Origin of the sequence: Pseudomonas sp. P5_152, assembly GCF_033989915.1 — a bacterium.
Taxonomy (GTDB): Bacteria; Pseudomonadota; Gammaproteobacteria; order Pseudomonadales; family Pseudomonadaceae; genus Aquipseudomonas.
This window is the reverse complement of the sequence record NZ_JASFAH010000002.1, coordinates 57,672-115,342: the sequence shown is the minus strand read 5'-3', so window position 1 is coordinate 115,342 and position 57,671 is coordinate 57,672. Positions and strand designations below refer to the sequence as shown.

The window sequence follows — 57,671 nt, the reverse complement described above, 5'->3', positions numbered from 1 at the left end:
GTAGGCCGTGACCTCAACCCCGCTGACTCGCAGTTGATGGGCTTGCGCCTGGAGCCAGAGGTCCTGTTCCTGCAGATAGCTGGCCCGTGCGCTGGCCCAGTCATCGCCCTCCAGCAGGGAAAGGATGCCCAGGGACTTGATCAGCCCGACGATGTGCAGGCTCGCGCCACTGGCCCCAGCCAGCGCACCCGCCTGCTGGATGGCCGGCGACTGGCGCAGGGCCGGGTTGATGATCAGCAGCAGGCGTTGGTACTGGCTCATGGTCGGATTCTCGGATGAAGTTATGTTCAGTATTGACCCAAGACTGCACCCGTGGGGGTTTAGCGTATTGATCCCGATCAAGGCCGATGGCTGGTCAGGCCATAGTTGGGGGCCGCGGATACAACTGCTCGTCAAACTGGGCCAGTCGCGGGAACACCAGGGGCTGTTCATCCGCCAGGTGCCGCAGGCGCTGGTCGTACTCCACCAGAAACGTCTGGCGCGCCTCATCGCTGATATAAGGCACGTGCCAGGCGACAAACGGCTCCAGCACATCAAACCCAACGTAGGCCAAGGTCCCGCGCAGGATCGGCCGCAGCATGTCTTCCAGCGGGCCGTGAATCGCACCGTCGCCGAACATGTGCTCACGCCCCCCCAAGGTCACCGTCACCAGCGCCTTCTTCCCGGCCAACCCACCCTGATCGTAAAAACGCTTGCCGCCATAGCAAATGCCCGACACCAGCACCCGATCGATCCAGCCCTTGAGCATGGCCGGGGCGGAGAACCAGAAGATCGGGAAGTTGAGGATCAGCAAGTCGGCCCACAACAGCTTGTCCAGCTCGCCCTGGATGTCCGCGGCCAGGGATTGGCTCTTGACCCCCAGGCGTTGTTCCAGGGCGTAGACCAGGTAATCGGGGTTTTCCCGCGAGGAAAAGTCCTGGCTGCTGGCGACCGGATTCCAGTTCATCGCGTACAGGTCGCTGACCTGCACCTCGTGGCCCTGGGCCTTGAGGGTGGTCACGGCCTGGTCACGCAGGGCCGCGGTGAAGGAGTTCGGTTCGGGGTGAGCGTGGACGATCAATACTTTCATGATGATTCCTTAGACGTCTGCAAGCGTCGGCGTTGAAGGGTGTGCGGCGCGCGTGGCCAGCAACCGGTCGAGCCAGTCGGGGTCCATTTGCGGTTCGGATGAAAACAGCAGCCCGGTGTAGTCCTGGTGCGGCGGGGTAAAGATGGCATCACGTGAGCCGTGGTCCACTACCCTGCCCCTTTGCATCACCAGCACCTCGTCGGCAATCGCCCGCACCGTGGCCACGTCGTGGGTGATGAACAGGTAGGCGACGCCGAGCTGTTGTTGAATACGGTTGAGCAGTTTCAGTACACCCTCGGCCACCAGTTGGTCGAGGGCCGAGGTCACTTCGTCGCAAATGATCAGTTGCGGATCGGCCGCCAGCGCCCGGGCGATGCAGATCCGTTGTTTCTGCCCACCGGACAGTTCCCGGGGCTGGCGCTCCATGAACGTCGCCGGATCGAGCTCGATCATCTCCAGTAACTCGGCCACCCGGGTGCGCATGGCCTGGCCCTTGAGCCCGAGGTAAAACGTCAGCGGCCGGCCGATGATATCGACGATGCGCTGGCGCGGGTTGAGCGCCGTGTCGGGGATCTGGTAGATCATCTGGATCTTGCGCAGTTGCTCCTTGCTGCGCTGGCGAAAATCCGCCGGCAGCGGCTGACCGTCGTAAAGCACCTGCCCGGCCGTCGGTGGCAGCAGGCCGGTGATCAAGCGCGCAGTGGAGCTTTTGCCGCTGCCGGACTCACCGATCACCGCCAGCGTCTGGCCACGGTACAGGCTCAGGGATACGTCGTGCAGTACCGGGTGCTGGCCGTAGCTGGCGCAGCTGTTGCGCAATTCCAGCAACGGCTGTTCCTGCTGCGGCAAGGGCTTGGGTTCGGTGCGAAAACTGCGCACCGCCCACAGCGACTTGGTGTAGTCCTGCTGCGGGGCGTCGAGCATTTGCCGGGTCTGGGCCTCTTCCACCAGCTTGCCGTGGCGCAGCACCATGATCCGGTCGGCCATCTGCGCGACCACCGCCAGGTCGTGGCTGATGTAGATAGCAGCGCTGCCGTACGTTGCGACGGCATCGCGGATCGCCGCCAGCACCTCGATCTGGGTGGTGACGTCCAGCGCCGTGGTCGGCTCGTCGAAGATGATCAGGTCCGGATGGCAAGCCATCGCCATCGCGGTCATGACCCGCTGCAACTGGCCACCGGAGACCTGGTGCGGATACCGCTGGCCGATCTGCTCGGGGTTGGGCAGGCGCAGTACCCGATACAGTTCGACGGCTTCGGCCATGGCTTGCGCGCGGCTGATGCCGGCGTTCTGCACGGCGGTTTCGACGTGTTGGTCAATCAAGCGATGGGCCGGGTTGAACGACGCCGCGGCACTCTGCGCGACATAGGCGATGCGCAGCCCTCGCAGTTTGCGCAGGGTCTCGGGCTTGGCGGCCAACAGGTCGATGCCATCGAACTGCAGCGATCCGCCGGTAATCCGGCAGCCATCGCGGGTGTAGCCCATGGCGGCCAGGCCGAGCGTCGACTTGCCGGCCCCCGACTCGCCGATCAGGCCCAGCACCTCGCCCCGTTGCAGGGTCAGGTCGATGCCCTTGATCAACGGGTGCCAGGCGTCCTCGTAGTGACCTTCGATGTGCAGGTTGCGGATTTCCAGCAGCGGTTTGGCAGTATTCATCATCAGCATTCCTTGAGACCGCTGGATTTGTGCAGCATCCAGTCGACGACGAAGTTGACGCTTACCGTGATCAACGCCACGGCCAGGGCCGGCAGCAAGGGGCTGATGTCACCGAAGGTGATCAGCACCGCGTTGTCGCGCACCATGCTGCCCCAGTCGGCCGTGGGCGGTTGAATCCCCAGGCCGAGGAACGACAGCGCGCTGATGAACAGGAACACAAAGCAGAACCTCAGGCCGAACTCGGCAATCAGCGGCGCCGCGGCATTGGGCAGCACCTCGCGGGTCACCAGCCACCACAGGCCCTCACCCCGCAGCCGCGCGGCCTCGACGAAGTCCTGGACCACCACGTTCATCGCCACCGCGCGGGACAAGCGAAATACCCGGGTTGCATCCAGCAGCGCGATCACCAGCACCAGCGAGGTGGCCGTGGTGCCCACCACGCTGAGGATCAGCAAGGCAAAGATCAGTTGCGGGATGGCCATCAGGATGTCCACCACCCGCGACAGGCCCTGGTCAACCCAGCCGCCCTTGATCGCCGCCACCAACCCGCTCAAGCCGCCGAGCAGGAACGCCAGCAGCGTAGTCAGGAAGGCAATCCCCAGGGTATTGCGGGCACCGTAGACCAGGCGGCTGAACATGTCGCGGCCCAGGTTATCGGTGCCCAGCAGGAACTCGCCGCCCCAGGGCGCGAAGCCCTCGCCCACCACCTGGGTTTCACCGAACGGCGCCAACAGCGGGGCGAACAGCGCCACCAGGACATACAGCACGATCACCAGCAGGCCGAACTGGGCGCTAAGCGGCGCGCGGAACAGTGCCCGGAGCAATTGTTTAAGCAGGCTCATGGTCTACTCCTTCGGATGCATCAGGCGTGGGTTACTGGCAATCGACAGCACGTCGGCGCTGGTATTGAGCAGGATGTAGGTGGCCGCGAAGATCAGGCTGCAGGCCTGCACCACCGGAATGTCGCGCTTGGCCACCGAGTCCACCAGCAACTGGCCAAGACCGGGATAGACAAACACCACCTCGACCACGACTACCCCCACCACCAGGTAGGCCAGGTTCAGCGCCACCACGTTGACGATCGGCGCCAGCGCGTTGGGCAGGGCGTGGCGAAAGATGATCCGCGACGGGCTGATGCCCTTGAGCCGGGCCATTTCGATGTAGGGACTGGCCAGCAGATTGATCAGCGAGGCTCGGGTCATGCGCATCATCTGCGCGATCACCACCAGGCTCAGGGTCGCCACCGGCAGCACCGAGCGCTCGAGGATGGTGCCCAGCGAGGCGTCCGGAGCCAGGTTGGAAATACTCGGGAACCAGTTGAGTTTGACTGCGAACACCAGGATCAGCAGGTAGGCCACGAAGAACTCGGGAAACGACACCGCACTCAAGGCCGAGGTGTTGAGCAAACGGTCGAACCAACTGTTGCGATACAACGCCGCGAGCATGCCCAGCAACAAGGCCAGCGGCACCGAGACCAGCGCCGCCAGCAGCGCCAGGCTGAAGGTGTTGCCCAGGCGGCTGCCGACCAGCTCGGCGATCGGCCGCTGGTTGGCCAGCGAAACCCCCAGGTTGCCCTGCAGCAACTGCCAGATCCAGTGGCCGAAGCGGGTCAATGGCGGCAGGTCCAGGCCCAATTGCGCGCGGTAGGCCGCCACGGTTTCCGGGGTCGCTGACTGGCCGAGCATAGCTTGGGCGATGTCACCGGGGAGCATGCCGACGGCGAGGAAGATGATCACCGATACGGCGAACAGGGACAGCAGGCCCAGCGCCAGGCGCTGACCCAACAGCTTGAAAATACTTCTCATCGTGCGGTTCCTTATTCTTCTACTGTGGGAGCGAGCGCCCGCTTGCGGCTTGCTCGCGATGGCGGCGGTCCATTCAAAATCAATGTTGCCTGACCAATTGCTATCGCGAGCAAGCCGCAAGCGGGCGCTCGCTCCCACAGGGATTTTCATCGCTTCGAGAATTTCTTACGCCTGCCACCAGCGCTCGATCACCCGCAACCCGTCCAGCTCGCCATACGGCGCGGTCTGGCCGCCGTGGCTGACTCGCTTGGAACGAGCTGCCACGGAGCTGGCGAACAACGGCACGATCGCCCCGCCGTCGTCGCGGCACAGCGCCTGCATTTCGTTGTACATCTCGCGGCGCAGCGGCTCGTTCATCTCGCCCCGGGCGGCATTGAGCAACTGGTTGAAGCGCGGATTATCCCAGTGGGTTTCGTTCCAGGCCGCGCCCTTGGCGTACCCGATGCTGAACATCCGGTCGGCGGTCAGGCTGCTGTACCAGAACGAGGTGGTGAAGGGTTGCTTCATCCACACGTTGGAGAAGAAACCATCGGCTGGCTCGCGCACCACGTCGATGTCGATCCCGGCGGCTCGGGCCTGTTCCTTGAACAGCACCGACGCGTCCACGGCCCCGGTGTAGGCTGCATCGGACGCTTGCAGGCGTACCTTGAGCGAATCCATGCCGGCCTTCTTCAGGTGGAAACGCGCCTTGTCCGGGTCGTAGGTGCGTTGCTCCAGCGCGCTGTTGATGAACCGGCTGCCGGGCTGGATCGGGTGGTCGTTGCCCACCAGGCCATAGCCGTAGAGCACCGAGGCCAGCAGGGTTTCGCGGTTGATCGCGTGCTTCATCGCCAGGCGCACGTCGTTGTTCTGGAACACCGGGCTGTCGGTCAACATGGGAAAGGTGTAGTGCTGGGCGCCCTTGGTTTCCTCGATCACCAGGTTGGGGTTGCGCTTGAGCAGCGCCACAGTCTTGAGGTCGACTTTGTTGATCACGTCCACCTGGCCGGTCACCAGGGCGTTGACCCGCGCGGCGCCATCGGCAATGGCGATCAGTTCGGCACTGGCGAAGTGCGCCCGGCCGGGTTTCCAGTAGTCGGGGCTGCGCTCCAGGGTCATGCGCACGCCCGGTTCGAAGTCCTTGAGTCGATAGCCGCCAGTACCGACCGCAGACTGCCAGTCCGGCAGACCGTCCTTGCTGGGCATGATCACCAGGTGGTAATCGGCAACCACATAGGCGAAATCGGCGTTGCCCGAGTGCAGTTCGAACACCACGCTGTCCGGGCCCTGGGCGCTGACTTTGGCGACATCGCCGAGCACGGTCTTGGCCGCCGATGTCGACTTCTCGCCCAGGTGGTGCTGGATCGAGGCCACCACATCGTCGCTGTTCAGGCTCTTGCCATTATGGAAGGTCACGCCCGGGCGCAACTTGAAGGTCCAGACCCGCGCGTCCGGGCTCGACTCCCAGCTCAGCGCCAGTTCCGGAATGGCGCTGCCGTCGACGGCGATTTCACTCAAGGTGTTGTACACCGCCGAGAACCCGACAAAGGTGAAGGTGTCGCTCCAGGAGCCGGGATCGCGCGAGTCGGTGGTGCTGCCACCGGCCAGGCCCAGGCGCAGCACGCCACCGGGCTTGGGGGTCGCCTCCTCGGCAAATGCGCCAAACGGCAACCCCATAGAGAAGGCACCGGCCATGGCGGCCGCAGCCGCGCTGTACTTGAGGAAGTCCCGGCGCGGGAAGCTATGTGCATGGATCGCTTGAGTAATTTTGTTGTTGTTATCGCTCATTGCATGGCCTCTGATCAAAAGCTGCGTTGTTAATCGATTACCGGTCCAACTCCACGCAAGGCACCGGGCCATGGCCCGGTGCAAACACCCTGTGGGGCGTCAACCGTCACACCTGGATCGCCTTCACTTCGACGAACTCATTGAGCCCCTCTTCCCCCCACTCCCGGCCATTCCCGGATTGTTTATAGCCACCGAACGGCGCCTGGTAATTGAACGCCGCGCCATTGATAAAGCACTGGCCCGCGCGCAGTTGCCGGCCCAGGTGCAACGCGCGCTCAGCACTGCCGGCCCAGACCGCGCTGGACAGGCCGAACGGCGAGTCATTGGCGATCTGCAACGCGTGCGCTTCATCGGTGTAGGGGATCAGGCACAGCACCGGGCCGAAGATCTCTTCCTGGGCGATGCGCATGCGGTTGTCGACATCGGCGAACAGGGTCGGCGTGACGTAGTAGCCCCGCTCGAACGCCGACGCGTGGTCACCGCCGCACACCAGCCGCGCACCTTCCTGCTGGCCGAGCCGGATGTAGTCCTGCACGGTGCGCCGTTGCGCCGCCGAGCACATCGGTCCGAGAAAACTCTGTGGATCCAGCGGATCACCCATGGCCAGGCCAAGGGTTTGCTCGCGTGCCAGTTCCACCGCCTCGGCGTAACGACGTGCGGGCAAGAGCATGCGCGTCAGGGCGGTGCAGGTTTGGCCGGAGTTGATCATCACGTCCTGTACGCCGTACTGCACGGCAGCGGCCAGGTCGGCGTCCTCGGCGATCAGCAGCGGCGACTTGCCGCCCAGCTCCAGGCACACCCGCTTGACTGACGGTGCGGCAGCCTGGGCCACGCGCACTCCGGCGCCGGTGGAGCCGGTGAACGACAGCATGTCGACATCCGGGTGCTTGGCCAGGGCTTCGCCGACTTTCGAACCCGGCCCGCTGACCAGGTTGAACACCCCGGCAGGCAGGCCGATGGCCTCGATCATCTGCGCCAGCAGGAACGCGTGCAGCGGAGTTTCCTGGCTCGGCTTGACCACCACCGTGCACCCGGCGGCCAGGGCCGGCGCCAGTTTGCCCAGCAGTTGATGCAGCGGGTAATTCCACGGATTGATGAAGGCACAGACACCCACTGCTTCACGGATCACCAGGGAGTTGCCGACCTCACGGACCTGATCCATCAGGCCCGCCATCTCCGCGTATTGCTCCAGGCCAATGATCGGCCCGTCGACTTGTACCGAGCGGCACCATTGCACCGGCATCCCCAGTTCGCTGGTGATCACTGCCGCCATCTCGTCCGCCCGCAGCCGCAGTTGCTCGGCCAGCGCGCGGATGTAGCCGGCACGCACACTGGAGGCGGTACGTGACCAGGGACCAAACGCCCGCCGCGCCGCAGCCACGGCCAGTTCGACGTCACGCTCATCGCCCAGCGGCACGCGGCCGGCGAGTTCTTCGGTGGCCGGGTTGATCACCTCGGCCACGCCCTGCCCCGACGGGGTCAGCCAGCGGCCATCGATATACAACGAACGGTGATCAAGCATGGGCCTGGGCCTCCATCAATTCATGGGCACAACGGGCGATGCGCTGGCAGGCCTCGCGCAGTTGTACGCTGTCGACCACCAGGCCCAGGCGGATATGCCCGGCCGCACTGGGGCCAAAGGCTTCGCCGGCCAGCACCGAAACGCCGTGGCGATCCAGCAGACGGTCGGCAAACGCCTGGGCGCTAAGCCCAGTGGCGCGGATATCGAGCATCACGAACATCCCGCCATCGGGTTTCAACGCCCGCACCCCGGGACAATCGGCCAACACTGCGCAGACCAGGTCACGGCGCTGGCGATAGGCCTCGCGCATCGCCGCCAGTTCTGGCAAGTGGTTGTCGAGGGCGACCACGGCGGCATCCTGGACGAAATCAGGCAGGCCATAGAGCATGCACAGCGCAAGGTTTTCCAGGTGCGCAGCCAGCGCCGGTGGCGCCACCACCCAGCCGATCCGCCAGCCGGTCATCGCGTGGGATTTCGACAGGCTGTTGAGGGTCGCCGTGCGCTCTGCCATGCCCGGCAGACTGGCCGGACTCACGTGTTCGCCGTCAAACAGCAGCTCGCTGTAGACCTCGTCGGAAATCAGCCACAGGTCATGGCCGATGCACAGTTCGGCCAAGGCTTGCCAGGTGCTTCTCGGCAGGCTGGCCCCTGAAGGGTTGTGCGGGCTGTTGAGCGCCAAGGCCCGGGTGCGCGGGGTGATGCGCGCGGCGACGTCTTCGGGCATCACCCGAAAGCCGTTCTCGGAGCGCACCGGCACCGGGATCACCACCGCGCCGCAGGCACCGAATACGGCTTCGTAGGTGACGTACATGGGCTCGGCGACCAGTACTTCATCGCCCGGGTTGAGCACACACTGGGCCACGCTGAACAGCGCACATTGGGCGCCAGCCAGGACGATCACCTGTTCAGTGGTGATTGCCTGGCCACTGCGCGCCTGGTGCCGACGGGCGATGGCGTCACGCAGAGTACGTTTGCCGCGCACGTCGGCGTAGTGGGTGTTGCCCGCCAGCAGGCTGTCGATGGCGGCCTGGACGATGGGTGCCGGGGTGTCGAAATCCGGGTCGCCCACCGACAGCAGCAGAATGTCTGCGCCCTGCTCGCGCAAGGCCAGTGCACGGTAGTGAATATCCCAGGCGGCGGCGCCGTCGCCGGCGATACGTTGGGTCAGATCGGAAAAACGCATGGTCCTGCCTCCGTCAAACAAACCATCAAGTCAATGAGCGCAGGCATGCTTGAGCTCGATCAGGGTGACACCGTTGCGTTTGAAGCCGTGGCGCAAATCGGTCTGCAACTCGGCCAGGCTCTGCGGCTGGCTGACGGTGCAGCCGAATGCTCGGCCGAGGGCGGCAAAGTCCGGATTGCGCGGCAGCACGCCGATCGGCTCGATGTCCAGGCTCAGCATGTCGTCGCGGATCTGGCCCAGGGCGTCGTTGTTCCACAGCAGCACCACCAGCGGGCTGTCCAGTTCCTCGACGGCGGTCGCCAGTTCCTGGGCGGTGTAGAGGAATCCACCGTCGCCCACCAGCACCAGGCCCGGACGCTGCGGTGCGCCGAACTTGGCGCCGATCCCGGCGGGCAAGCCATACCCCAGGGTGCCGTAGCCTGTGGGGTGCAACCAACTGCGCGGGGCCAGGCTGGCGAAGGCGTAGTTGCCGGTGTAGGCCAGTTGGGTCATGTCGGTGCTGATAAAGGCGTTGTCCGGCAGTTCGGCGCCAATGCGCTGCAAAATCGCCTGGTGGATCGACTGCAATGGGCCGTGACCGGCCTGCACCGCTTCGCGCAAGGCGGCGACGGCGGCAATCGCCGCGCTGGCGTCGCGCGGGCCGGACGGCAGGCGTTCGAGCAAGCCGTCCAGGGTTTGCCGGGCATCGCCGTGCAAAGCCACGGCACAGGGGTAGAAGTCGTTGAACTTGCGGGGGTCGATGTCGACTCGCAGCAGCTCGGCATTCAACGGCAAGCGCTCGCGCCAGAAGTCTGTGTCGGCCATTTCCGTGCCTACTGCCAGCACCACGTCCGCCTCGGCGATCAACTGCCAGCCCGGCTCCACGCACAACGACGAGCCGGCGTTGAGTGCTGCCTGCGGCGGCAACAGACCCTTGCCGGCGACACTGGTGAACAGCGGCGCGGCCAGCCTGGTGCTGAGTTGCTGCAGTTGGGCGCTTGCGTCCAGGGCGCCGCCTCCGGCGATGATCATCGGCCGTTTGGCAGCGTTCAATTTGCTCACTGCCTGGTCCAGGGCGCTGGCGCACGCGGCGCCACGTCCGGGCCGCACCACCACGTCCTGGCTCCAGTCGCGCGACACCGGTGCCGACAAGACGTCCAGCGGCACGGAAATGTGCACCGGGCGCGGCCGCTCGCTGTCGAACACCGCGTAGGCGCGGGCAATCAATTGCGGCAGGTCATCCGTGCTCAAGGCTACGGCCGAGAACGCGGTGATCGGCGCCGTCATGGCGCGCTGGTCCTGGGTTTCGTGCAGGCAGCCCCAGCCCTTGCCGAGGCTGGCGGTGTGGTTGACGCTGGAGATCACCAGCATCGGGATCGAGTCGGCATAGGCCTGGCCGATACCGGTGGCGGCATTGGTTACCCCAGGGCCGGTGATGATGAAGCAGACTCCCGGTTTGCCGCTGACCCGCGCGTAGCCGTCGGCCATGAAGCTGGCGCCTTGCTCATGTCGGGTCAGGACGTGGCGGATGCCGCTGCCGGGCAAGCCGCGATAGAGTTCCAGGGTGTGTACCCCGGGAATGCCGAACACGGTGTCGACCCCGTAGTTGGCCAGCAGGCGAACCAGGGCCTGGCCACCGGTCAATGGTGTGGTGTGCATGTGTTTATCCTCACGCATGGCCGAGGCGAATCAACGCATCGACCGCGGTCGTGCCGTGGGCACCGACCAACAATGGGTTTACATCGAGTTCCAGCAACTGCCCGGCGTTTTCGCAGGCGTAGTCGGCCACCGCGCGGATCGCGGCCACCAGTGCCTCGAGGTCCGCCGGCGCACGGCCACGAAAGCCCTGGAGCAAGGCTGCACTGCGCAAACTCAGCAGGGCATTGCGAATCGCCCCCTCGGTGGTCGGTAGCAGCAGGCTGCGACTGTCCTTGAGCAATTCCACCAGGACCCCACCGGCACCGATCACCAGCGCCAGGCAAAAGTCGTTTTCGCGCTTGATGCCGACAATCAACTCCGCCAGCGGCGCGCTGGCCATGGGTTCCAGCAGCACCTGATCGAAGACCACGCCAGGGGCGTGGGCGCCAATGCTGGTCGCCATGTTGCTCAGGGCGGCAGTCAAGGCGGCGGCGTCCTTGAGGTTGAGCGCCACGGCCCCGGCCTCGGTCTTGTGCGGCAATTCGGCGCTGAGCGCCTTGAGCACCAAGGGGTAACCCAGGCGTTGGGCATCCTCGAGGGCCTGCGCTACGGTGCTGCGCACGCCATTCGGTACCGGCAGGCCAAAGGCCCGCAGCGCCTGCTTGGAGTCCCATTCATTGAGCAGCCGGCCCGTCCCCGCCAGCGGCTGCGGACAGAGCGGCAGCAACGCTGATTCACCCAGGGCCAGCAACGCCTGGCGGTTAGCCTGGTAACCGGCGATCCGGCCCCAGGCGGCCAGGCCGTCTTCCACCCCTTGCAAGGCAGCTACGCCCTGGGCATGCAAGCGCTCGCGGGCATGGGCCGGCAGCAGCTCGGGAAAAGCCGAGGTGACGAAGCCAGTCTTGCCGTGGCGCACCAGTGCCTGGCAGTACAGCTCCAGCAACAGGTCGCACTCCTTGCGCTCGCCGGTGAACTGGGCGGGGTAATCGAGCACCAGCATGGCCGCGTCGGCTTCGGTGCGCAGGGCACTGTCGAGCATCCGGTTGAGGGCCTCGCCATCGCCCCAGATGGCGGTGGTGAAGTCCAGCGGATTGACCAGGTTCGCGTAGCTGGGCAGGACCTGCGCCAGCTCGGCGGTTTGCCCCGCGTCGAGTTTGGGCAGGCGCAGCTCGTTACGTTCGGCGTAGTCGGCAATCAGCCCGGCATCGCCGCCGGAACAGGCCAGCGCAATCAGGCTGTTGCCCGTTGGCAAGCGACCGCAGGCCGCCGCCTTCAGGGTCTCGACGAAGCTCACCGGGCCACTCACCCGAATCACCCCCAGGCGCGCAAACAGCGCGTCGTACAAGGCATCTGAGCCGGACAGCGAGCTGGTGTGACTGAGCGCCAGCTCGGCGCCGATCTGCGACACTCCGGTTTTCAGGACGATCACCGGGATGCCCTGCTCCAGCGCCTTGTGCGCGGCACGGGCAAAGGCCGGGACGTTCTTCAGACCTTCCAGGTGCAGGCCGATGGCGGTGACTCGCGGTTCGTCGAGCAACACGTCCATCAACTCCGCCACGCCCAGTTGCGCCTGGTTGCCCACCGATGCCATGTAGGCCACCGGCAGCGAGCGGTCGCTCATCGACAGGTTGTAGGCGAAATTGCCGCTCTGGGTCAGCACGGCCACGCCCCGCTCCACCGCCTTGCCGCCATGGGCCACCGGCCACAGCGCGCAGCTGTGCAGGTAGTCGAGCAAGCCGTAGCAGTTGGGGCCGAGCAAGGCCATGTCGCCGGCAGCCTCGAGCAGTTGCTGTTGCAGGGCCTGGCCCTCGGCGCCGGTCTCGGCAAAACCGGAGGCGTAGCAGATCGCCCCGCCCGCGCCCTTGGCGGCCAGTTCGCGGACGCAGGTCAGGGTCAGTTCACGGTTGGTGGCAATGAACACCGCGTCCGGTCCGCAAGGCAGATCGCTGATCTGGCGGACGCACGGCACGCCTTCCAGTTCGTCGTGTTGCGGGTTGACCAGCCACATCTGGCCGGCATATCCGCCTTCGGCGCAGCGCTTGAGGGCGCGGGCCATGCTGCGCCCGCCGACAAACGCGACGTGGCGTGGGGCGAGCAGGCGTTTGAGGTTGTCTCGAATCGTCAGGGACATGGGGGTTCTCCGAGACCGATCAGCGCAGCAGCGGCCGCAGCAGCTCGCGGGAAATGATGTGCCGCTGGATTTCCGAGGTGCCTTCCCAGACCCGCTCGATCCGTGCGTTGCGCCAGATGCGCTCGACCACACACTCATCCATCAAGCCCATGCCACCGAAGATCTGCACCGCCTCGTCGGCGACCTTGCCCAGGGTTTCGCTGGCGAACAGCTTGGCCATGCCGGCTTCGCCATCGGTCATGCTGCCCTGGTCCATCTTCCAGGCGGTGTGCAGGGTCAACAACTCGGCCGCACGGATCTGCGTGGCCATGTCCGCCAACTTGAACGAGATACCCTGGTAGGTGCCGATCGGCTGGCCAAACTGCTTGCGGTCTGCGGCCCATTGCAGCGAGACGTCCAGCGCCCGCTGCGCCTGGCCGACACAGTTGGCGGCAACCATCACCCGCCCGGCGGTCAGCCAGGCATTGGCCACGTCCCAGCCCTTGCCGACTTCACCCAGCACCTTGGAGGCTGGCACGCGGCAGTCGTCGAAGAACATTTCGTAGGTGTGGTAGCCGCGGTTGCTCACGCATTTCGGGCCGCGGCGGATGGTCATGCCCGGGGTATTGCGGTCGACCAGGAACGAAGTCACGGCGTTGCGCGTACGGCCGTTGTGCTCGTAGGTGTCGGTCACGGCAAACACGATGGCGAAGTCGGCGTGCCCGGCGTGGCTGATGAAGTGCTTGCTGCCGTTCAGCACGAAGTCGTCGCCGTCCCGTACCGCGCGGGTCTTGATCGAGTTGGCATCGGAGCCGGCACCCGGTTCGGTGAGGGCGAAGCAGTCGATTTTTTCGCCCTGGATGCACGGCAACAGATAGTCGTTGATCTGCTGGCCGGTGCACGCCATGAGGATCTTCGAGGGACGTGCGACGAACACGTGCAGCGCCCAGGAGACCTTGGACAGCTCCCGCTCGATCAGCGCCTGGGACAGGTAGTCCAGGCCGCCACCGCCCACCTCTTCCGGCATGTTGAACGCATAGAAGCCGGCGGCGATCGCCTTGCCGCGAATCTGCGCCGCCAGCTCGGGCGATACTTCGTCGGCGCGGTCCACCGCCTCTTCATAGGGCAGCAGTTCCTTGGTGACAAAGCTGCGTACGGCGTCCACCAACATTTCTTGTTCTTGGGTCAGTTGGAAATTCATGCTGCTACCTGTTGTTCGTGTGCTGAATGAGGTGGGGGCGTTAGCGTCCGATAAACCGCGCCGGGCGTTTCTCGGCGACGGCGCGCAGGGCTTCGCTGGCGTCTTCACTGCGTCCGCACAGCAGGCCGGCGGCCAGTTCGGCCTGGAGTTGTTGCGCCAGGCAACGGTCAGCGCCTTCACGCATGAGCTGCTTGGCCTGGGCGAAGGCAAAGGTCGGTCCATTGGCCAGGCGCGTCGCCAGTTGCGCGGTGACGCTGTGCAGTTGCTCGTCGGCGCAGACTTCGCCCACCAGCCCCGTGGCCAGGGCTCGTTCGCTGCCCCACAGCTCGTCTAGGAACAACAGGCGCTTGGCCTGCTCACTGCCAATCAGGCGTGGCAAGTGCCAGCTGGCACCGGCATCGGGCGAGTAAGCCATGCTGGTGTAGCCGGCCTTGAAGCGCGCCGATTGCCCGGCAATGCGCAGGTCGCAGCACAGGGTCAGGTCCATGCCGGCGCCCACGGCGGTGCCGTTGATGGCGGCAATGGTGGGTTTTTCCAGGCTGTACAGGCGGTTCATCAGGGCATGGGCGGTTTCGGTCCAGCCGTAGCTTTCCAGGGCTCCCCGCGCCTCGGCAGCCGCCCATTCATCGAGGTCGGCACCGGCGCAGAAACTGCGGCCACTGCCGGTCAACACCACCACCCGCACCTGCGGGTCGGCGTTGTAGCCATCGAGCAAAGCGTGCAGGTATTTCAGGGTCGGAATGTCGAGCGCGTTGCGCTGGGCGGTGCGATTGAGGGTGATCCAGGCAACGCCGGCTTCAACCTGGCAGAGCACGGCAGAATCAGTAGTCATGGGAATCCTCGAATTATTGTGTTTGGCCTGAGGTGCTGCGACTTGAGGCCATACTAAACGAGTGTTCAACAAGGCGGCAATCGTTGGGGAAATCCGCTGTAACAGCGGTTGATCGTGAATATCTTGTTGTATTTAAAGGATTTGTTTGTTGGTGGCGGTTAGCTGGAGATCGCGCTGTTACAACTTTGCACAACTGATGACAGCATCTGTGGGGGCTGGCCTGCCAGCGCAAGGACGGCGCGGTGCATCAGGTTGTGCGCGTTATCGTTGACGACCATCGCGAGCAAGCCGCAAGCGGGCGCTCGCTCCCACAGGGTCTGGTGTACGCAGGGACCTGTGGGAGCTGGCTTGCCTGCGATGGTTGCAAGGACGGCGCGGTGCATCAGGCAGAGTGCGTCATCGTTGACGACCATCGCGAGCAGGCTCGCTCCCACAGGGTCTGGTGTATGCAGGAACCTGTGGGAGCTGGCTTGCCAGCGATGGTTGTAAGGACGGCGCGGTGCATCAGGCAGAGTGCGTCATCGTTGACGACCATCGCGAGCAAGCTCGCTCCTACAGGGTCTGGTGTATGCAGGGACCTGTGGGAGCTGGCTTGCCAGCGATGGTTGCAAGGACGGTGCGGGGCATCAGGTTGTGCGCGTCAACGTTGGCGACCATCGCGAGCAAGCCGCAAGCGGGCGCTCGCTCCCACAGGGTCTGGTGTATGCCGGGACCTGTGAGTGCGGGGTTATGCGGTGGGCAGTTGCGGGGCCAGGACGCCCTGGCGTTTGCGGTGGATCAGGAAGTAGGCGCTGTAGCACAGGGCAATGAAGCCGAAGCCCCAGTACAGCGACGGGCGTTGGGTTGGGTCCAGGGCCAGGAAGACGAACAACGAGCAGCACAGGGCGATGCACACCAGCGGCAGCACTGGGAACCACGGGGCACGGTATTTCAGGTCTTCGAGCTTGCCGCCATCACGCAGGTAGGCCTTGCGGAATTTGTATTGGGCCAGGGCGATGACGATCCAGGTCACGGTACCGGACATCCCGCTGACGGCCATCAGCACCATGAACAGGGTGTCGGCGGCGACGAAGCTGGTCATCAGCGACACCAGGGCAAAACACAGGGTGATGCTCAGGGCGCGCAGTGGCACGCCGCGTTTGCTCAGGGGCGACAGGCTTTTCGGCGCCATGCCGGTCTTGGACATGGCCCAGAGGATCCGGGTCGAGGCGTAGAGACCGGAGTTGCCCACCGAGAGGATCGCGGTGAGGATCACGAAGTTCATCAGGTCCGCGGCATAAGGTATGCCGACCATATCGAACACCTGCACGAACGGGCTCTCCATCAGGCCCGCCTGCTGCCACGGAACGATGGCGGACAGCACAATGATCGCCAGCACGTAGAAAATCAGCACGCGGAACACCACGTTGCGCACGGCCCGCGGAATGCTCTTTTCCGGCTGGTCGGTCTCACCCGCTGCCACCCCCATGATTTCGCAGCCCTGGAAGGCGTAGACCACGGTCATCATCACGGCGAACACCGCTGACAGGCCGTTGGGAAACACTGAGTCGCCGATCAGGTTGCTCATGCCCGGTGCCGGGGCACCGCTGCTCAGCGGGATCGCGCCGAAGATCACCAGCACGCCGACCACGATAAAACCCAGGATCGCCGCGACCTTGATCCCCGAGAACCAGTACTCGGCTTCGCCGAAGGCTCGGGTGGCCAGGGCGTTGAGGCCGAACAGCACCACCACGAACAGCGCCGACCAGTACCAGATCGGTACTTCAGGGAACCAGCGCACCATCAGCATGCCGGCGGCAGTAAATTCCAGGCCTACGGTGGTGGCCCAGCTCATCCAGTACACCCAGCCGATCATGAAGCCGGTGGCCGGGCCGATGAACTTGGTGGCGTGGGTCTGGAACGACCCCGACACCGGCATCTGCACCGACAATTCGCCCAGGCAGACCATCACCAGGTACATCAGGAAACCTGCTACCAGGTACGCCAGGATCGCGCCCACCGGACCGCCCTGATTGATGGTCACGCCGGAGCCCATGAACAGCCCGGTGCCGATCACGCCGCCCAGCGACAACATGAAAATGTGCCGGCTTTTAAGGGCGCGGGTCAGGTGGATGCCTGTACGTTCAGTGGTTTGCGTCATGTCAGCACCCCAGGCGAGTGAGGTGGACGGGATCAGCTTTACGGCCATTCATTATTATTATCTCCAATAAGCTTCGAAGACCGCGCTGTGGCGGTTGCCCCGATTATTGGAAGGCCATGTAAGTTCGCGTTGACGGTAAAGATCGAAGTTGTAGAAAGTCGTAACAGATTTGTACGTCAGCTCTGCAACAGGCCTTTGAGGGTCTGCAGGGCTTCGTGGAGCTGGGCATCGACCTGGGGTGCGAGGTCACGCAGGGCGGATTCGGCGTTGCCCAGCGCCGCGTCTTCCAGCGCCCGCAAGACCTGGGCCAGGGCGCGGAAACCCAGGGAGTCACTGCTGCCGGCCAGGCGATGGGCCAGGTGTGCGACCTCGGTGCAGTCTTCGGCCGCGATGGCTTCCGCCAGGGCCCCACGGTGCTGGATGATCGAAGTGCGCAGCACCGTCAGCAGACCCAGCACCTTCTGTTCGCCGAGCAATGTGCGGTGGGTATGCAACAGCGGCCAGTCCATGGCCCCGTCCTGCGTTGCGGGTTCGGCTGACGGCGTCTGCCCCGCCAGGACCGCGCGCAGCTCGACGAGTTTCAGCGGCTTGGCGAGGATGCCGTCCATCCCGGCATCCAGATAGCCGCGCACGAGTGCCGGTTGCACACTGGCGGTCAGGGCGAAAATCCGCGTGGCGCGGTTCGGCCCGGCACCGCCACGGATCTGCCGGCACAGTTCGACGCCGCTGATCCCCGGCAAGTGCACGTCCAGCAGGATCAAATCAAACGCCTGGGCGGCGCACTCGGCCAATCCCTGCTGGCCCTCCTCCGCGAGCCAGACCTGGTGCCCGTCCTGTTGCAGCAGGCCGCTGACCACCTCACGGTTGAGCGCCACATCTTCGACCACCAGGATCTTCAGCGTCGGGCCGCTGGCCTGCTCGACGGGTTCATCGACCAACTCGCCCGCCGGCGCCAGTGTCAGCTCGAACCAGAAGCAACTGCCACGTCCCGGCTGGCTGTCGACCCCGATGCTGCCACCCATTTTCTGCACCAGGTGTTTGCAGATCGCCAGGCCCAGCCCGGTGCCGCCAAAACGTTGCGCCACTTCCTCACTGGCCTGGGTGAAACGCTCGAAGATCTTTTCCTGCATGGCCGGGTCAATGCCGATGCCGTTGTCGGTAATGCTGACCCGCACGCGTTGCCCGTCGAGCCCCGGTGTCGGCGCCAGCAGCATCACCAGCACACTGACCTCACCGCCCTCGGTGAACTTGATGGCGTTGGCCAGCAGGTTGCTCAGCACCTGGCGCAGGAACTGTTCGGCCGCCAACTGGCGTGGCGCCAGCTGCGGGTCGATCAGGCAATGCAGGCGCGTGCGGTTGCCCAGCGCCCGAGGCTCAAGCAGGGTCAGTACCTCATCCAGTAGTTGGCGCAAGGAAAAGTTCATTGGCTCGGGGTGGGTTTCGCCCTCCTCCAGGCGCGCGAAGTACAACACCTCGTTAAGAATGCTCAGCAAACCTTCACCGGCCTTGTGCAGGGCATCCAGGCGTTTGCCGTCGAGTTCGTCCAGGCGCGGGCTGCGCAGCAGTTGCGCCATGCCGAGAATGCCATTGAGCGGCGTGCGCAATTCGTGGCTCATGGTCGCCAGGAACCGCGACTTGGCGAGGTTGGCCGCCTCGGCTTCGTCCTTGGCGCGCATCAGGCTGGCGGTACGCCGTTCGACCATGCGCAGCAGGTCATCGCGGTTGTGCTGCAGGGCCAGGCGGTCGGATTCGCGGCGGTCGATGTCACTGAGGATCGCCCGGCGCATGTCGTCCAGGGCGTGGGCCACGGTGTCGATTTCATCCGGGATGCCACTGCGGCTCTTGTCCAGGCGCAAGGGTTCCTGCCACTCGCCGGCAGCGATGCGCCGGGCGAACCCGGCCATCACTTGCAGGTGGCGGGTCACCAGGCGGTAGAACAATCCGGACAGCGCCACCGCCAGGCCACAGAGAAACACACTCATCCACAGCAGGCTGGTCAAGCCAGTGGCGTACAGCCGCTGGTGCACGGCCCCCAGGTCAGTGCTGACTTCGAGTTGCCCCAGGTGACGTTTTTCCCCGGAAGGCGGCTGGTAATCCAGTTCGAAGCGCTCGATGCGCAAAGGCCCGAGCGGCTGCGGATTGCCCTGCAACAACTCGAAGTCCGGGCTGCTCAGGCGCACCCGCGCCACGTCGGAGAAATCCACCAGGCCCCGTAGCTGGACGTTCAACTGCTCCTGGTTGAGGTCCCACAGGCTGCGTTCCAGACTGGCCAGGTAACCGGCGCGAATCAGCTCCATGCGCGAGTCGATGTCACGCATCTCGCGGCGGTACTCGAAGTACAGCTGCACGGTGCTGGCGAGCACGGTAAAACACAGGCTGAACAACAGGATGAACAGCAGCAGGCGTCGCAACAACCCACCGGGCCGGGCGCGGATCATTGCGCGTCCGCCGGCAGGCTGACCATGTCGCGGTAGGTGACTTCGCTTTCGTTGAGCCAGCGTTCGATGTCGCCGGCCTCGACCATGCGCTGCAACTGGGCATCGATCTGCGGCATCTGGCTGGCCAGCGCCGAGCGCCGCGACACTGCGATCCGCAGGTAGTCGACGCTCAGGGGCTGGGGCAAGGCGACGATGTCCTGGGCGCCTTTCAGGTGTTCGACGTACAACTCGCCGGTGCGCCGCTCCTGGGTGATGAAGTCGATGCGCCCGCGAATCAGCTTGCCGAAGTTCTGCTCACTGTTGGAGACCCATTCGATATTGTTGCTGCGAGCCACCAACCGGTCGAAATCCACCCCGTAGCTTTCCCCGAACAGCAGGCCGCCGCGGTACCGGGCGAGGTCTTCGAGGCGTTCGAAGCGCACCGGGTGTTGCCGATTGATGAACACCGCGACGTCCTCGCGCAGCACCGGCACCCGGGAAAACACCAGGCTTTGCTCGCGTTGCGCAGTGCTGTAGGCCAGCACCACGTCGACCCGACCCTCGGCGGCGTCCAGCAGGCAGCGTTTCCAGTTGCCCAGCACCACGGTCTCGACCTCATAGCCCAGCGCGCCGAACAGGTGCTTGACCACGCTCGGGGCCAGGCCGCGCACCTGCTTGCCGTCACTCCAGGAGATCGGTGGGTACACCGGGTAATCGCAATAGCGGACCTTCTCGGCAGCCATGGCGGTACCGGCGCCGAGCATCAGTAACAGCCCGAGGGCGCGCACCATCGCCTCAGGCCGCCACACTGGCGGTAAACAGGTAACCGGCGCCGTGAATGGTAATGATCAACTGCGGCTCGGCCGGGTCGTCATGCAACTTGCGCCGCAAGCGCCCCACCAGCACGTCGATCGAGCGGTCGTTGGGCACCCACTCGCGGTTGCGGATCTGGTCCATCAACTGGTCGCGGCTCAGGGTGTGGCCGCTGTTGCGCAGGAACACGCTGAGCAACTGGTATTCGCCGTGGGTCAGCAGGGTCTCGTTGCCGGCGTCATCGATCAGGCGCCGGCGATCGGTATCCAGGGCCCAGGCAGCGAATTGCTTGACCGGCTTGGCCGCGGCGGCGAGTGGCTGGGGGGCTTGGGCATGACGCACCCGGCGAATCAGGTTTTTCGCCCGGGACACCAGTTCCCGGGGGTTCAGCGGCTTGATCACATAGTCATCGGCGCCGCACTCCAGGCCGACGATACGGTCGATTTCGTCGTTGCGCCCGGTGATCAGGATGATCCCCACCTCCGAGCGCACCCGCAGTTCGCGGGTCAGGGTCAGGCCGTCCTTGCCTGGCAGGCGGATGTCGAGCATCACCAGGTCGACCGCCTGGCTGGCGAGGAAGGTATCCGCGGCCTCCGCCGTTTCGGCGCAGTGGACCGCGTACCCTTCCTGGGACAGGTAGGCGTGCAGCAGTTCGCGAATCAGCGGATCGTCGTCGACGATCAGTACCCGAGGAGTCATCGCTTGAAGTCCTGCGTGTGCCCGAAGGCGTGTTTCTTATTAGAGTGGTTTTGCGTTTCAGCGGCTGATCCTAGCCTCTGCTGAACGATCGATCAACAGCTGCCGGTCGGCACGCAGAAACGCTGGCGCCCGCCGGCCAGGAGCCCATCGACCCAGGCTTCACAGATCTGCATGCCCTGCTCCGGACTGAAGGTCCCGGGGTTGAGTCCGGACTCCAGCCACAGGCCATCGAGCAAGGCGCTCAGGCCAATAGCCGCGAGGTCGGCGTCGAAGTGTTCCCAGCCCTCCTCCTGGGCCAGTTCGGCCAGCACCTTGCGCAAGATGCCGCGGTATTCGCCGTAAGAGTGTTCGTGGGCCAGGTTGATTGCCTCGGCGGTTTTCACCGCGCCCCAGAACGCCAGCCAGGCATCGATCAGTTGCGGGTCCAGCAGTTCGGCGGAAAACGAGCCACGAAAGAACGCCGACAATCGCTCCCGCGCAGTCGGCGCGGCCTGCTCCATGGCCTCGCGCAGCAAGCTCATGACCCGCCCCGTGATCGCCATGTAGGCTTCGGCCACCAGCTCGTCCTTGCCCGAGTAGTGGTGGCTGATCAGCCCCACCGAGACCCCGGCCTCAGCGCAGATCTTGCGAATCGATGCGCCCTGGAAGCCATGGCGCTTGAGGCACACCAGGGTCGCCTCGATCAGATTGGCCTTGCGCAGCTCCGGCTCCATGCGTGAAAAACGGGCTTCCTGACTCATGGGCGACTCTCTCCTTGGATCGATCATTGGGGCCCTGCACCGCCCCTGCGTTGAACGACTGTACAGCAAGAGTGCGCCCAGTCTCCAGCCTCAACCGCGTTCAGTCACGATAGCCTGGGGCAATGCGCTCGAGCAGGCGCAACATCGCCGCCCAGGCCAGTTGCATGGCATCCGGATCGCTCAACTGGCCCTCTTCCAGGGGCCGGCCGGGGTCGTTGAACTGGCGCTCGGTGTGCGCGCAGACCTCGTGGGGCGGCAGCAGCAATTCGCCACAGGCCTGGGCCGCCAGTTGGATCTCGCAGGCCTTTTCCAGGTAATACATGCGCAAGAACGCCTGGCCCACGGTGGCGCCCACGGTCAACAGGCCATGGTTGCGCAACATCAACACCGGCTTGTCCGCCAGGTCGCGCACCAGGCGCTGCTGCTCGCTGAGGTCCAGCGCCACACCTTCGTAGTCGTGGTAGGCAACCCGGCCGTAGAACTCCATGGAAATCTGATTGACCGGCAACAGCCCGCACTTCAAGGCCGCCACCGCACAACCGGCGCGGGTGTGGGTGTGCAGCACGCACTGGGCGTCGTCACGGGCGCCGTGGATCGCGCTGTGGATGACAAAACCCGCCGGGTTGACCGGGTATTGCGACGGCTCTACGGCATGTCCGTGAAGGTCGATTTTCACCAGGTTGGAGGCGCTGATTTCATCGAACATCAAGCCGTAGGGGTTGATCAGGAAGTGGTGCTCCGGCCCCGGCAGGCGCACCGAGATATGGGTGAAGATCAGGTCGGTCATGCGAAAGTGCGCGATCAAGCGATAGCACGCCGCCAACTCTTCACGCAGGCGCTGCTCGGTGGCGCTGCGCTCGACCGGCGCATCAGGGGGGCTGACAAATTGCTTCATTGGCGAGGTTCTCCAGGCAGATGGCTGGGCAGACAGTAAGGCTGGACGGGGCAAGCGTCCAGCCGCGCGGCTTATTTGCTGGCCCAGGCGTTGAAACGCTCTTCCAGTTCTTCGCCGTGATCGACCCAGAAGCCGACGTCCATCGACAGCGCACCCTTGAGGTTCTGCGGCGCGGTCGGCACCCAGCGCGCGAGCGACTGATCCAGGCGTGCCGCGGCCTCGGTATTGGTCGGACCGTAGGGAATCTGCTGCACGTACTTGACCTGGGCATCGGGCTGATTGGTGAAGGCGATAAACCGCTTGGCCTGATCGACATGCCGGGAGCCCTTGATGATCGCCCAGTAGTCCATGCCGTACAGGCTGCCCGGCCAGACCAGGCCCAGGTGACTGCCGCCCTGGGCGGCGGCGGCAATCCGCCCGCTGTAGGTCGAGGTCATGACCACGTCGCCGGCGGCCAGCCATTGTGCCGGTTGTGCGCCGGCTTCCCACCACTGGATATGGGGCTTGAGTTCGGTCAGCTTGGCGAAGGCGCGGTTGACCCCTTCAGGAGTGCCCAGGACCTGGTAGACGTCCTCGACCTTGACCCCGTCGGCCAGCAAGGCGAACTCCAGGTTGTACACCGCGCGTTTGCGCAGGCCGCGCTTGCCGGGGATTTTCTCCACGTTCCAGAAATCCGCCCATGAGGCCGGGGCCTGGGCCAGCTTGTCGGTGTCATAGGCAATCGCCACGCTCCACACCAACGCGGCGGAACCGCACTCCTGCGCGGCCTCGGGAATTAATTGTGCGGCATGCCCCAGTTGCGTCCAGTCCAGGCGTTCGTACATACCCTCTTCGCAGCCGCGCATCAGGTCCGGGCCTTCGATCTGCACCACGTCCCAATCGACGTTGCCGGTGTCGACCATCACCTTGATCCGGGCCATTTCGCCGTTGTATTCGCTCTGGATCAATTTGCTCTGGTCCAGCGCGCTGAAGGGCTGGAAAAACGCCACGTCCTGGGCTTTCTGTCCGGCGCCGCCGTATCCGACCACCACCATGTCCGGCGCCGCCTGAACGCTGCCCATGACCGCGGCCAGGGACAACAGCAAGGGATAACGAGCGAGCTTGAGTCTATTGGCTTTCATCTAGCAGTCCTCGTGCAGGTGCCACCCGGAGCAAGGCCGGCGTGACCCATTTTTATTGTTGTGAGGTTCGCCCCAGGAGCGGGCGCCAAATGAAAGTACTGCAAGCCTTAGTAAAAAAACAAGTTGATTTTTTACTGTCGGTAAATTTCTATAGGGCAATAATAACAACGCCGAAGCACGGCCTTTCGGCTTCAGCCTGCCTGGAGTAAGCGCACCATGCCGACCTCGTCCCCCGCCTTTGCCCATCTGTTCGAGCCCTTGCAGATCCGCGGCAAACGCCTGAAAAACCGCATCATGTCCAGCGGGCACGACACCTCGATGCCGACCGACAACCTGGTCAACGCGCAACTGATCGCCTATCACCGGGCACGCGCCGAAGGCGGTGTCGGGCTGATCGTGCTGCAGGTGGCCGGGGTCCACGACAGTGCGCGCTACACCTCCCATGTGCTGATGGCCACGGATGACGCCTGCATCGAGGGTTACCGTGAGCTGGCGCGGACATGCCACGAGCATGGCACCCTGGTGCTGTCGCAGATTTTCCACCCGGGGCGGGAAATCATGGAGTCCAGCGACGGTCTGCTGGCCGTGGCCTACTCCGCCTCTGCAGTGCCTAACGAGCGCTTCCGGGTGATGCCACGGGCGCTGGACCAGGCGATGATCGATGAGATCGTCGCCGGTTATGCGGCGGCCGCTCGCCGCCTGCATCAGGCTGGAATCGACGGGGTCGAGGTGGTCGCCAGCCATGGTTACCTGCCCGCGCAGTTCATCAACCCCCGGGTCAACCGACGCACCGATCACTACAACGGAGACCTCGAACAACGCCTGCGCTTCCTGCGGGAAGTGATCGCTGCGGTGCGCACCAGCACCGATGAGCAGTTCATCATCGGTCTGCGGATTTCCGCGGACGAGCGTGACCCCGAAGGCTTGAGCGAAGATGAGTCCCTGGCCAGCGTGCAAGCGCTGCAAGCCCAGCTGGACTACGTACACATCGTCGCTGGCACCTCGGCCTCGCTGGGTGGCGCGGTGCACATTGTGCCGCCGATGGCCATCGAAGCGGCGTACCTGGCCAAAGAAGCCGGGACCTTCAAGGCTGGCCTGAAGATTCCACTGTTCGTTACCGGCCGGATCAACCAGCCCCAGGAGGCCGAACTGATCCTGGCCGGCCAGGCCGATGTCTGCGGCATGACCCGGGCGCTGATCTGCGACCCGCAAATGCCCAACAAGACCGACGCCGGGCGTGCCGAAGACGTGCGCGCGTGCATCGCCTGCAACCAGGCGTGCATCGGGCACTTCCACAAGGGATTGCCGATTTCCTGCATCCAGCACCCGGAAACCGGGCGCGAACTGATCTACAGCCAACGCGCGCCAGCGACTCGGCGCAAGCGCATCATGATCGCCGGCGGTGGCCCGGCCGGAATGAAGGCGGCAGCGGTGGCCGCCCAGCGCGGGCACGAGGTGACCCTGTACGAAGCCAGCTCGCAACTCGGCGGCCAGGTGTTGTTGGCCCAACTGCTGCCGCGCCGCGCCGAGTTCGGCGGAGCCAGCACCAACCTGCAGCGCGAGATGCAGTTGGCCGGGGTGCGCGTAGTGCGCAACACCCGGGTCGACCGGGCACTGGTGGAGCGCGAACAGCCGGACCTGGTGATCGTTGCGACCGGGGCCGAACCTTACTGGCCAAACTTCGAGCGTGGCGGTGAATTGCAGGTGGTCGATGCCTGGCAGGTGCTCAAGGACGAGGTGCCGATCGGCCGTTCAGTGGTAGTGGTGGACTGGCGCTGCGACTGGATCGGCCCAGGTATCGCCGAGCGCCTGGTGCGGGCTGGGCATCAGGTCCAGTTGGCGGTCAATGGCACTCATTGCGGGGAAAACCTGCCGCTGTACGTGCGTGACCAACTGGCCGGCGAACTGCATAAGCTCGGCATCCCGATCACTCCGTATGCCCGGCTCTATGGCTGCGACGACAACACGGTGTACCTGCAACACACCGCCAGTGGCGAGCCAATGCTGCTGGAGAACATCGACACCCTGGTGTTGTGCCAAGGCCACCAACCGGTGGATACCCTAGGTGCCGAACTGCAAGGGCTTGTGGAGTTTCGCCGGATCGGCGACTGCCTGGCACCGCGCACCGCCGAAGAAGCCATCTACGAAGGCCTGAAAGTCGCCTGGGAGCTTTAAGCCTGTTTATACTCCGGGACTTTAGGTTTTGGCTTGGGCGCAAATCCCCGCTTTTAAAGGTGGGCCCGCGCTCAAGCCCCTCCCGGTCTGGAATTCGCCATGAGCAACAGCAACACGCCTGCGCCCGACATCGGCAGCGCTGCGCCGCATTTCCTCGGCACGCGGATTCGCGGCCTGCGCAAACGCCGGGGCATGACCCTGGCGCAGCTGGCGCAGTTGAGTGAGTTGACCGCCGGTTACATCAGCCAACTGGAACGCAACCTCGCCTACCCGTCGATCCCGGCGCTGTTCAACATCGCCCGTAGCCTGGACGTGACCATCCAGTGGTTCTTCGCCAGCGAAGTGCCCACGGCCCCCGAAGACCAGGGCGTGGTGGTGCGCAAGAACAGCCGCCTGAGCGTGCACTACGAAGACGGCATCGTCGACCACCTGCTCACCCCCCAACCCAACCGTCAACTGGAAATGCTCCACTCGCGCTTCCCTCCCGGCACCTACAGCCAGCAAAGCTACAGCCACGACGGCGAAGAAGCTGGCTACCTGCTGTGCGGCAGCTTCGAGCTGTGGGTCGGCGATCGGCATTTCCAGCTCAGCGAAGGCGACAGCTTCAGCTTCTCCAGCCAGGAACCACACCGCTACGGCAACCCTGGCGAAGTGGATGCGGTGGTGATCTGGGTGATTACTCCGCCGACGTTTTAACGCCGCACGCGCCCACTGGTTGCTGTAGCCCCCGCACGCTTGAGGGTGTCGCTCGGCAGTTCCTTGAACAGTGCCCGGTAGCTGCTGGAAAAACGTCCCAGGTGCCAGAATGACCAGTGCATCGCCACTTCGGCCACGGTGGTCTGGCCGGGGTGGCTGCCGAGCAGTTCGCGGCGGGCGCTGTTGAGGCGGCGCAGGCGCAGCCATTGGGTCGGGGCCATGCCGGTGTAGGTCTTGAAGGCGTGTTGCAACTGGCGCAGGGAAACCCCGGCGACCTGGGACAACTGCAGCAGGTTGAGCTGTTCTTCCGGGGTATCGGCTGCCCACTCGCCCACCCGTTTCATGAGCACCCGCTCCCCTGCCCGGCGCTGCAATGCGCCCTGGTCGAGGCAGACGCAGGCGTTGTCGAGGATGAACAGGCAGTCGTCCAGCAGTTGCTGGGTCAGGGCGTCCCGGCTCGGTGGGTCGATGGCCTCGGACAGCCGGGTCAGGGTGCCACTGAGCCAGCGACTGAACAGCGCGTTCTGCTGCGAGTTGAGCGGCGCCATGAACAGGCCTTCCAGGCGTTCGATGCTAACGCCATGGCGCTGCAGGAACTGCGGGCCGAAGACTACGGCCACTTCCTGGTAGTTCTCCGGGGTGATCCAGATGTTGCGGCTTTCGCCGTTGAGCACGTAGAGCGCGTTGTCGCTGCGATCGAAACAGAACGCCAAGGCCCCCGGTGGCGCGCTGAAATTCTGCTCGACCCGGGTGTTCATGCATTCCTCGTAAATCTCTACCCCCTGCAAGTCCAGATAACGCACCAGGCCGGCGAAGTGCCCGGGCGACATCTGCTGGTAGTGCTGCACCCACCCAGGGGTCGCGCGTATCTGGTCGGCGACGTCTGCGGTGTTGAAAGCCTGCACATGCAAGGGATTTGGCGCTGTCATGGGGAGATCCGCACGCACTCTTTTGGTGCGCTTGATGGCTGCTGAAAGTGGATAGATGGAACCGTAACGCTGGCCCAAGATAGTCGTCAACGCGCTACAGGGGAAGTCTCTGTGCACAGCAAGCCTGACTCTGGCGCGGATAAAACCAATAACGAGGTCTTTATGAACGCCCCTTTCGATCAGCTCTCCACCTGGCTGAAAGATCACAAGATTACCGAAGTCGAATGCGTGGTCACTGACCTGACCGGTATCGCTCGCGGCAAGATAGCGCCCACCAACAAGTTCCTGCATGAGCGAGGCATGCGCCTGCCGGAAAGTGTGCTGTTGCAAACGGTAACCGGGGACTTTGTCGACGACGACGTCTACTACGACCTGCTCGACCCGGCCGACATCGACATGGTGTGCAAGCCGGTGTCCGACGCGGTGTACGTGATTCCATGGGCCATCGAGCCCACTGCGATCGTGATCCACGACACCTTCGACAAGTTCGGCAACCCGATCGAACTGTCGCCGCGCAACGTGCTCAAGAAAGTCCTGCAGCTGTACACCGACAAAGGCTGGAAGCCGATCGTGGCCCCGGAAATGGAGTTCTACCTGACCCAACGCTGCGAAGACCCAGACCTGCCACTCAAGGCGCCGCTGGGCCGCTCGGGCCGTGCCGAAAGCGGTCGGCAGTCGTTTTCCATCGATGCCGCCAACGAATTTGATCCACTGTTCGAAGATGTCTACGACTGGTGCGAAGCCCAGGGCCTGGACCTCGACACGCTGATCCATGAAGACGGCCCGGCGCAGATGGAAATCAACTTCCGGCATGGCGACGCACTCGACCTGGCCGACCAGATCACCGTGTTCAAGCGCACCCTGCGCGAAGCGGCGCTCAAGCACAACGTCACCGCCACCTTCATGGCCAAGCCGATCGGCGATGAGCCAGGCAGCGCCATGCACCTGCACCAGAGCGTGGTCGAGATCGCCACCGGCAAGCCAATCTTCGCCAATGAAGACGGCAGCATGAGCGAACTGTTCCTGCACCATATCGGCGGCCTGCAGAAGTACATTCCCAAGCTGTTGCCGATGTTCGCCCCCAACGTGAACTCGTTCCGGCGCTTCCTGCCGGACACCTCGGCGCCGGTGAACGTCGAATGGGGCGTGGAAAACCGCACCGTCGGCCTGCGGGTGCCGACCTCGAGCCCGGACGCGATGCGCGTGGAAAACCGCTTGCCCGGCGCCGATGCCAACCCCTACCTGGCGATCGCGGCCAGCCTGTTGTGCGGTTACCTGGGCATGGTCGAACGAGTCGAACCGAGCGCCGGCGTCGAGGGCCGGGCCTACGAACGACGCAACCTGCGCCTGCCGATCACCATCGAAGACGCCCTGGCGCACATGGAGAACTGCCCGACCATTGAAAGCTACCTGGGCAGCAAGTTCGTGCGCGGCTACGTCGCGGTGAAACGCGCCGAACATGAAAACTTCAAGCGCGTGATCAGCTCCTGGGAGCGCGAGTTCCTGCTGCTGAGCGTCTGATACCGGGACTGTGGGAGCGGGCCGGGCGGCGCTCCGCTTGCTCGCGATGGGTAGCTGATCCTCGAGCTGATGTCGACTGATCTGACGTCATCGCGAGCAAGCTCGCTCCTACATTGGGTCCTGTACATCGAAAACAATTATTCCAAGAGGTGTCGAATGCGTCTTATGAAATCCGTGGTTCCCGTTGCCCTGGCGCTGTTGTGCAGTGCCGTTGCCCATGCGCAGCCCAGCGTCAGCGTGTACAACTGGACCGACTACATCGGCGAAACCACCCTCGCCGACTTCACCGCCAAGACCTCGGTCAAGGTCATCTATGACGTGTTCGACTCCAATGAAACCCTGGAAGGCAAGCTGCTCGCCGGGCGTACCGGCTACGACGTAGTGGTGCCGTCCAACCACTTCCTGGCGCGCCAGGTGAAGGCCGGGGCCTTCCTCAAGCTCGATCGCGAGCAATTGCCGAACTGGAAGAATCTCGACCCGAAACTCTTGACCCTGCTGGAAAAGAACGACCCCGGCAACGCGCACTCGGTGCCGTACCTGTGGGGCACCAACGGCATCGGTTACAACGTCGACAAGATCAAGCAGGTACTGGGAGTTGACCATATCGACTCGTGGGCGGTGATGTTCGAACCCGAGAACCTGAAAAAGCTCAGCCAGTGCGGCGTGTCGATGATGGATTCGGCCGATGAAGTGTACCCGGCCATCCTCAACTACATGGGCATGGACCCGCGCAGCGAAAAAGTCGAAGACTACAAAAAGGCCGAAGCCAAGCTGCTGACCATTCGGCCCTACATCACCTACTTCCACTCCTCCAAGTACGTCTCGGACCTGGCCAACGGTGATATCTGCATCGCTTTCGGCTACTCCGGCGACGTGTTCCAGGCCGCCAACCGGGCCAAGGAAGCGAAGAACGGGGTGAACATCGCCTACGCCATACCCAAGGAAGGCAGCAACCTGTGGTTCGACCTGCTGGCGATACCCGCCGATGCCGGCAACCCCAAGCAAGCCTACGAGTTCATCAACTACCTGCTGGACCCCGAGGTCATTGCCAAGGTCAGCGCCACCGTCGGCTACGCTAACCCGAACCCGGCCGCCAAGCCGTTCATGGATGCCGAGTTGGTAAACAACCCTGAGGTCTACCCGCCCCAGGCGGTGCTCGACAAACTCTACATTTCCACCACCCCGACGCCAGAAATCATGCGCCTGATGACTCGCTCGTGGAGCAAAGTGAAGTCCAACAAATGAACCAGGCCACTCAATTCAACCCGGACACCGAGCACGCTCGCTCCTACTACGCGGCCAGCGCCAAGGGCCTACGCCAACGCCCGGCGCTGAGCGCGGACCTGGAGGCCGACGTCTGTGTGATCGGCGGCGGTTTTACCGGGGTCAATACCGCCATCGAACTGTCCCAGCGCGGGCTCTCGGTGATCCTGCTGGAGGCTCGGCGGATCGGCTGGGGCGCCAGCGGGCGCAACGGCGGACAACTGATCCGCGGCGTCGGCCATGACGTCTCGGGATTTGCCCGCTACGTCGGCGAGGACGGCGTGCGTTACCTGGAGCGCGCGGGGATCGAGTCGGTGCAGGTGGTGGCCGAGCGTATCCGCCAGCACGGCATCGACTGTGATCTGCGCTGGGGCTTTTGCGAACTGGCCAACACCGCGGCGCAGTTTGCCGCGTTCAAGGCTGAGCAACAGAGCCTCCAGGCCCAGGGTTATGCCCACGAGACCCGGCTCGTGGCGGCGCAGGACATCGACCAGGTGGTCAATTCCAAGGTCTACGCCGGGGGGCTGGTGGACATGGGGTCCGGGCATCTGCACCCGCTGAACCTGGTCCTCGGTGAGGCACAGGTGGCTGAATCCCTGGGGGTGCGGATCTTCGAACACAGCCCGGTGCTGGAGATCATTCACGGCAGTACGGTCAAAGTCCGCTGTGCCAGCGGCTCGGTACGCGCCGGCACACTGGTACTGGCCTGCAACGCTCACCTAGAGGAGCTGGAGCCCAAGCTCAGCGGCAAGGTCCTGCCCGCCGGCAGCTACATCATCGCCACCGAACCGCTGTCGCAGCAGGCGGCGGATCAGTTGATCCCGCAGAACCTGGCGCTGTGTGACCAGAAAGTCGGCCTGGACTATTACCGGTTATCGGCCGACCGGCGCTTGTTGTTTGGTGGTGCCTGCCATTATTCCGGGCGGGACCCGGCGGACATCAGCGCCTACATGCGCCCACAGATGCTCAAGGTGTTCCCGCAGTTGGCCGATGTGCGCATCGACTATCAATGGGGTGGGCGCATCGGGATTTCCGCCAACCGTTTTCCGCAGATCGGCCGTCTATCGGCGCACCCGAACGTGTATTACGCCCAGGGTTATTCCGGCCACGGCTTGAACGTCACCCACTGGTGCGCACGCCTGCTGGGCGAAGCGATCCACGCCGGACACAGCCAGGGCTTCGACGTGTTCAGCGCAGTGCCGCACCTGACCTTCCCCGGTGGCCGCGCATTGCGCACCCCGCTGCTGGCATTGGGCATGGCGTGGTATCGGTTGAAAGAGATGGTCGGCTGACCGGCCGGCCTGCTTGTTCTGGCTGGAACCTCTATGTGGGATGCCTCTGTGGGAGCGGGCTTGCCCGCGATAGCGGTAGCACCTGGCTGATTGTGCGCTAGGGTCACAGGTACCGCTTCGCTAGGACCCAAGGCCCATGCCCGGCATCGAACTGCTGCGCGCTCAGCGCGATGAGTTGGACTGCATCGAGAACCTGATGCAGTTCTACCTCTATGACTTCAGTGAATGGCTGCCGCTGACCTTCGCCGAGCGCGGCCTGTTCACTGTGCAACTGCCGCCCGACTATTGGCGCAAGCCCGCCACCCAGCCCTTCCTGATCCGGGTGGATGGCGCATTGGCCGGTTTTGTCACGGTGGACGATACGGCACACCTGGCGGGGGTGGCGTTCAATATCAGCTATCTATTCGTCAGCCGTCGATACCGTGGCCAGGGCGTTGGCCGCCATGTGGTAGACGCCCTGCTGCAGCAGTTTCCCGGCTGCTGGCAGGTTTTCCACCTGGACGCCAACCTCGCGGCCAAGGCGTTCTGGGCCAAGGTCATCCCAGCGCTGTGTGCAAGCGAACTGAGCCATCACCGGTTGCCGGTGGACGGTTACCCCTGCACCTTGTTCAAGTTCCGCATCCCCTGACGGCATCGAGCTTACGCACGGCCGCTGACGGACCACCAGCGTGGCAGCAACTGCTGGACCTTGGGCTCGGCGAATCGATCGTCGATCAACATCACCAACCCTTGATCCTGCTGGGTGCGAATCACCCGGCCGGCGGCCTGTACGACTTTTTGCACGCCGGGAAACAGGTAGGTGTAGTCATAACCATCGCCGAAAATCGCCGCCATCCGCTGCTTCAACTGCTCGTTGACCGGGTTCAGTTGCGCCAGCCCGAGGGTGGCGATGAAGGCGCCAATCAGCCGTGCCCCGGGCAAGTCGATGCCCTCGCCAAATGCCCCGCCGAGTACCGCAAAACCAACGCCCTGGCTCTGCGCAGTGAACTGTTCGAGAAACGCCTGGCGGCTGCTTTCGTCCATGCCCCGGGACTGCGACCATTGCTGGATGTGCGGGTGGCTGTGGGCAAACAATTGGGCCACCTGTTGCAGGTAATCGAAGCTGCTGAAAAACGCCAGGTAGTTGCCGGGGCGTGCGCTGAACTGGCGCGCCATCAGATCGACAATGGGGGCCAGGGAGGCCTGGCGATGGACAAAACGAGTGGAGATCTGGCTGACGATCTGCACCTGGAGCTGGTCGGCATGAAAGGGCGACTCGACGTCGATCCACACCGTCGCCGGCGGCAGCCCCAGCAGGTCGCGGTAATAGCGCTGCGGGCTGAGGGTCGCGGAGAACATCACCACACTGCGCGCCGCGGTCAGCCTGGGGCGAATAAAGCCGGCCGGCACCACGTTGCGCAGGCACAGCAGCGCCAGGCTGCGCTGGCCGCTGGACTGGCGCTTGCTGATGTCGAACACGAAGTGCTGGTCGAACAGCTCCGCCACCCGGCAGAACTGCAACGCATCGAAGTAGAAACGCTGGACCTCGGCGTCCAGTCCTTGCGGGTGGTCGTTGAGGTAGTCGCCGATGGCCGCGGTGCACAGCGACAGCGCCTGCAACAGTTTGTCCGGCGCCTTGGCATACGCCTGGTAAGGGCTGGTCTGCTCCTTGTGCAGCGCGTTCCATTCACGGTTGACCCGCTGCAGGCTTTTCTTCAGGACCTGGGGGGCGATCTTGCGCATGCTGTTGAAGCTGAACTGATCCAGGCTGGCGCTGTACATCTGGCGCCCGCGCTCCACCAGGTTGTGGGCCTCGTCCACCAATACCGCCAGTTGCCACTGGTTGGCCTGGGCCAGACCGAACAGCAGCGCGCTGAAATCAAAGTAGTAGTTGTAGTCGGCGACCACCAGGTCGGCCCAGCGCGCCATTTCCTGGCTCAGGTAGTAAGGACAGACCTGGTGCTCCCGGGCGATCTGGCGCAGCGCCGCCTGATCAAGCAGGGTCAATTGGCTGGCTGCCTGGCGCGCTGCCGGCAAGCGGTCATAAAAACCCTTGGCCAACGGGCAGGACTCACCGTGGCAGGCCTTGTCCAGGTGCTCGCAGGCCTTGTCCCGGGCGACCATTTCCAGCACTCGCAAGGGCAACCCCGGTGCGCTGTCGACCAGTACCTGTGCGGCATCCAGCGCCAGTTTGCGGCCTGGAGTCTTGGCGGTGAGAAACAACACCTTGTCGAGCTTCTGCGGCGCCAAGGCCTTGAGCATCGGGAACAGCGTGCCGAGGGTCTTGCCGATGCCGGTGGTAGCCTGGGCCATCAGGCAGCGGCCGGTGCTGACCGCCTTGAACACCGATTCCGCCAGGTGACGCTGGCCGGGACGAAAGTCCGGGTGGGGAAACCGCAGGGCCTGTGCGGCCTGATTGCGCGCCTCGCGATGAGCCAGTTCCTGCTCGGCCCAGGCCAGGAACAACCCGCACTGCTGGTTGAAGAAGGTCTCCAGCTCAAGCGCGTTGCAGGCTGACACCAGGCTGGTCTCCTGCTCACTGACGATGTCGAAATACACCAGCGCCAGGTTGATCTCGGCCAGGTGCAGTTGCTGGCACAGTAACCAGCCGTAGATTTTCGCCTGGGCCCAATGCAGTTGCCGGTGGTTGGCCGGCATACGCTCGAGGTCGCCGCGGTAGGTCTTGATTTCTTCCAGGCGGTTCTGCGCCGGGTCATAACCGTCTGCCCGCCCCCGCACGCTCAACTGCCGGTATTGGCCTTGCACCGCCACTTCGTTCTGGTAGCCCGGACTGCGCCGCGAGGCCACGGTGCGATGCCCGACAATGCCCTCCAGCGCCGTGGGCGATGGGGTGAAGCGCAGGTCGAGGTCACCGCACTTGGCGGTGAACTCACACAGGGCACGCACCGCGATGCTGTAGCTCACTCGCAAGGTAACGCCCACTGCACGTAGCACACGGCGATGGGCATCTGATGGGCATGGCAGAACTCCAGCCAGCGCACCTGGTTATCCTGCAAGCGATCGCCGGGGCCCTTGACCTCGATCATCCGGTAGGTCTTGTGCTGCGGCCAGAACTGAATCAGGTCGGGCATGCCGGCGCGGTTGGCCTTGATGTCCTGCAACAGGCGATCGAACCAGTGCTTGAGGTGTTCCGGCGGCAGGCAGAGCAATGCCAGTTCCAGCAGTTCCTCGGTCAACACTCCCCAGAACACGAAGGGCGATTGCACACCCGCCTTGGCGTGAAAACGCTGGCGAATGGTCGCGGCATAACGGCCATCGTCCAGTTCGCCCAGGCAAGCCTGGAACAACTCAGCGCGGCGGGTATGGAAATCCTCGCTCAGCAGGTCCACCGGCCCGCGCTGGAACGGGTGGAAGAACGCCCCGGGCAGTGGCGCGAAGATCGCCGGCCAGCAGAGCAAGCCGAACAATGAGTTGATCAGGCTGTTTTCGACGTAATGCACCGGTGCCGCCGGGTCATCCAGGTGGGCCTGGACAAGAAATTCCACCGACAACGCCGGGTCGACGCGCAGCAGGTTGAGGTCCAGGCGCTCGACTTCCCGCGGCTTCAGGCGTGGCGCCGGCGGCCCGCCAAGTTTGCGCCGCAAGCGCGGCAGCATCCGCAGCACTTGCTGCTGCTCGGCGGCACTTTGCGGCGCGAGCTCGGCCTGGGTCGCCAACTCCAGCGCCAGGGCATACTCGGCGCAGCGCTCCAGCACACGGATCAGGCGCGCCCTGGCACCCGGATAGTGGCACTGGCGATAGATATCCAGCGCTGCCGCCCAGTCGGCCAGGCGTTCGCAGTGTTGCCCGAGCAGGAACAGCAGTTTGTCGCGGCGTCTCTGCAGCCAGGGGTTGGCGCTGTCCAGGGCGTGAATCCGAGCCACCACCTGGCTCACGTCCTCACCGCCTTCGAAGGCTTGCTGGCAGCCATGCAGGTAAAGAAACGCCTCGACGTCCTCACGGCTGCGCAAGCCCCGGGACTCGGCGCAGAACTCGACCTTCTCGTAGGTGTAGATGCCCAGGTCCGCCAGCACGAACTCCGACCAGTCCTGGTAAAGGTTGCCGAAGAACATCAAGCGCAGGCGATCGCACAGGTCCATGATGGTCAGGCTCAGGACCCGATCATCCAGGGCCGGGTACCACTGTCGCAGGGTTTGCGGGTGGGGGAATGCCTCACGCAAGGCGTCGAGCCAGGCGGTTTTTTTCGCTTTGGGCTGGTCGATGGCCGTGCCGAAACAGGCCAGGATCTCGGCCTTGAGCAGCACCTCGAACAACGCATCCAGAGTCAATGGTGCCTGATCGTCGACCCAGCCCAGCGCCAGTAACGGCTGCACCGCCAGCGCCGTCGCGCCAATTTCCGGATACTGCAACTTGCCCGGGCGAAAGTGTTCGCCCTTGCGCATCACCATGCGCACCAGTAGCGCCTGGGAAGCTCGCGGCAATTGGCCGAAAGACTCAATGAACGCCTGCTCCTGCGGGCTGAGCACATCGGCATAACGCTGCTGCAGCCAGGCGAGTACCTGCTGAAAGTTATTCAGGTAGTAGAACGGATCTTCGAGCGGATTGACGGTCACAGATAGAAAGGGCCATGGCGAGCGGATACTGGTTATGCATACAGATAGCAGTTCAGCCGCGCCGCTGGCAAATGGAAAAAGATAAATGGCCGGGTTTTGTCCATTCCATCTACCCTGATGTGGTATTTTTCCAGCTTTTTCAGGGCCTAAGCGAACTTTCCCGGGATAAGCGGGACCAAGGGCCTAGTGATATCGCGCCGCTGCTCCTTGCATCAGGCCGATCGAGTGATTCTGGATTGAGAGGTTTTAGTATGAACATCCGTACTCTGTGCATGCCCCTGGCCGTGGTCGCCTTGCTGGCGCTGGCAGGTTGCTCGACCCCAACGGTGGTGACCCTGCAGAACGGCACCCAATACCTGACCGAAGATATGCCGGACACCACCGCTGAAGACGGTTTTGTCGAGTTCAAGGACATTTCTGGCGCGACGGTCAAGGTCAAGGCGGATGATGTCGCCACCATCCGCAAGGAAAAGTAGCCGCCTACAGGTCGGGGCTGGACCAGCCTGAGGCACGCAACGCCGGCAACAGCAACTCGGGCTTGAGCCCATCCACGCGGCGGCCATCGTCGCTGCACATATCCTCGCCTGCGAGCAACGCATTGATGATCGCCTCCTCCACCGCTTCGGCCGCTGCGCTGAACAGGGCCGAGAGGTAATCGTTGTTGAGCATTTTCAGGGGGGTGCTCAATGGCAGGTCCTTGCGCCCGTAGTCCGCAGGCGGCAGGTCCTGGTTGCCGGTAGCGAACGCCAGGAAGATGTCCCCGCTGGAGTCTTCGGTGCCGCCGCCGGTGCGGGCGATGCCGATCGAGGCGCGCTGGGCCAGGCGTTGGCACTGGTGCGGCAGCAGGGGCGCATCGGTCGCAAGGACCACCACGATCGAGCCCATGCCAGGCGTGCCCTGGTGTTCGAAGGGCGATGGGCTTGGCACCAGTTGGCGGCCGACTGGGTAGCCGTCGATCCGCAGTTCGCGGCGTTTGCCATGGTTGGCCTGGACCAGCGCGCCGACGGTGTAGCCACCCTGCCCGGCTGCTACCTGGCGCGACGCGGTGCCGATTCCACCTTTGAACTCATGGCAGATCATCCCGGTGCCACCGCCGACCGCGCCCTCCGCCACGGGGCCGGCACTGGCATTGGCGGCCGCTTCTGCCACGTGTCGCGGGCCTACGTGTTGGCCCCAGATGTCGTTGAGCACGCCGTCGTAGGTCTCCATCACCACTGGCATGCACCAGTAGGTCGCAGGGTCCGCGAGGCTGTCGCGCTCCAGCGCCACCAGGGCGTCACGCACAACGCCGACGCTGTGGGTGTTGGTGATGGCAATCGGGGTTGCCAGCAGCCCGGCTTCACGAATCCATTCCAGCCCCGTGGCATCCCCATTGCCGTTGAGCACATGGCAACCGGCGAAACACGGCTGCTGCCGCGCATGACCGGCCCGCGGCTGGATCAGCGTGACGCCGGTCCTGACCTGCTTGCCGTTGACCTGTTCGCGCAACGTACTGTGTCCGACCCGAACTCCCGGGACATCGGTAATGGCATTCAACGGTCCCGGTACGCCCAAGCCCAGGGTGATGCCCAATTCACGTGCACGCATGTCCTCTCCTCAGCAATATTCAAGCACCGGATCACGCCGGCGAAGGACCGCTACTCTAGAGAACCCCGACTGTCGCGCCCATTACCCCGTTGGGGTATGCCCCCCCGCAAGCACAGGCGCGCAATCCCCTACCGGATATTGCCGATCAACTCCCGGTGCGAATCTTGTTCCACAGCCGGGTCCGAATCCGGTCGATGTTCAGGGGCATGGCTTGCAGGGCGAACAATTTGCCCATCATTTCCGGGCTCGGGTAGACCTTGGTGTCGTTCCTGATAGCCGGGTCGATCAGGCTATCGGCCTGCTGGTTACCGTTGGCGTAGTGCACATGGTTACTGATGCTGGCCATGACGTCGGGGCGCAGCAGGTAGTTCATGAACGCGTAGCCTTGTTTTTCGTCGGAAGCATCGACGGGCATGGCCACCATGTCGAACCAGATCGCCGCGCCTTCCTTGGGAATCGCGTAGCCGATGTCCACGCCGTTGTTGGCTTCCCTGGCCCGGCTTTCGGCCTGCAGGATGTCACCGGAGAAACCCACCGCGACGCAGATATCACCGTTGGCCAGGTCACTGGTGTACTTGGAGGAATGGAAATAGCTGACGTAGGGCCGTACTTTCATCAGCAGGGCTTCGGCCTTCTTGTAGTCCGCCGGGTCCTTGCTGTGGTGGGGCAAGCCCAGGTAGTTCAAGGCCGCGGGCAGCAGTTCCGGGCCGTTATCGAGGATTGCCACGCCGCACTTCTGCAGCTTCTCCATGTATTCGGGCTTGAAGATCAGGTCCCAGGAATCCACGGGGGCGTTGTCCCCCAGCACCGCCTTGACCTTGGCGATGTTATAGCCGATCCCGGTACTGCCCCACAGGTAGGGAAAGCCGTGCTCGTTGCCCGGGTCGTTGTCTTGCAGGGCCTTGAGCAACACCGGGTTGAGGTTCTGCCAGTTCGGCAGTTGGCTCTTGTCGAGCTTCTTCAGTGCCCCGCCAGCGATCTGCCGCGCCATGAAGTGGTTGGAGGGGAACACCACGTCATACCCCGATTGGCCGGTCATCAACTTGCCGTCGAGGGTTTCGTTGCTGTCGTAGACGTCATAGCTGAAACCGATAGCGGTTTCTTTCTGGAAGTTTTTCATCGTGTCCGGCGCGATGTAGTCCGACCAGTTGTAGACCTTCACGGTCTCGCCGGCCTGGCTGAGGGACGCAGCCAACATCAGCGGGGCCAGCATCAGGGGTGCACGGGGTAAGCGGATCATGATTCGATTCCTGTTTGGCGTTTTTATTGGCAGGTCTTCGGTTGATCAGAGGATCAAAAAATCAATACGTAGGTCTTGCGCACCGTTTCCTCGATGTCCCAGATCCCGGTGCTGTTGGCGGGCAGCATCAGGGCATCGCCGGCTTCTATCTGCAGGGGCTCGCCGTTATCCGGGGTGAAGGTGCAGCGGCCCTGGACGAAGTGACAGAACTCTTGCGCGACGATCTGCCGCCGCCAGCGACCCGGGGTGCACTCCCAGATCCCGGTTTCGACGCCGTCGCTGCGCTCCACGCTGGTGGTCGAGGTGACCGCCACCGGCGTACCGAGCGGAACGGCGACCGGGGCGGATTCCTGCAGCGGCACATGATGGGTGTTCTTGAACTGGGTAATGCTCATGTCGATACCTGTGGGTGAGTGAAGCGCGTTTAGTGCATCAAGCCTTCCATGAACCCCGCCACCTGCGTGGCAAGCTTGCGGCGCCAGGGCGCGCTGTGCAGGTCGGCCAGGGTGCGGTCTTCGTGGATGAAGCTGCGGATGATCGCGTTGTAGCCCAGCCAGCGCAGCGGCTCCGGCTCCCAGGCGCGCAACGCGTCGAGGCCGCCTTGGGGGACGACCCAGGGCTGGCGCACCAACTGGCTGTCGCGCTGCAGGATCAGGTCGGCCAGGGTCCGGCCGCCGAGGTTGCTGGCGCCGACGCCTTCACCGCCATAACCACCCGCCAGGGCAATGCCGCTGCGCACGTCGCACAGCATGTGCGGCTTGAAGTTGCGCGACATGCCGAGGTTGCCGCCCCAGGAATGGGTGATCTGTACGTTCTTGAGCTGCGGGAACAATTCACCGAACAGGTAGCGCCGCAGCTCCACCTCACTGCTGGTCAGGTCGAAGTTGTGCCGCAGCTGACCGGCGAACTGGTAGCCGCCACGGGCGCCGAACACCAGGCGATTGTCGGCTGTACGCTGGCCATAGGTGACTTGGCGGCTGCTTTCGCTGAAGGCTTGGCCGCGGCTCAGGCCGATTTCGTCCCAGGTCGCTGCGGACAACGGCTCGGTGGCGACCAGCAGGCTCTGCACCGGCAATTGATAACGACCCAGCGGGGCCAGCGTCACGGCATAACCCTCCACCGCCGGCACCACCCAACGCGCACGCACGCTGGCCTTGGCGGTGCGCACGCTGCCCGATTGCCAGGCAGTCACTGGGCTGTTTTCGAAGATCTTCACCCCCATGCGCTCCACGGTTCGTGCCAGGCCCCGCACCAGCTTGGCCGGCTGGATCGTCGCGCAGTGCGGCGCATAGATGCCGCCATAGGGCTTGGCAACCCGGATCTGCTGGTTGAGCTGCTCGGGGGTCAGCCAACGATAGTCGGACTGATTCAGGCCCTGGGCATAGAGCCCGTCCAGATACTGGCGCAGGCTGTGCTCCTGTTCGGGGTAACGAGCGGCGCAATACAGCACCCCGCCTTTGCGGTAATCGCAGTCGATGCCTTCCCGTTCGATGACGATCGCCACTTCATCGGGAATGCTGTGCAGCAAGTCGAAGGAGGCCCGCCGTTGTTCGGCGGACAAGCCGGCTAGCAGGCGGTCTTCGCCCAGCAGGTTACCCATCAGCCAGCCGCCATTGCGGCCCGACGCGCCAAAACCGGCAGTTTGCGCCTCGACAATGGCAATGCTCAGCTCCGGGGCCTGGCGCTTGAGGTAGTACGCGGTCCAGAGACCGGTGTACCCGGCGCCGATGATCACCACATCGACATCCAGGTCGTGCTCAAGGGCAGGCCTCGGCAACAGCGACTCCTCGAGCTGGTCCATCCACAAACTGATCGTGCGCCACGCCGGCATGCAAGTCTCCGCCATTCAAGTTTCGATGGCGTCGATCCTAGTGGGTTGGCTCAGGGCTTGTCTTGCGCGCGTGCACGCAAAGAAATCTGTTTGACGTAGGCCTTGGGCGACAACCCGGTGTGCTGGCGAAAACAGCTATAGAACGCCGACAACGAGTTGAACCCGGCGGCGAAGGCCAGTTCGTCGATGCGCACCGGGGGCGTGGCGCGGTCCAGTGCCGCCAGCAGGTGCTGCAAGCGCGCCTGGTTGACGTAGCGGTAGAAGCTTTGCCCCAGGACCTGGTTGAGCAGGTAGGAAATCTGGTTGCGGCTGTAACCGCACTCCTCGGCGACCCGTTGCAGATCCAGTTGCGGATCGAGATAGGCTTGCTGGCGCTCGAAGTACTGCTGCAGGTCCTGGGCCATGAAACTCAACTGGCGGGGTGACAGCCCCAGCCGGCTGGCTGCCGGACGCGGCGCACCTGGTGTCTGGCTGTCGCGCGGTTCGTGGACCAGGGACGCGTATTCGTTGACGCGCCAGATCAGCCCGTCACGCACGGTGATGGCCTCGCTTGAGCGAAACGACACCAGCCCTTCGCCACCGCGCAGGGTCATGCGGTATTGGATGAACGCGGTATCGCCATCCAGGCGGATGCGGTCCGAATGCTCCAGCGCCTCCTCGGGATCACGGGGCATGCTGCTGCGCACGTATTCACGCAGCTCACTCAAGCCCAGGACCCGGTTCTGGAAAAAGTCGTGGTACTGGATGTCCGGGTGATACAGCGCCATCACGCCGTCGAGGTCGCGGTGCTTCCAGCACAGGTGATAACGCAGCACGGTTTCGCCGGTAGCCTGGGTCAACAACGGGCCATCTTCTGGGGCAGGCATAGGGCACTCGACGACATAAAGCACCGAGCTTGCCGAACTTGCCCGCGGGCTTCAATGGCAATGGGCAACGCCGGAACGTGATCCAGCGCATAAAAACCGCGTTCAATCGCCAAATGGCCTGAAAAACCCAGTAACTGCAGGCTGAACGAGTGCTATTTTTATTCACTCAACCGGTGGCGCCACAGAGGGCGCTCTCTCCTGCCATGAGCTAACGGAAGCGCTCGATCACCCAGGTGGGCAACAGATGAACAAGGCTTCGCAGACTAAGGTCACCTTCCCCAACGCCTGCCAGTTGATGCGCTGGCATTTTCATCCCGTGGGCTTCGAGGCCAACATGGATGCCCCGGGGAGCATGATTGCCCGGCTGTTCGACCGCGTCAGCGGCGAGACGCTGCTGGCCATTGCCGGGATTCCCTGCGCGACGGTGATGAACGCGGCAGATGTGGAGCGCATCATCGAAGCCGTGGAGGATGAACTCGAAGCCTTCATCCCCTCCCAGGCGCTCAAGAGTTACGCCTGAGCCCCCAACCCGATGGCTTTGAAATCTGTGGGAGCGGGCTCGCTCCCACCACCTGTACGGTGATCGGCGAAAAACGGCTTGGCGGCGATCCGGTCGGAGGCCCGCGGCATGTTCACCATCGGGCCTTCCTGGGCATCGACGTACCAATAGCAATGACTGACCGCACGGGTGATGCCGACATACGCCAAGCGCAGGATTTCGTCTTTCTGCGCGCTGTCGTACGGATCGGCATCTGCGTCCTTGCCCAGTCCCGCCATCCGATAGACCTGATTCTTGTAGGGCGAACTGGTCAGGTGCTGGCAGTCCCCCAGCAGGAACACCGCGTCCGCCTGGAGCCCCTTGGCACTGTGATAGGTCAACTGCTTGAGGCGTCTGGCCTCGTACGGCAAGCTAGAATCAACATTAACTACAGATGAAATATGCTGCTCTATCAATAACTTATCGCTGCTTTTTCGATACAACATTAAGATTGAATCACCCTTCTGGTAGTGCTCCGTCAGGCGTTTGCCCAGCGCAGCCTCGTCCCGCTCATGGATCTGCACCGGCAACAAAGATGTCGCCTGCCCGCACGCCTTGGCCTTCTTGCCTGGGATCGCCGGGGCGGCACGCACGATATGTTCGGCCGCATCAATGATGTACTGGTGGCTACGGTAGTTGTCACTGAGCATTACCCGGGTGGTGCTGGGTGACGAGAACTGCTGGTTGAACTCCATGAAATACTTGGGCGAACTGCCACGCCAGCCGTAGATCGATTGCCAGTCATCACCCACGCACAGCAGTGAAGAACGCTGGGCCCCACGGCCGACATGCATGGCCGGCCCGCGGCGACGGATTTCGCGAAGAGTTGCCCGCAACCAGGAGACGATCTGCGGCGATACGTCCTGGAATTCGTCGATCATCAGGTGCGACATCGGTCGCAGCAGTTCATCGCTGAGCAGCCTGAGGTTTTCCGGCGAGTGCTCGCTGAACAAGGCGAACATCCGGTTGTAGGTCATCACTGGTGGCTTCTGGTCCAGTAGATGATCCTCGAACGTGCGCCAGAACAGACTCAATGCCTCAAAGAAAAACCGGTCTGGATCATCCTTGGCAAAGGACATCTGGCCCACGGCGGTGGGCACGTCGAGGCCGAGGTTCTCGATAAAGCTGGCGGCACCGACAAAACAGTCGAGCAACGGCGCGCTGGCCAGCTCGCCCTTGACCTTGTAGTCGAACCCGGGACCGGCGCTGGCATCCCCTGCCAGCGTCGCCAAGACCCGTTTTGACGATTGATAACTATCTAGCCAAATCAAAGGCTTACGACAGAAAGCTTGAAACAGGGTGCGCTTTACTGCCCATTCTGCGCGCACCGTGAGCTTGGCGTTGGGGCGGCTTACCTGGGGATTTTCCTGGGGGTCGAAGCCCAGCACCACCCAGGCGTCCAGGCTCGGGATGTAACCGTGGCAATGAAAGGTCGCGCCATTGATCTCGAACGTCTGCCGGCTAGGCTCGATGCCCTTGATCGGCCAGGCGCCGGCACGCAACCACAGGTCCTCGACGACATCGCACAGCTCTTCGTCGCGCTTGGCCGCCAGCTCCGTCACTGCCATGCGTTTTTGTACATCCGGGTGGTCGCGTTCCAGTTCCTTGAGTTGCAAGGCGTGCCGCGACAATGGCGTGATCAACTCGCGAAAACGCAGGTTGTCGGTAAACAATCGGTGAAAACAGGCGTTGAGCTGTTGGCGCTGAGTGTCGTTGATCCGCAGGTCGAAGGGGTTGCTGTCGACCTGCGTGTCATCCAGCAGTGTCCGCTCGCTAAGGTTCTCGAAGGCTTGCAGGCGCTCGAAGCCAGGCAGGCTGCGGACCATCGGCAAAATCCGCGAATGGAAAGTGCGCACCAGGTCGCGCGCGTCCTTTGGCGACAGCGCCCGGCCCCACAAGGCGTAGAGAGCAATCAGCTTGTTGATGAAGTCCTTGCGCGACTCCCGGGTGAAGGTCACCACGGTCAGGGAGTCCAGTTCAAAGCCCAGGTACTGGGTCAGCAATACGATGCGCAACGCCAGGGTGGTCGACTTCCCGGCGCCCGCCCCGGCAATCACCGAGGTAGACGGCGTATCGCTGAAGATCATCTTCCACTGCGCGGCGCTGGGTTGCGCTGCCCCCGGCAGCAGGCGCGCGACATCAGCCTTGACGCGCTTCTTCAGGTCAGCACTCAGGGGCAGTCGCCAGTCGTCGAACAAGTGCTCGTCGACCCGTGGTGCCGGGTGCTCGGTGCAGCGGCTATCGCGAATCAGCAGGACCTGGCGCCCTTCCTCCAACCCTTCGGCCCTGCCTTCCTGATAACCGTAATCCACCCCGGCGGTATGTCCGCTGCGAAAACCGTCGGCCTGGCCGTGCAGCCAGGAAGCCCGATGCTGGGCGCGCAAACGGGTCAGGCCATGGCCAAAGAAACGCGCGGCCAGGCGCTTGAACAAGGGCATCTCGGCCAGGGGCAAAAGCTCGGGGGGCAGATCGGGGGTGTGTTGCGGCACGCTGACTCCAGGGTGTGAGGCTGTTGCGGGCTATGGTGTCTGCATTTGCCCGGGAGTTCTAGTCAAATGCTTATCCATCATTGGTTTAAGTGATGAAGTGAAGGTGTTGCCGAAGCAGGCCTCGTAAATAAATATCTAATTTATAGATCGTTTTGAAGGGGTTTTTACGCTTTTTATCGATTCATACCTGATGGAAGATGCACGCCATCAACCACCGGTTCTCGTTGTATGACGAACCTTTCAGGAGACGATCATGCTTGAACTCAGACCCTTCACCTCCCTGGGCGGCGCCAACCACGGCTGGCTCGACGCCCACCATCACTTCTCGTTCGCCGAGTACCACGATCCCAAGCGTATGCACTGGGGCAACCTGCGAGTCTGGAACGACGATGTGATCGCCCCGGGCACTGGCTTCCCCAAGCACCCGCACCGCGACATGGAGATCATCACCTACGTTCGCGAAGGCGCCATCAGCCATGAGGACAACCTGGGCAACAAGGGCCGTACCGAGGCCGGAGACGTCCAGGTCATGAGCGCCGGGACCGGGATCACCCATAGCGAGTACAACCTGGAGTCGACGGCGACCCGGATCTTCCAGATCTGGATCATCCCCAACGAGGCTGGTTCGGCTCCGTCCTGGGGCGCCAAGCCTTTTCCAAAGGGCCAGCGCGAAGGTTTCGTGACCCTGGCCAGCGGCAAGGCCGGCGACGACCAGAGCCTGCGGATTCGCGCCGATGCACGTTTGGTGGCGGCCAACCTGAAAGCCGGGGAAAGCGCCGAATACGCCCTGGATAACGGCCGCCGGGCGTATCTGGTGCCGGCCACGGGGGTCATTGAAGTCAATGGCTTGCGCGCCGAGGCGCGGGACGGTGTGGCGGTTGCCGATGAGCGGGTGTTGCGGGTCACCGCGATCGAGGACAGTGAGATTGTCTTGGTGGATCTGGCCTGACATCTTCCCCGGGGCGGCCTCTGGGCCTCTGGGGTGTTGGATTAGACCGAGTACATATCCATTTCTTCGGTAACGGCCTCCTATGGTTCCGCTTTTACAGCGGCTCACTTTTGGAGGAGCCCAAAAGTAAGCAAAAAGGCTCTTGCCCCACCACTCGGCACCTCGCTTAGGCTCGGTGTTCCCTCACTCCGGCTTGAATCCGTGGGCCGCCGCCACGCGCCATCCATGGCGCGGGGCGGCTAACCCGGCGTCCTGCCGGGTTACCCACGGCTTCAAGCCTGCGTTCGGCCAGCGTGGTTAACGGGGCGCCCAGGATCAAAAGCCAGAGCCAAAGCAAAAGCCAGAGCCAGAGCCAGATCAAAAGATGGCTGACTTCGTCAGCGTCTTAGGAAGTAGAAGCTACACCGCGCATGCCCTAGCGATCAGGTCGGCTTTTAGGCCGCCTCGCGTTGTTTTTGATCTTAGGCGCCCCGTTAACCACGCTGGCCGTAATTCGATATTGATTTGGGGGGTAAACCGGCAGGACGCCGGTTTAGCCGCACTGGGCCAGGGAGGGCCCATTGCGGCGGCCCCCAAATCAATGTCGGAGTACGGGCATGCCGAGCCTAAGCGAGGCACCGAGTGGTGGGGTAAGAGCGTTTTGCTTACTTTTGCGCTGTTCAAAAGTAAGCCGCCGTCAGGCGGAACCATAGGAGGCCGTTACCGCAAAAATGGATATGTACTCGGTCTAATCCAACACCCTGGTGCAACGTCGCACCACAGCTGTGTAGAAACCTATGCCCATCGCAGGCAAGCCTTGCTCCTACACCACCTGCTCCGCCCGAAGAATGTCGCGCATGAAGCGTTCCGCCGGCAACGGGTGGCCCAGCAGGTAGCCTTGCAGCGAATCGCAGCCCAACTGGGTCAGGAAATCCTGCTGCATGTCGGTTTCCACGCCCTCGGCAACGATCCGCAGCCCCAATGCCTGGCCCAAGGCAACGATGGCCGAGACGATCGCGGCGTCATCGCTGTCGCGCTCCAGGTCGCGCACGAAGCCGCGATCGATTTTCAGCTCGTTGGCGGGCAGGCGCTTGAGGTACATCAGGCTCGAGTAACCGGTGCCAAAGTCATCAATGGACAGGTCGACACCCATTTCCGATAGCTGATTGAGCACCGTCATGCTCGCGTCCGCGTCGCTCATGGCCGTGGTCTCGGTGATTTCCAGGGTCAGGCTGTTGGCAGGCAGGCCGTGGGTAGCCAGGGCCTTGGCGACGCTGTGGACCAACTCGGTGTGACAGAACTGCAGCGCCGAGAGGTTCACCGCGATGCGCCAGTTGGTGTAGCCCTGCAGATGCCAGAGGCGCATCTGCCGGCAGGCTTCATTGAGCACCCAATCGCCAATCGGGATGATCAAGCCGGTTTTTTCCGCCAGTTCGATGAACTTGTCCGGCAGCAGCATGCCCTGGGTCGGGTGCTCCCAGCGCAACAGCGCTTCGGCCCCCACCGGATGACCGTTGCTGGCATCGAACTTGGGCTGGTAATACAACCGGAACTGATCCTGTTCGAGCGCGTTGCGCAGGTCCTGCAGCAACTGCAACTGGCGCCGCGCGTTGTTGTTCATCGACACATCGAAGAAGCGATAGCCGTTCTTGCCAGTACCCTTGGCGTGGTACATCGCCGCATCGGCGTTCATCAACAGCTCTTGCGCGGTGTGGCCGTTGCCGGGATAGACCGCAATGCCGATGCTGGCCGAGATCTGCAGATCGTGCTCACCGACCCGGAACACCCGGGAAAGCAGGCCCACCTGGCGCGCTGCCAAGCGCAGCGCATCGTCCGGCTCGTGCAGTTGCACCAGCAAGACGAACTCGTCACCGCCGATCCGCGCCAGGGTGTCCTGGCTACGCAAGTCCTCGCGCAGGCGCACGCTGACCTCACGCAGCAACTGATCGCCCATGTGATGTCCGAAGGCATCGTTGACCGGTTTAAAGCCGTCCAGGTCGATGAACATCAGGGCAAAACAACCGCTTTGTTCCTGCACCATGAGCATGGCCTGGTCGATGCGGTCGGCCAGCAACACCCGGTTGGGCAGCCCGGTCAGGGTGTCATGCAGCGCCAGTTGGGTCAGTTCGCGGTTGGCCAGGGTCAGGGAATTGGCCAGCTCCGAGGTGCGCGCCTCAAGGCGCGCGTCGAGAATCGAGGTCAGCAAGGCAATGCTCAGCACCGCCAACGTGGTCACCAGCACCAGATTGTCCAGGCCCTTGCCGCTCAAACCATCGACCGCCGCACCGCAGAAGCTGCCATCGGCAAAGCGTGCCGCTGCCATCCCGGTGTAATGCATGCCGACAATGGCCAGGCCCATGATCACCGCCGCCCCACCACGGGCGAAGCGCACATAGGGCGTGTTCTGGCGCAGGCGGAAGGCGATCCACAGCGCTGCGGCAGAGGCCCCCACCGCAATCAACAGGGAGGCGCCGAACAGGCTCGGGTCATAATCGATGCCTGGGGTCATGCGCATGGCTGCCATGCCCATGTAGTGCATGGCGCTGATGCCCGCCCCCATGATCAAGGCACCAAACCCCAACTGCCAGGCAGGTAACTGGGGTTGGCTGACCAGCCACAGGGCGAAACCGCAGGAGAGAATGGCGATCAGCAGCGACAAGGCCGTGATGCCGAAGTCATAGCCCAGGTCGATCGGCAAACTGAAGGCCAGCATGCCGATAAAGTGCATGGACCAGACTCCGACGCCCATGGCCAGTGCACCGCCGACGGTCCACAGGTGAGCAGCCCGACCCTTGGCCGTAGCGATACGCCCGGTCATGTCGAGGGCAGTGTAGGACGCCAAAACAGCCACGCAGAGCGAAATCAGGACCAGCGCAGGGGAATAGTTACCGATGAGCATCAGACTTCTCGACTATGCCCTGGCTGAAGCGTCCGTGCACCCTGGGCGAAAGTTGCCGATTGTACTGATTCCAAGGGCGAAAGCACCTGCAAAGTAATCAAAAGGCCACCAGCGCGACAGAAAGACTGTAACAAGCTCGACAAGCCCCTACGGAGCCTAGGTCATTGGCTTTCAGCGGGTATCAATTGCCCGTCCCAACCGCCGCCCAACGCCGCAATCAACTGCACGCTGGCGATCAGTCGGCTCTGCTGCAAGGTCAGCACACTGCGCTCGTTGCTCAAGGCCGTGGCCTGCACCACCACCACGTCGAGGTAGGCGATCAAGCCGGCCTTGTACTGGTTCTGGATCAGGCGCAACGACTCCCGGGCGGCATCCAGCGCCTGCTGGCGCACCACGGCTTCGTCGCCCAGGACCCTGAGCTGGACCAGGTAGTTTTCTACCTCGCGAAACCCGTCGAGGACGGTCTGCCGGTACTTGGCCACAGTCTGGTCATACAGCGCCTCGTTGCGATCGACTTCCGCCGAGCGCTGGCCGCCGTCGAACAATGGCAGGTTGAGTTGCGGCCCCACCGACCAGAAACGGTTCGGCAAGCTGATCAGGTCGGTCGAGGTACTGCTGCTGTAACCACCGGACAGGCTCAGGGTAAGGTCCGGGTAGTAGGCGGCCTTGGCCACGCCGATATTGGCGTTGGCGGCAATCACCGAGCGCTCGGCCGAGGCAATATCCGGACGCCGTTCGAGCAATTGCGAAGGCAGGCCCAACGGCACTTCGGGCAAGTCCGGGATGTCCTGGGTTTCGGCCAGGGTGAATTCGGCGGGCGCCTGGCCCATCAACACCGCAATGGCGTTCTCGAACTGCGCGCGCTGCCAGATCAGGTCGATCATGTCGGCCTGGGTGCTTTTGAGCTGGGTCTGGGCCTGGGACACCGCGTCCTTGCCAGACACCCCGGCGCGGTACTGGTTTTCGGTCATTTTCAGCGAGCGCTGGTAGTTTTCCACGGTGGCCTGCAGTAGGCGCCGTTGCTGATCGATGACCCGCAGTTGCAGGTAATTCTGTACCAGCTCCGATTGCTGGCTCAGGCGCATGGCCGCCAGGTCCGCAAAGCTCGCCTCGGCGCTGGCCTCGTTGGCCTCCAGGCCGCGGCGCAGCTTGCCCCAGACATCCGCTTCCCAACTCACCCCCAACTGCGTGTTGTAGGTGTTGCGGATGCCACTGCTGGAACTGCTCAAGGATGAACTGCTGCTCCCCGTGCCCTGGCTGGAGCGGGTTTTCCCGGCGCTCAGGTCGACCGTGGGGTAAAACGCGCCCCGCGCGCTGGCGACCAGGGCCTGGGCCTGACGGTACTGGGCCTCGGCCTGGGCGACGGTCTGGTTGGAGCTGTTGAGTTTTTCCACCAGGCCATTGAGCTGCTGATCGCCATACAGCTCCCACCAGGCGCCACGGGCCAGGGAATCGCTCGGATTAGCCTGGCGCCAGCCCTGTGCCTGCTTGTACTGGGCCGGTTCTGCGACGCTGGGGCGCTGATAGTCCGGGCCGACGGCGCAGGCACTGAGCATCAGGGCGCTGAGGGAAAGGCTCAGCAATCGCGAGCCACGGGCCGTCACCAGGCGCTGGGGCGACAGGCAGTCGCGGTTGAGTGGGTAACGGTCAGTCATAGCGCGGTTTCCAGAGCAGCATCGGTACGAACCCCACGCCAGCGGTTGACCCGGTGGCGCAAACGGTCGAGATAGAGGTAGACCACCGGGGTGGTGTAAAGCGTCAGCACCTGGCTGAAGATCAGCCCGCCAATGATGGTCAGGCCCAGCGGCTGGCGCATTTCCGCGCCCTCGGCACTGCCGAGCAGCAAGGGCAAGGCGCCGAGGATGGCGGCCAGGGTGGTCATCAGGATCGGACGCAAGCGCAACAGGCAGGCGCTGCGGATCGATTCCAGCGGCGCCAGGCCCTGATGGCGCTCGAGTTGCAGCGCCAGGTCGATCATCAGGATGGCGTTTTTCTTCACCACGCCGATCAGCAGGAACAACCCCAGCAATGAGATCAGGCTGAACTCGCCGCCCAGTACATAGATCGACAGCAAGGCGCCGACCCCGGCGGACGGTAGCGTGGAGAGAATGGTCAGCGGGTGCACGTAGCTTTCATACAGCACCCCAAGCACCAGGTAGACCGCCAGCAAGGCGCCGAGGATCATCCACGGCTGGCTCTTCTGGGTCGCGGCAAAGGCGTCGGCGGTGCCGGCCATCTTGGCGATCACTTCCTCTGGCAGACCGAGCTTGGCGATCGCCCGCTCGATCGCGGCCCCGCCCTGCTCCACCGTCACGCCTTCAGCCATGTCAAAGGCGATGCTCTCGGAAGCAAACTGCCCTTCGTGGCTGACGCGGTCGTTTTCCAGGCTGTTTTCGTAGTGGGCAATGGCCGACAGCGGAATCCGCGCGCCGGTCGAGGTGATCACTTGCACCTGGTTGAGGGTGATCGGGTCCTGGGCATATTTGGGATTGACCTCCATCACCACCTGGTACTGGTTGAGGCTGTCGTAGATGGTGGAGATCTGCCGCTGGCTGTAGGCGTTGTTGAGCACCGAGGTGACCATGGCCATGTCGATGCCCAGGCGCTTGGCCTGGTCCCGGTCGACCACCAGTGTCACTTGCGCCGCACCACTGCCCTCGCGGGCGTCGATGGCGGTGAGCTCCGGCAGGGCCTTGAGCGCCGTCACCACTTTCGGGTACCACTCACGCAGCGCCGACAGGTCACCGCTTTGCAGGATGTAGCTGTATTGCGACGACTGCTGCTCGCGGCCACCGCCAAACTGCAGGTCCTGGTCGGCCATCAGCATCAGTTGCGCGCCGGGCACCTTGGGCATTTCCTTGCGCAGGCGCTCGATGACTTTCTGCGCCGACAGGTTACGTTCCTTGATCGGCTTGAGGCGCACCAGCATGAAGGCGTTGTTGGTACCGTTGCTGCCGCCGATGAACCCAGCGACGCTTTCCACCGCAGCGTCCTTGAGCACCGCGCGGCGGAAGATCTCCATTTTCGGCTGCATCACGCTGAACGACAGCCCGTCGTCACCGCGCACAAAGCCGATCAGTTGGCCGGTGTCCTGCTGTGGCAGGAAGGTCTTGGGTACCACCACGTACAGCGCCACGTTGACGCCGATAGTGATGAACAGGCTGAACAGGGTCAGGCGCGGATGGCGCAGTACCCAGTCCAGGCTGCTGGCGTAGTACTTGACCATCCAGTCGTTGGCCTTGCGGCTGCCGCGCTGCAGGCGGTTTTCCTGGCCTGGGGTATGGGGTTTCAACCAGCGGGCGCAGAGCATCGGGGTCAGGGTCAGGGACACCACCAGCGAAACCACGATCGAGGCGGCCAGGGTGATGGAGAATTCGCGGAACAGGCTCTCGATAATCCCGCCCATGAACAGGATCGAGAGGAACACCGCCACCAGCGAGACGTTCATCGACAACAGGGTGAAGCCGACTTCCTGGGCCCCCAGGTACGCCGCCTTCATTGGGGCGATGCCATCGTCGATGTGCCGGGAAATGTTCTCCAGCACCACGATGGCATCGTCCACCACCAGCCCGGTGGCCAGGATCAACGCCATCAGCGACAGGTTGTTCAGGGAAAAACCATAGAGGTACATCACCGCAAAGGTGCCGACCAGCGACACCGGGACCGCCAGCGTCGGGATCAGCGAGGCGCGGAAGTTGCCGAGGAACAGGAACACCACCAGGATCACCAGCCCCACGGCAATCAGCAGGGTCATTTCCGCTTCGTGCAGGGTGGCTTTGATCACCGGCGAACGGTCCATCGCCAGGTTCAGCTTGACGCTGGCCGGCAGCACCGCCTGCAAGGCCGGCAATTGCGCCTTGATCTCGTCGACCGTCTCGATGATGTTGGCGCCGGCCTGGCGGTTGATCACCAGCAGCACTGCCGAGTCGTCGTTGAAGAAGCCGCTGTTGTAGCGGTCCTCGACGCCGTCGCTGACCTTGGCCACGTCACTGAGGCGCAACGCCGAGCCGTTCTGGTAGCGGATGATCAGCGGTTCGTAGTCCTTGGCCTTCTCCAACTGGTCGTTGGCCTGCACCTGCCACATCCGCTGATCGTCTTCGATCGAGCCTTTGGGCCGGCGCACGTTGGCGTTGGCAATGGTGTTGCGCACGTCATCCAGGGCCACGCCGTACTGGTTGAGCAACTGCGGCTCGAGCTCGATGCGCACCGCCGGCAACGAGCTGCCGCCGATCTGCACTTCGCCCACGCCCGGCACCTGGGACAGGCTTTGCGAGAGGATGGTCGAGGCCAGGTCATACAGCTGGCCTTTTTCCAGCACGTCCGAGGTCAGCGACAGCACCATGATCGGCGCCTGGGACGGGTTGACCTTCTTGTAGGTGGGCATGCTGCGCATGCCGCTGGGCAACAGGTTGCGCGAGGCGTTGATTGCCGCCTGCACTTCCCGCGCCGCGCCATTGATGTCGCGGTCCAGGTCAAATTGCAGGATCACCCGCGTCGAGCCCTGGCTGGAGCGGCTGCTCATGGTGTTGACCCCGGCGATGGCGCCGAAGGAGCGCTCCAGCGGGGTGGCCACGGTGGAGGCCATCACCTCGGGGCTGGCACCCGGCAGGCTGGCCTGGACCACGATCACCGGGAAGTCCATTTGCGGCAGTGGCGATACCGGCAACAGGCCGAAGCTGACGCCGCCCAGGAGCATGATCGCCAGGCTCAGCAGCATGGTCGCGACCGGGCGCTTGATGAAAGGTCCGGACAGGTTCATGGCTGTTCTACCGACTCCAGGCGCTCAGGCGCGGGCCGCCAGCGCCGCCCAAGGCGGTCGAAGTACAGGTAGATCACCGGCGTGGTGAACAGCGTCAGCACCTGGCTGACCAACAGCCCGCCGACCATCACCAGGCCCAGGGGCTGGCGCAGTTCCGCGCCGGAACCGGTGGCCAGCATCAGCGGCACCGCACCGAACAGCGCGGCCAGGGTAGTCATCAGGATCGGCCGGAAGCGCAGCAGCGCCGCCTGATAGATCGCCGTCGCCGGGTCCATGCCCTGGTTGCGCTCGGCCTCGAGGGCAAAGTCGATCATCATGATCGCGTTTTTCTTGACGATACCAATCAGCAGGATGATGCCGATGATCGCGATCATCCCCAGGTCATTGCCACTCAAGAGCAACGCCAGCAAGGCCCCGACTGCCGCCGAGGGCAAGGTCGACAAAATGGTGATCGGGTGGATGTAACTCTCGTAGAGAACCCCGAGTACGATGTACATGGTCACCACGGCCGCCAGGATCAGCAGCAAGGTACTCGACAACGAGGCCTGGAATGCCTGGGCCGCCCCCTGGAACTGGCTCTGCACGCCCAGTGGCATGCCGATGTCCTTCTGCACCTGTTCGATCAGTTCCACCGCCTGCCCCAATGCCACGCCGGGCGCCAGGTTGAACGACATCATCACCGCCGGGAACTGGCCGATATGGGCGATCGACAGTTGGGCCTGGCGTTCCTCGATGCGCGCCAGGCTGGACAATCGAACCTGGCCGCCGTCGGTGGTCTTGACGTGGATCTGCTCCAGCGCCTGCGGGCCGATCTTCTCGCCATCCTTGGCCTGCAGCACCACGCGGTACTGACTGGCCTGGGTGTAGATGGTGGAGATCTGCCGCTGGCCGAAGGCGTCGTACAGGGCATCGGTGATGTTGGCCACCGACACGCCGATGCGCGAAGCCGCGTCGCGGTCGATTACCAGGTACACCTGCAGGCCCTTGTCCTGCAGGTCACTGGCGACGTCGGTCAGCTCCGGCTGGTGGCCCAGGGCTTCGACCAGGCGGCCGCTCCACAGGCTGAGCAACTCGGCATCCGGTGACGACATGCTGAACTGGTATTGGGTGCGACTGACCCGGTCTTCGATGGTCAGGTCCTGCACCGGCTGCATGAACAGGCGAATGCCCACCAGCTTGTCCAATTGTGGCTGCAAGCGGGTGATCACCTGGGCTGCGCTGAGGTCGCGGTCCTTGTGCGGCTTGAGGTTGATCAGCAGGCGGCCGCTGTTGAGGGTGGCGTTGTCGCCGTCCACGCCTATATAGGACGACAGGCTTTGCACCGCCGGGTCTTGCAGGATGATCTTGGCCAGTTCCTGTTGGCGCTGGCTCATGGCGGCGAAGGAGATGGACTGCGGCGCTTCGGAAATCCCCTGGATCACCCCGGTGTCCTGCACCGGAAAGAAGCCCTTGGGCACGATCATGTAGAGGAACACAGTGAGAGCCAGGGTGCCGATGGCCACCATCAGGGTCAGCGGCTGGTGCTTGAGCACCCACTGCAACTTGCGTCCGTAGGCGGCGATCATCCAGTCGATGCACGCGCCGCTGGCACGATAGAAACGGCCCTGCTCTTCAGGCTTGGGCTCGGGCTTGAGCAAGCGCGCACACATCATCGGCGTCAGGGTCAGGGACACCACCAGGGAAATCAGGATCGCCACCGCCAGGGTGATGGCGAACTCGCGAAACAGCCGCCCGACCACGTCGGCCATGAACAGCAGCGGAATCAGCACCGCGATCAGCGACAAGGTCAGGGAGATCAGGGTGAAGCCGATCTGTTTCGCACCCTTGAGCGCCGCCTGCAGCGGGCTGTCGCCCTCCTCGATGTAGCGCGAAATGTTCTCCAGCATGACAATCGCGTCATCGACCACAAACCCCGTGGCGATGGTCAGGGCCATCAGGGTCAGGTTGTTGACCGAAAAACCGGCCAGGTACATCACCCCGAAGGTGCCGATCAACGACAGCGGCACGGCAATCGAAGGGATGATGGTGGCGCTGACGCGGCGCAGGAACAGGAAAGTCACCATCACCACCAGGGCGATGGCGATCAGCAATTCGTGCTGCACGTCGGTGACCGAGGCACGGATGGTCTGGGTGCGGTCGGTCAGCACCGTGACATCCAGCCCGGCTGGCAGATTGTCGGTGATGCTCGGCAGCAGCGCCTTGATCCGGTCAACCACCTCGATCACGTTGGCCCCCGGCTGGCGCTGGATATTGAGCAGCACCGCCTGGTTTTCGTTGGCCCAGGCCGCGAGGCGCTCGTTCTCGGCGCCATCGACGATCTGCGCGACATCCTTGAGCCGCAATGGCGCGCCATTGTTGTAGGCAAGGATCAGTTCGGCGTAGTCCTTGGGCGAGGTCAACTGGTCGTTGGCGTCGAGCATCGACACCCGGGTCGGGCCGTCGAAGTTGCCCTTGGGCTGGTTGACGTTGGAAGCGGCAATCAGGGTGCGCACATCCGACAGGTTCAGGCCGTTGGCCGCCAGGGCCTCGGGGTTGACCTTGATCCGCACCGCCTGGCGTTGTCCGCCGGCGATGCTGACCATGCCGACGCCGCTGATCTGGGCGATTTTCTGCGCCATGCGCGTATCGACCAGGTCGTTGAGTTTGGGCAGCAGCATGGTTTTGGAGGTGATCGCCAGGGTCAGCACCGGGGTGTCCGCCGGGTTGACCTTGTTGTACACCGGCGGTGCCGGCAAATCGTTGGGCAGCAGGTTGCTGGCGGCGTTGATCGCGGCCTGCACCTGTTGCTCGGCGACGTCCATGTTGATGTCGAGGTTGAAGCGCAGGGTCAGCACTGAAGCGCCGCCGGAGCTGGTCGAGGCCATCTGGGTCAGGCCGGGCATCTGCCCGAACTGCCGCTCCAGGGGCGCGGTGACCGCACTGGTCATTACGTCCGGACTGGCGCCGGGGTACAAGGTCATGACCCGAATGGTCGGATAATCCACCTGGGGCAGCGCCGAGACCGGCAGCAGGCGATAGGCGATCAGGCCGGCCAGAACGATGGCCAGCATGCTCAGGGTAGTCGCGACCGGACGCAGGATGAACAGGCGGGAGATGTTCATGCGCCGCCCTTATGCGCCTTGCCATTGGCCTCTGGTGCGGGCGCGGCATCGCTCGCCTGGCTGTGGAGGTTATCGGTCGGCGCGGCCGGGACCTGGTTGCTGTCGTTGACCACCTCCACCTCGCTGCCCTCTTTCAGGCGATCGGTGCCTTCCAGCACCACCCGATCACCCGGCTTGAGGCCTTCCTTGATCACGGTGTTGTCGCCGTCGGTGGCGCCGATTTTCAGTGGGCGAATGGTGACTTTCTTGTCGCCATCCAGGGCGTAGACAAACGTGCCGTTGGTGCCGAATTGAATTGCCGCCGAGGGTGCCAGGATCACCCCCTTGAGGGTGTCAGCGAGCAAACGCACGTTGACGAACTGATTGGGGAACAGCGCCTGGTCACGGTTGTCGTAGCGCGCCTTGAATTTCAAAGTGCCGGTGGTGGTGTCGATCTGGTTGTCCAGGCTCTGCAGTACGCCGGTGGCTTGCAACTGGGTGTCGCCACGGTCCCAGGCTTCGACCGGCAGCTTGGCCCCGGAGCGGTAGCGGGCCAGCACGACGTCGAGGCTGTTCTCCGGCAAGGTGAAGGCCACGCTGATCGGTTGGGTCTGGGTGATGATCGCCAGGGCCGTGGTGTCGTTGGCCGCCACCAGGTTGCCGACATCCAGCTGGCGCAGGCCGACACGCCCGGTAATCGGCGCGCGGATGCGGGTGAATTCAAGGTTGAGCTTGGCGTCGTTGACCGCCGCCTGATTGGTCTTGACCGTCCCCTGGTACTGGCCCACCAGCGCCGCGGCGGTATCCAGAGTCTGCTTGGCGATGCTGTCCTCGGCGTACAGGCCGCGGTAGCGTTCCAGGTCCACCAGGGCGTTTTTCAGTTGGGCCTGGTTTTGCAACAGGGTCCCTTCGGCCTGGAGCAAGGCGTTCTGGTACGGGCGCGGATCGATCTCGGCGAGCAGGTCGCCGGCCTTGACCATCTGCCCTTCTTCGAAGGCGATCTTCACCAGTTCGCCGCCGACCCGGCTGCGCACATTGATGGTGTTGAGCGCGGTAACAGTGCCCAGGGCCTTGTAGTACAGCGGGAAATCGCCGAGTACCGCTGGAGCCACCCGCACCGGAACCGCCCCCGCCGCGCCACCGAAACCCGGGCGCATGCCACCTGCCCTGCCGGTATGGCCGGCCGCCGCCTTGGATGCCGGGGCATCCTTGCTGGCGGAGCTGCTGGGCCAGAATTTCCAGCACAGGCCGCCAACCAGCAGCAGGACCAGCAGGCCGAACAGCCAGCGACGAGAATTACGGGAAGCGGAGGATTGCATGGAGTGATTAACCATTGGGCGCGTGGGCATCTTTATACGGGAGGCTGAAAGATAAGCACTAGAGGCCTTTTAGCAAAGCGCCTTTACCGGCAATTTACCTTCAGCTGACTTTTGCGAGT

Annotated in this window: 42 protein-coding genes (1 of these 42 only partly in view); 9 read left to right on the top strand and 33 right to left on the bottom strand. The window is 63.6% G+C overall.

The genetic code is table 11. The features are described from left to right. The 19 genes from QMK50_RS00450 to QMK50_RS00360 all read right to left on the bottom strand — a co-directional run. A protein-coding gene (locus QMK50_RS00450; protein WP_095170271.1) for a universal stress protein crosses the window boundary here: on the bottom strand, nt 1–261 show its 5' portion. Its footprint begins 630 nt before the window's first position; 261 of the gene's 891 nt are visible here — the first part of the coding sequence; it begins with the start codon at nt 259–261; the stop codon falls past the left edge of the window. A 94-nt stretch (nt 262–355) separates the two neighbouring features. After that, the gene (locus tag QMK50_RS00445; RefSeq protein WP_320332178.1) at nt 356–1,069 is read right to left on the bottom strand and encodes an NAD(P)H-dependent oxidoreductase; all 714 of its coding nucleotides are present in this window, start codon (nt 1,067–1,069) and stop codon (nt 356–358) included. 9 nt (nt 1,070–1,078) lie between these two features. Next, nucleotides 1,079–2,725, bottom strand: coding sequence for an ABC transporter ATP-binding protein (locus tag QMK50_RS00440; RefSeq protein ID WP_320332177.1), 1,647 nt, complete (start codon nt 2,723–2,725; stop codon nt 1,079–1,081). 2 nt (nt 2,726–2,727) lie between these two features. Further along, complete coding sequence (locus tag QMK50_RS00435; protein WP_159995926.1) at nt 2,728–3,567, bottom strand: ABC transporter permease; 840 nt, start codon at nt 3,565–3,567, stop codon at nt 2,728–2,730. Between the two features lie 3 nt (nt 3,568–3,570). Continuing rightward, entirely contained in the window at nt 3,571–4,530 is a 960-nt protein-coding gene (locus QMK50_RS00430) for an ABC transporter permease (RefSeq protein ID WP_320332176.1), read from the bottom strand. 165 nt (nt 4,531–4,695) lie between these two features. Continuing rightward, nucleotides 4,696–6,297, bottom strand: coding sequence for an ABC transporter substrate-binding protein (locus tag QMK50_RS00425; RefSeq protein WP_320332175.1), 1,602 nt, complete (start codon nt 6,295–6,297; stop codon nt 4,696–4,698). Between the two features lie 106 nt (nt 6,298–6,403). Then, the gene (locus tag QMK50_RS00420) at nt 6,404–7,819 is read right to left on the bottom strand and encodes an aldehyde dehydrogenase family protein (protein ID WP_320332174.1); all 1,416 of its coding nucleotides are present in this window, start codon (nt 7,817–7,819) and stop codon (nt 6,404–6,406) included. Beyond that, the gene (locus tag QMK50_RS00415) at nt 7,812–9,002 is read right to left on the bottom strand and encodes a pyridoxal phosphate-dependent aminotransferase (protein ID WP_320332173.1); all 1,191 of its coding nucleotides are present in this window, start codon (nt 9,000–9,002) and stop codon (nt 7,812–7,814) included. The genes QMK50_RS00420 and QMK50_RS00415 overlap by 8 nt, the downstream gene beginning before the upstream one ends. 30 nt (nt 9,003–9,032) lie before the next feature. After that, nucleotides 9,033–10,640, bottom strand: a complete 1,608-nt coding sequence (locus QMK50_RS00410) for a 5-guanidino-2-oxopentanoate decarboxylase (protein WP_095170263.1) — start codon at nt 10,638–10,640, stop codon at nt 9,033–9,035. 10 nt (nt 10,641–10,650) lie between these two features. After that, nucleotides 10,651–12,750 (bottom strand): acetate--CoA ligase family protein, encoded by a 2,100-nt coding sequence (locus tag QMK50_RS00405; protein WP_320332172.1) that lies wholly within the window; start codon nt 12,748–12,750, stop codon nt 10,651–10,653. Between the two features lie 19 nt (nt 12,751–12,769). Further along, nucleotides 12,770–13,930, bottom strand: a complete 1,161-nt coding sequence (locus QMK50_RS00400) for an acyl-CoA dehydrogenase family protein (protein ID WP_095170261.1) — start codon at nt 13,928–13,930, stop codon at nt 12,770–12,772. 40 nt (nt 13,931–13,970) lie between these two features. Continuing rightward, nucleotides 13,971–14,762, bottom strand: coding sequence for an enoyl-CoA hydratase/isomerase family protein (locus QMK50_RS00395; protein WP_320332171.1), 792 nt, complete (start codon nt 14,760–14,762; stop codon nt 13,971–13,973). 727 nt (nt 14,763–15,489) lie between these two features. Beyond that, nucleotides 15,490–16,902, bottom strand: a complete 1,413-nt coding sequence (locus tag QMK50_RS00390) for an amino acid permease (RefSeq protein ID WP_095170296.1) — start codon at nt 16,900–16,902, stop codon at nt 15,490–15,492. Nucleotides 16,903–17,078: 176 nt separating this feature from the next. Then, nucleotides 17,079–19,340, bottom strand: a complete 2,262-nt coding sequence (locus QMK50_RS00385; protein ID WP_320332170.1) for an ATP-binding protein — start codon at nt 19,338–19,340, stop codon at nt 17,079–17,081. Beyond that, nucleotides 19,337–20,110: a substrate-binding periplasmic protein gene (locus QMK50_RS00380; protein WP_320332169.1), complete on the bottom strand. Its 774-nt coding sequence runs from the start codon at nt 20,108–20,110 to the stop codon at nt 19,337–19,339. The genes QMK50_RS00385 and QMK50_RS00380 overlap by 4 nt, the downstream gene beginning before the upstream one ends. Before the next feature lie 4 nt (nt 20,111–20,114). Further along, entirely contained in the window at nt 20,115–20,831 is a 717-nt protein-coding gene (locus QMK50_RS00375) for a response regulator (protein ID WP_095170257.1), read from the bottom strand. A gap of 92 nt (nt 20,832–20,923) precedes the next feature. Then, the gene (locus QMK50_RS00370; RefSeq protein WP_320332168.1) at nt 20,924–21,571 is read right to left on the bottom strand and encodes a TetR family transcriptional regulator C-terminal domain-containing protein; all 648 of its coding nucleotides are present in this window, start codon (nt 21,569–21,571) and stop codon (nt 20,924–20,926) included. A gap of 100 nt (nt 21,572–21,671) precedes the next feature. Next, nucleotides 21,672–22,466, bottom strand: a complete 795-nt coding sequence (locus tag QMK50_RS00365; protein WP_320332167.1) for a class II aldolase/adducin family protein — start codon at nt 22,464–22,466, stop codon at nt 21,672–21,674. Nucleotides 22,467–22,537: 71 nt separating this feature from the next. Beyond that, a complete protein-coding gene (locus QMK50_RS00360; protein WP_413787315.1) occupies nt 22,538–23,527 on the bottom strand; it encodes an ABC transporter substrate-binding protein in 990 nt (329 codons plus the stop codon). A 276-nt stretch (nt 23,528–23,803) separates the two neighbouring features. Between QMK50_RS00360 and QMK50_RS00355 the strand changes: the two genes are divergently transcribed. Both QMK50_RS00355 and QMK50_RS00350 read left to right on the top strand, forming a co-directional pair. Continuing rightward, complete coding sequence (locus QMK50_RS00355) at nt 23,804–25,762, top strand: FAD-dependent oxidoreductase (protein WP_320332165.1); 1,959 nt, start codon at nt 23,804–23,806, stop codon at nt 25,760–25,762. Between the two features lie 99 nt (nt 25,763–25,861). Continuing rightward, a complete protein-coding gene (locus QMK50_RS00350; protein ID WP_320332164.1) occupies nt 25,862–26,458 on the top strand; it encodes a cupin domain-containing protein in 597 nt (198 codons plus the stop codon). Here QMK50_RS00350 and QMK50_RS00345 read toward each other — a convergent pair. Continuing rightward, nucleotides 26,455–27,387, bottom strand: coding sequence for a helix-turn-helix domain-containing protein (locus tag QMK50_RS00345; RefSeq protein ID WP_320332163.1), 933 nt, complete (start codon nt 27,385–27,387; stop codon nt 26,455–26,457). The genes QMK50_RS00350 and QMK50_RS00345 overlap by 4 nt on opposite strands. Before the next feature lie 162 nt (nt 27,388–27,549). On the opposite strand from QMK50_RS00345, the gene QMK50_RS00340 reads away from it, so the two are divergent. The 4 genes from QMK50_RS00340 to QMK50_RS00325 all read left to right on the top strand — a co-directional run bounded on the left by QMK50_RS00340 (nt 27,550) and on the right by QMK50_RS00325 (nt 32,091). Continuing rightward, complete coding sequence (locus tag QMK50_RS00340) at nt 27,550–28,908, top strand: glutamine synthetase family protein (RefSeq protein ID WP_320332162.1); 1,359 nt, start codon at nt 27,550–27,552, stop codon at nt 28,906–28,908. A 156-nt stretch (nt 28,909–29,064) separates the two neighbouring features. Next, nucleotides 29,065–30,153 (top strand): polyamine ABC transporter substrate-binding protein, encoded by a 1,089-nt coding sequence (locus QMK50_RS00335; protein WP_095170249.1) that lies wholly within the window; start codon nt 29,065–29,067, stop codon nt 30,151–30,153. Then, on the top strand, nt 30,150–31,463 hold the full coding sequence (locus tag QMK50_RS00330) for an FAD-binding oxidoreductase (RefSeq protein ID WP_320332161.1): 1,314 nt from the start codon (nt 30,150–30,152) through the stop codon (nt 31,461–31,463). Before QMK50_RS00335 ends, QMK50_RS00330 begins: the two co-directional genes overlap by 4 nt. A 136-nt stretch (nt 31,464–31,599) precedes the next feature. Then, complete coding sequence (locus tag QMK50_RS00325; protein ID WP_320332160.1) at nt 31,600–32,091, top strand: GNAT family N-acetyltransferase; 492 nt, start codon at nt 31,600–31,602, stop codon at nt 32,089–32,091. Between the two features lie 11 nt (nt 32,092–32,102). On the opposite strand, the gene QMK50_RS00320 is transcribed toward QMK50_RS00325, so the two are convergent. Both QMK50_RS00320 and QMK50_RS00315 read right to left on the bottom strand, forming a co-directional pair. Then, entirely contained in the window at nt 32,103–34,367 is a 2,265-nt protein-coding gene (locus QMK50_RS00320) for an ATP-dependent DNA helicase (protein ID WP_320332159.1), read from the bottom strand. Further along, on the bottom strand, nt 34,364–36,016 hold the full coding sequence (locus tag QMK50_RS00315) for a VRR-NUC domain-containing protein (RefSeq protein WP_320332158.1): 1,653 nt from the start codon (nt 36,014–36,016) through the stop codon (nt 34,364–34,366). Before QMK50_RS00315 ends, QMK50_RS00320 begins: the two co-directional genes overlap by 4 nt. A 251-nt stretch (nt 36,017–36,267) precedes the next feature. Between QMK50_RS00315 and QMK50_RS00310 the strand changes: the two genes are divergently transcribed. Then, entirely contained in the window at nt 36,268–36,492 is a 225-nt protein-coding gene (locus tag QMK50_RS00310; protein ID WP_095170244.1) for a YgdI/YgdR family lipoprotein, read from the top strand. A 4-nt stretch (nt 36,493–36,496) separates the two neighbouring features. Here QMK50_RS00310 and QMK50_RS00305 read toward each other — a convergent pair whose 3' ends face one another. The 5 genes from QMK50_RS00305 to QMK50_RS00285 form a co-directional block, all read right to left on the bottom strand. After that, a complete protein-coding gene (locus QMK50_RS00305; protein ID WP_320332157.1) occupies nt 36,497–37,603 on the bottom strand; it encodes a P1 family peptidase in 1,107 nt (368 codons plus the stop codon). A gap of 145 nt (nt 37,604–37,748) precedes the next feature. Further along, nucleotides 37,749–38,843, bottom strand: coding sequence for a polyamine ABC transporter substrate-binding protein (locus QMK50_RS00300; RefSeq protein ID WP_320332156.1), 1,095 nt, complete (start codon nt 38,841–38,843; stop codon nt 37,749–37,751). 53 nt (nt 38,844–38,896) lie between these two features. Next, complete coding sequence (locus QMK50_RS00295; protein WP_095170241.1) at nt 38,897–39,238, bottom strand: cupin domain-containing protein; 342 nt, start codon at nt 39,236–39,238, stop codon at nt 38,897–38,899. Nucleotides 39,239–39,267: 29 nt separating this feature from the next. Then, nucleotides 39,268–40,674 carry an FAD-dependent oxidoreductase gene (locus QMK50_RS00290; protein WP_320332155.1) on the bottom strand — a complete coding sequence of 469 codons (1,407 nt, stop codon included), beginning with the start codon at nt 40,672–40,674 and terminating at the stop codon, nt 39,268–39,270. 50 nt (nt 40,675–40,724) lie between these two features. Continuing rightward, on the bottom strand, nt 40,725–41,540 hold the full coding sequence (locus QMK50_RS00285) for a helix-turn-helix domain-containing protein (protein WP_095170239.1): 816 nt from the start codon (nt 41,538–41,540) through the stop codon (nt 40,725–40,727). A 244-nt stretch (nt 41,541–41,784) separates the two neighbouring features. Between QMK50_RS00285 and QMK50_RS00280 the strand changes: the two genes are divergently transcribed. Beyond that, nucleotides 41,785–42,060, top strand: coding sequence for a DUF1652 domain-containing protein (locus tag QMK50_RS00280; RefSeq protein WP_320332154.1), 276 nt, complete (start codon nt 41,785–41,787; stop codon nt 42,058–42,060). Here QMK50_RS00280 and QMK50_RS00275 read toward each other — a convergent pair. Beyond that, nucleotides 42,051–44,567, bottom strand: coding sequence for a UvrD-helicase domain-containing protein (locus QMK50_RS00275; RefSeq protein WP_320332153.1), 2,517 nt, complete (start codon nt 44,565–44,567; stop codon nt 42,051–42,053). The two genes, QMK50_RS00280 and QMK50_RS00275, sit on opposite strands and share 10 nt — an antisense overlap. 253 nt (nt 44,568–44,820) lie before the next feature. Between QMK50_RS00275 and QMK50_RS00270 the strand changes: the two genes are divergently transcribed. Then, nucleotides 44,821–45,516 carry a pirin family protein gene (locus QMK50_RS00270; protein ID WP_159995871.1) on the top strand — a complete coding sequence of 232 codons (696 nt, stop codon included), beginning with the start codon at nt 44,821–44,823 and terminating at the stop codon, nt 45,514–45,516. An 802-nt stretch (nt 45,517–46,318) separates the two neighbouring features. On the opposite strand, the gene QMK50_RS00265 is transcribed toward QMK50_RS00270, so the two are convergent. The 5 genes from QMK50_RS00265 to QMK50_RS00245 form a co-directional block, all read right to left on the bottom strand. Continuing rightward, on the bottom strand, nt 46,319–48,394 hold the full coding sequence (locus tag QMK50_RS00265; protein WP_159995869.1) for a putative bifunctional diguanylate cyclase/phosphodiesterase: 2,076 nt from the start codon (nt 48,392–48,394) through the stop codon (nt 46,319–46,321). Nucleotides 48,395–48,555: 161 nt separating this feature from the next. After that, entirely contained in the window at nt 48,556–50,049 is a 1,494-nt protein-coding gene (locus QMK50_RS00260) for an efflux transporter outer membrane subunit (protein WP_320332152.1), read from the bottom strand. After that, entirely contained in the window at nt 50,046–53,153 is a 3,108-nt protein-coding gene (locus QMK50_RS00255; RefSeq protein ID WP_320332151.1) for an efflux RND transporter permease subunit, read from the bottom strand. Before QMK50_RS00255 ends, QMK50_RS00260 begins: the two co-directional genes overlap by 4 nt. Further along, nucleotides 53,150–56,254, bottom strand: a complete 3,105-nt coding sequence (locus QMK50_RS00250) for an MdtB/MuxB family multidrug efflux RND transporter permease subunit (RefSeq protein ID WP_095168770.1) — start codon at nt 56,252–56,254, stop codon at nt 53,150–53,152. The genes QMK50_RS00255 and QMK50_RS00250 overlap by 4 nt, the downstream gene beginning before the upstream one ends. After that, nucleotides 56,251–57,567: an MdtA/MuxA family multidrug efflux RND transporter periplasmic adaptor subunit gene (locus QMK50_RS00245; RefSeq protein WP_159995863.1), complete on the bottom strand. Its 1,317-nt coding sequence runs from the start codon at nt 57,565–57,567 to the stop codon at nt 56,251–56,253. Before QMK50_RS00245 ends, QMK50_RS00250 begins: the two co-directional genes overlap by 4 nt. Between the last annotated feature and the right edge of the window lie 104 nt (nt 57,568–57,671).

Coding starts and splice junctions, on each gene's coding strand:
- QMK50_RS00425 (WP_320332175.1), bottom strand. CDS start 6,297: ATGAGCGATAACAACAACAAAATTACTCAAGCGATCCATGCACATAGC.
- QMK50_RS00410 (WP_095170263.1), bottom strand. CDS start 10,640: ATGCACACCACACCATTGACCGGTGGCCAGGCCCTGGTTCGCCTGCTG.
- QMK50_RS00370 (WP_320332168.1), bottom strand. CDS start 21,571: ATGAGTCAGGAAGCCCGTTTTTCACGCATGGAGCCGGAGCTGCGCAAG.
- QMK50_RS00440 (WP_320332177.1), bottom strand. CDS start 2,725: ATGAATACTGCCAAACCGCTGCTGGAAATCCGCAACCTGCACATCGAA.
- QMK50_RS00270 (WP_159995871.1), top strand. CDS start 44,821: ATGCTTGAACTCAGACCCTTCACCTCCCTGGGCGGCGCCAACCACGGC.
- QMK50_RS00375 (WP_095170257.1), bottom strand. CDS start 20,831: ATGACTCCTCGGGTACTGATCGTCGACGACGATCCGCTGATTCGCGAA.
- QMK50_RS00355 (WP_320332165.1), top strand. CDS start 23,804: ATGCCGACCTCGTCCCCCGCCTTTGCCCATCTGTTCGAGCCCTTGCAG.
- QMK50_RS00290 (WP_320332155.1), bottom strand. CDS start 40,674: ATGCCGGCGTGGCGCACGATCAGTTTGTGGATGGACCAGCTCGAGGAG.
- QMK50_RS00335 (WP_095170249.1), top strand. CDS start 29,065: ATGCGTCTTATGAAATCCGTGGTTCCCGTTGCCCTGGCGCTGTTGTGC.
- QMK50_RS00435 (WP_159995926.1), bottom strand. CDS start 3,567: ATGAGCCTGCTTAAACAATTGCTCCGGGCACTGTTCCGCGCGCCGCTT.
- QMK50_RS00265 (WP_159995869.1), bottom strand. CDS start 48,394: ATGCTCATCGGTAACTATTCCCCTGCGCTGGTCCTGATTTCGCTCTGC.
- QMK50_RS00250 (WP_095168770.1), bottom strand. CDS start 56,254: ATGAACATCTCCCGCCTGTTCATCCTGCGTCCGGTCGCGACTACCCTG.
- QMK50_RS00280 (WP_320332154.1), top strand. CDS start 41,785: ATGAACAAGGCTTCGCAGACTAAGGTCACCTTCCCCAACGCCTGCCAG.
- QMK50_RS00400 (WP_095170261.1), bottom strand. CDS start 13,930: ATGAATTTCCAACTGACCCAAGAACAAGAAATGTTGGTGGACGCCGTA.
- QMK50_RS00385 (WP_320332170.1), bottom strand. CDS start 19,340: ATGATCCGCGCCCGGCCCGGTGGGTTGTTGCGACGCCTGCTGCTGTTC.
- QMK50_RS00345 (WP_320332163.1), bottom strand. CDS start 27,387: ATGACAGCGCCAAATCCCTTGCATGTGCAGGCTTTCAACACCGCAGAC.
- QMK50_RS00340 (WP_320332162.1), top strand. CDS start 27,550: ATGAACGCCCCTTTCGATCAGCTCTCCACCTGGCTGAAAGATCACAAG.
- QMK50_RS00415 (WP_320332173.1), bottom strand. CDS start 9,002: ATGCGTTTTTCCGATCTGACCCAACGTATCGCCGGCGACGGCGCCGCC.
- QMK50_RS00405 (WP_320332172.1), bottom strand. CDS start 12,750: ATGTCCCTGACGATTCGAGACAACCTCAAACGCCTGCTCGCCCCACGC.
- QMK50_RS00325 (WP_320332160.1), top strand. CDS start 31,600: ATGCCCGGCATCGAACTGCTGCGCGCTCAGCGCGATGAGTTGGACTGC.
- QMK50_RS00295 (WP_095170241.1), bottom strand. CDS start 39,238: ATGAGCATTACCCAGTTCAAGAACACCCATCATGTGCCGCTGCAGGAA.
- QMK50_RS00305 (WP_320332157.1), bottom strand. CDS start 37,603: ATGCGTGCACGTGAATTGGGCATCACCCTGGGCTTGGGCGTACCGGGA.
- QMK50_RS00445 (WP_320332178.1), bottom strand. CDS start 1,069: ATGAAAGTATTGATCGTCCACGCTCACCCCGAACCGAACTCCTTCACC.
- QMK50_RS00390 (WP_095170296.1), bottom strand. CDS start 16,902: ATGACGCAAACCACTGAACGTACAGGCATCCACCTGACCCGCGCCCTT.
- QMK50_RS00330 (WP_320332161.1), top strand. CDS start 30,150: ATGAACCAGGCCACTCAATTCAACCCGGACACCGAGCACGCTCGCTCC.
- QMK50_RS00365 (WP_320332167.1), bottom strand. CDS start 22,466: ATGAAGCAATTTGTCAGCCCCCCTGATGCGCCGGTCGAGCGCAGCGCC.
- QMK50_RS00285 (WP_095170239.1), bottom strand. CDS start 41,540: ATGCCTGCCCCAGAAGATGGCCCGTTGTTGACCCAGGCTACCGGCGAA.
- QMK50_RS00420 (WP_320332174.1), bottom strand. CDS start 7,819: ATGCTTGATCACCGTTCGTTGTATATCGATGGCCGCTGGCTGACCCCG.
- QMK50_RS00380 (WP_320332169.1), bottom strand. CDS start 20,110: ATGGTGCGCGCCCTCGGGCTGTTACTGATGCTCGGCGCCGGTACCGCC.
- QMK50_RS00310 (WP_095170244.1), top strand. CDS start 36,268: ATGAACATCCGTACTCTGTGCATGCCCCTGGCCGTGGTCGCCTTGCTG.
- QMK50_RS00360 (WP_413787315.1), bottom strand. CDS start 23,527: ATGGGCAGCGTTCAGGCGGCGCCGGACATGGTGGTGGTCGGATACGGC.
- QMK50_RS00350 (WP_320332164.1), top strand. CDS start 25,862: ATGAGCAACAGCAACACGCCTGCGCCCGACATCGGCAGCGCTGCGCCG.
- QMK50_RS00430 (WP_320332176.1), bottom strand. CDS start 4,530: ATGAGAAGTATTTTCAAGCTGTTGGGTCAGCGCCTGGCGCTGGGCCTG.
- QMK50_RS00395 (WP_320332171.1), bottom strand. CDS start 14,762: ATGACTACTGATTCTGCCGTGCTCTGCCAGGTTGAAGCCGGCGTTGCC.
- QMK50_RS00255 (WP_320332151.1), bottom strand. CDS start 53,153: ATGAACCTGTCCGGACCTTTCATCAAGCGCCCGGTCGCGACCATGCTG.
- QMK50_RS00245 (WP_159995863.1), bottom strand. CDS start 57,567: ATGGTTAATCACTCCATGCAATCCTCCGCTTCCCGTAATTCTCGTCGC.
- QMK50_RS00260 (WP_320332152.1), bottom strand. CDS start 50,049: ATGACTGACCGTTACCCACTCAACCGCGACTGCCTGTCGCCCCAGCGC.
- QMK50_RS00300 (WP_320332156.1), bottom strand. CDS start 38,843: ATGATCCGCTTACCCCGTGCACCCCTGATGCTGGCCCCGCTGATGTTG.